The following is a 57,671-nucleotide window of genomic DNA, read 5'->3' as shown; positions in this document are numbered from 1 at the left end:
TTCCACATCGAGCGTGATGACATCAGGGACGACACGTCTCATGATGTCCGCGGCAACAAAGGGGTCCCTGGCGGAGCCGACCACCTGCAGCGCTCCGTCGGATTGGAAAACCTCTTCAAGCACCTGTCTCACCACTGCTGAATCGTCAACGATCAGGACTTTGATCTTCTCTGCCATCATGCCTCCGCTTACGCCCTGTTCATGCTGTTTTTCTAATGGTGGCTATTGTGCCGGTCTTCCTGTACACCGTCGGCGCTACCTGTTCGAGGGGAAGGTCCATGCCGAAGAGCGTCTCGGAATGGCCCATGAAGATGTACCCATCAGGCTTCAGACACCGGCAGAACTTATTGAGAAGCCTTTCCTGAACGATCTTGTCGAAATAGATGATCACATTCCTGCAGAAGATGATGTCTATCTTTTCCCGGAAGCCGAAATCGCCATCCATGAAATTGAGCCTCCTGAAGGAGACCCGGGACCGTATCTCGGGGGCTATCCTGAAGAGCCCCGCCTCGGGGTTCCTGCTCTTTAACAGAAACTTCTTCTTGATCGCCACCGGTATGGGAGCCACCTTGTCATCCTCGTAGACGGCTTTCTGGCCTTTCTCCAGAACACGCCGGGAAATATCGGTCGCGACCACGTGAAAAGGCAGGCGCTCCGCGCCCGCTGTATCCGCGAAGTCCTGCACCACCATGGCGATGGTGTAGGGCTCTTCGCCACTCGAACAGCCTGCGCTCCAGATGGTCAGCCTGTTCGAGACGGTGAATCCCCCGCCCCTGAGGAGCGTGGGCAGGACCCTCGAGGTGAGGTAGTTGAAGTGAGCGGGTTCGCGGAAGAAATCCGTCTTGTTCGTCGTCACCTCGTCGATCATGCTCGTGAGCTCGCCGCCTCGCCCCTCGTCGCTGAACAGGTACTTGCAATACTCGTCGAACGATCTCATCCCCAGCTTGCGCAGCCTCTTCTGAAGTCTTCCCTCGAGCATGACCTTCTTGACGGGGGTGATCTTGATCCCCACCTGGTCGCGAATGAAGACGGTCAGTTCCTCGAAGAGCCTGTTCGACAGCCTGATGGAGCCGTAGTCGGCGTTCCGGCTTCGCGAATCCTCAGGGAGCGCCATCACCCTTACCTCCTATCCCAGGACTTTCTTCACGACCGCCAGGAGCTGGTCCGGCTTGAAAGGTTTCACTATCCAACCAGTGGCGCCGGCGCTCTTGCCTTCCTGCTTCTTGCTGTCCTGCGATTCCGTCGTCAGCATGATGATCGGTATGAACTTGTACTCGGCCTTGTTTCGAACTTCCTTGATGAGTCCTATCCCGTCAAGGTTCGGCATGTTGAGGTCGGTCACGATCATATGGATCCCCGAGCCGCCCAGCTTCGACAGTGCGTCCTGTCCGTCGCTTGCCTCAACCGTCTCATACCCCGCGTTCTTGAGGGTGAAACTGACCATCTGGCGGACGCTTACAGAATCATCGACAGTCATGATACGTTTCGTCACCGCACTCCTCCTTGTGGATCAAAATGCATGTATAGATTCACGGTGTTCATCATCAAAAGAGCTCCACGTTGTCACCAAGATCATCGTCGCAGGCACCACCCTCTTCCGGGGCCGGGGGCGTTACGTCTCCCCTATCCCTTCCCGTAAAGGGAATAACATTCGATGCCACGCTCTGGTGTATGATCCTCTCCCTCTGCATCGTGTAATTGCTGGCGATGTACTCCAGGGAAAGGCCGCGGGCCTTCTCGAGTTCCTCATGGGACACGGCGCGTCTTGCCGCGGCGATGACCTCATCGAAGAGCGCCGAGAGGCCCGACACCTCACGTCTGAGGTCTTTGTGGACGGAGATGCTCTCGATCGTTTCCTCGATGAGGCCGGACAGGCTTCTGCTGCCCCCCTCTATCTCCTTCACCAGACCGACGACCCCGTCGTTCATGCCCTTGAGCTCGTTGAGCAGCCCCGACAGTTCGCCGATAATGCTGCCGCTGTCAGAGCCGCCGTCGCCGGTCCCCTCTCGCACGGCGGCCTGAAGTCCCTCTGTGGCCGTCACGACCTCCCTGAGGAGCTCGGATATGGTCGTTTTCTGTGACGCGGCATCTATGGAAAGGTGCCATATCGCCTCCGCTATGACCCCGAGCGGTGCGCCCTCAACCCCGGTGTGCGCGGACTTGACGCGGGCATTGACGGCGATGAGCTCTATCTCCTCGCCTATCTCTTCTATATCGTCCACGAGGCCGGAGATCGTCGACACGGCGGAAGACAGCTCTCCCATGGCATCGACGAATTCATCTTCCGCGCGTCCCGTGTCCTCGAGCTTGCTGATGACGGCCGTGGTTCCCGATTCGATATTGGACAGAAAGGTGCTCGCGATGAGGTCGGTTCCACCGGTGATCTTCTGGATGTCTTCCAGTATCCTGAAAACATTCTTCACGACACCCCGGAGGTTCTCGACTATGGCATCGACGGCATGGACAAATTTGGTCTGGGCGTCGGAAAGCTGGGCCTTCTGCAGCTCGCAGGCGATCGCGGCCTCCGCCACGAGCTCGGGAGCGACAGGCCCGACGTCGGGTCCGCCACGGCCCTCTCCCTGTGATGACGCTCGGAGTTTGCCTTCCATAGAGGTCAGGACGTCCCTGATATGCTCCACCTGTTGACGGGTAATATCGTGGAACTGCATGGACATGACGACCTCTCCGACCTGCTTCGATGTCGCGTTGAATCGGTTCAGCACGGAATCGGCGGCACTGAACGAGAGGTCCTGCCTGCTCTCGAGCAGCGCGATGCTCGATCGTATGTTGCCGAGCACCTCGCTTATGTAGCCCCTGCTCTTCTCGTTGATCGTTACGATCCTGGCGAGAGTTGCCTCGGTCAGGGACATGAGGGAGCGCCGGTGACTCTCGATCCCCGCCGACTTGTCGCGGATGAGTGCCGAAAGCTGGTCCACATCGCCCGCGAGATTGACGAAGTCGCTCTCCATCTTCTTCAGCTGGGCGCTCTCTATCTTCGTGGATATGGAGAGTATCTTCAGCGTTTTCACGATCTTGCGAAAATTGGCAAGAGGGTTGCCGACGTGGGAGACCGCGGAGAGAACGTCGTTAAGAGCGGACATGCCTGCCGCGAACCTGGTGTCGGAGCCCCCGATGTGCCTGTCCATCCTCTCGAGTATCTCGTGAAAGCGGCCTATGGTATCTTTCATGGCGGAGCTGTCGAGCATGCTCACCAGTGATGAGGCCTGACGCGATATCTTCTCGACCTCCACGTACACTTCATTGAGGCGGGAACCTATGAAAAGGAACTGTTCCTCCGTGCCTGGTATCAGCCGGCCCACCCGGGCCGCCAGTCCTTCGATCCCACTTCTGATGTCATCCATATATCCCGACCTTTCCTCGCTTCATCGGTTCGTTCCTTCGAGGGTAAACCTCTGACGCTTCCATACTTGTAGATTGTCGCTGTTCCGGGGGATAACTTAAGGAGGCAAAACCGGTTCCAGGGTTCAAAAGTTCAAGAGTTCAAGGGGGAAAAGACCGCTTGGAACCACCAGGTGCCGGGGCAAGAGAACAGGGTTCAGGAGGGGTCCTTACCATCTCCTGAACCCTGCGGGTTGTCTCTTCCTGCTGCCTGTCCCGTCCCTTTATTCGAAAGAAAAGTCCAGGAACATTACTTCCTGGGTGCCGTTGCCTACGGAGAAATTGAAGGGCAACTGGACTATGGGCAGGGTGGTGATGAAATTGAGCTCGATCTCCTTGCCCACAATGACCATCGGGATGGCCGCCTTGAGGTTGATGCCGGCCTTTTCGAATTCCTTCCGTGCCTGCCCCGATATTATGTTCGTGATCTCGCCGATGGCATCGACCACATCTGAATTGATGGCCGTCGATTCGTCTCCTATGAGGGTCTTGTATATAAAAAGAGCCCCCTTGTCCTGGAAGCTTATCGTGATCGTACCCTTCCTGTCCCCCACGAGACCCATTATGCCCGTTACCTCGCCCGAGGTCGTACGACTCGTCTTGATCACCGGTTTGCTCAACGTTACCTCAATGCCCAGCATCGTCCTGAATACCGACTGTGCCGCCATAATGAAAGGGTTTATGTACTTTACATCCATGCCTGCCTCCGGCGCTGTATTATTTACCGACCTTGGCTTTCGCCTTGTCTATCGCTTCCCTGAGCTTCTCTGGGGTGAAGGGCTTCACGATGTAGTTGTCCACACCCGATTTGATCGCCTCCATTATGTTGTCCTTCTGGGCCTCCGCGGTCACCATGATAAAGGGGATCTTCTTAATGTTGTCGTCGCCCTTGCATGCCTTCAGGAACTCGATACCCGTCATCTCCGGCATTATCCAGTCGCTGATGATGAGGTCGACCTCTTCCCCGCCGAGAACGGTGAGGGCGTGCTTGCCGTTCTCGGCTTCGAGCACATTTTCGATATTTATCTGCTTCAGAACATTCTTGATGATCTTCCTCATCGTCGCGAAATCGTCAACAACGAGCACTTTCATTGATAACCTCCGTTGCTTGTTGGGTTTGGCTCCATTCTAAACTAATTATAGTTATCGTGCAAAGCGGAATTAACTTAATGTAACATCCGTCACTCAGTTCAAAAGAAAACGACTTTCAAGGCGAATCCCGTTGTCATCGGACGGCCAAATCCTGTAATATTTGGAATACGGCGAATGATCGAAACGCACCGCTCACGCGAGGATTGATAAAATGACAGAACAGGACTTCTTGACGACCCTTGAGAACTACGGGCAGCATCACATCCTTGAACACTACCGTGCTCTCACGCCCCACCAAAGGGGTGTATTCCTCGAGGCCAGCCGCGGCCTCGACATCCGCCTTGTCATGAAGCTCCACAGACAATTCGATCAAGCCGAGTGCGCCAGCCCCGTCCCCACCGGCATCAGACCCCCCCGTGTTGTCTGCGTACCCCGGACCTCCCGCGAGCAGAACGGCGCCCTCCGGGCGCGGTCGATTGGGGAATCATTGCTGCAACGCCAGAAAGTGGCGGTTCTCGTCGTGGCCGGCGGGCAGGGTTCGCGCCTCGGTTTTGACGGCCCCAAGGGAACTTTTCCGCTCTCGCCGGTCAAAAGGAAGACTCTCTTCCAGCTTTTTGCCGAACAGGTCCGATATCTTTCGGTGCGTTTTGGCGTGACCATACCCTTTCTGATCATGACAAGCACAGACAACCACGAGGACACGGTGCAATTCTTCCAGGCCAACCGTCATTTCGGTCTCGCCCCCGACTCGGTACACTTCTTTTCCCAGGGGGTCCTCCCGGCCGTCTCTCCCGACGGCAGGCTCATCCTCCGGGACAACGTCCATTTCTATACGAGCCCGAACGGCCACGGCGGTTCGTTGAAGGCGCTCTCTGACAGCGGTCTTCTGGCCAAACTCATAGCAGCGGGCTATGAAGATCTCTTCTACTGCCAGGTGGATAATCCCCTCGTCAGGATCGCCGACCCTGTGTTTCTCGGCCACCATTCATCGGAGGCCGCCCAGGTATCGACGAAGGTAGTGCGGCGCAGAAGCGTCGACGAGAAGGTCGGGGTCTACCTCGACGTCAATGGAAGACAGGCTGTCATCGAGTACAGCGACCTTGATGAGAGCCACATGCAGGCACTCGATGAAAAGGGCGAGATACTCTACTGGGCCGGGAACACGGCCATCCACATCTTTTCCCTTTCCTTCATCAGGGACCTGAACACGGATGGTTTTGCCCTGCCCTATCACTGCGCCAGGAAGTCAGCCTACGTCGTCTCCTCCGACTGGGAGCCGGCCAGTATCGATGTGTGGAAGTTCGAAACCTTCGTCTTCGACGCCATACCGCTGGCCGAACGGGCGTGTTGCATGGAGGTCGCCCGTGAGGAAGAATTCGCTCCCGTGAAGAACAAGGAAGGTCCCGATTCACCCGATACCGCCCGGCAGGCCCTCATCGAGCTCCACCGCGCCTGGCTCAAAAAGGCGGGCGTCGAGGTCCCGCCCGACGCGAAAGTGGAGGTCAGTCCGCTCTTCGCCTTCACCCCGGAAGAGGCGGCGGAAAAGCTGCGGACCAGAAAAGTGGTCGCATCACCGGAGATATATATAGAATAAAGGTTATGGGTGATGGGTGATGGAACAAGACCCCAACACTCCCACCTCCTCACAAGCTCCAACGGTTCCAACGATTCTAACGGCTCCAACGGTTCAAACCGTCTTTTCCCCCACCCTGTGCAGTTTGATAAAGTTCGTTCTGCTTTTCGTGGCTATCGGGTGGCCTGCCACGAGAACGATGACATCCCCTTCTTTCGCGAAACCCGCCTCCACCATGAACCTGTCCACCTCCCCGATCATCCTGTCAGTGCTTGCCAATTTCCTGACCTGGTAGGGGATCACGCCGCGATAGAGCTTCATCCGCCGCACCACGGAAGCGTCGGGCGAAAGCGCCACGACGGGCATGTCAGGTTTGAACTTCGAGATGAGCAGTGCCGTGAAACCGGTCATCGTGAAGGCTACGATGCATCGCGCTCCCGTGTCGTGTGCCGCGCGCGAAGCTGCCTCCGCGACAGCACCGGGAAAATCGAACAAAGAACCTTCCGGGTATGGAACGTAGAACCGTTCCCCCGTCTCCCTGATATGCTCTTCCGTGAAGGATATGATCCGGTCCATTACCTCCGCGGAATCGAATGGGTATTGCCCGGCCGACGTCTCGGCGGACAGCATGAGCCCGTCCGTGCCGTCGAGCACGGCATTGGCCACATCCGTCGTCTCCGCCCGGGTCGGACGGGAATGGCGCGTCATGGATTCGAGCATCTGAGTGGCGGTTATGACGATCTTCCTCGCCTCGTTGGCCTTGCGTATGAGCATCTTCTGGTAAATAGGGACCTCTTCGAGGGGCATCTCGACGCCGAGGTCTCCCCTGGCGACCATGACACCGTCCGCCTCGGAGAGTACCCCGTCGATGTCCCTTATCGCCTCTTCCTTCTCTATCTTGGCTATGAGGGGTACCGATACCCCGCGTGCGGCCATCCAGGTCTTGACCTCCCTCACGTCATCGGCACTCCTGACGAAAGAGAGGGCGACGTAGTCCACGCCCATGGATATACCGAACTCGAGGTCAGCCCTGTCCTTTTCGGTGAAGAAGGCGGCGCTCACCTTCATCCCGGGCAGGTTCACACCCTTGTGCTCCTTCAGCACCCCCCCTTCCACAACCGTTGCGGTGATGGAATCTCCCGAGGTACTCGCCACCTCGAGCTGTATCAGGCCGTCATCGAGAAGGATCCTGTCCCCGGGTCGGGCGTCATGTATGAGCCAGGGATAGTCGATGTAGACGCGCCGCCCGTCTCCTCTCTCGGAGCCCGCGCGTATCTCGACGGATTGACCCTTCACGAGGGCCGCTTTGCCCCCCTCAAGGGACCCTACCCTGATCTTGATGCCCTGCAGGTCCTGAAGGATGGCGACGGGCTTGCGGAGTTTCTTCTCCACTGCCCGTATCTTCCTGATGAGAGACCCGTGGGAGACGTGATCGCCATGGGAAAAGTTGAGGCGCGCAACATCCATACCTTTCTCCACGAGAGACTGAATAGCCCGTGCCGTCTGTGTCGGCGGCCCGAGCGTGCAAACTATCCTGGCTTTTCTCATAGTTCCCCCTTTTCCCGAGCGGTTTCGTCAGGCGATGTCCGAGAGGTCTCTCCCATCGTCGAACCTGTCGCCTATGTGCCTCATGAGCCTCGCCATCTCACCTTCAGAAATGCCGGCCGTCAACTCCTCGGCCCTCTTCCGGGCCTCGATCATGATGTCGATATCTCTCACGATGTCCCCGATCCTGAAGGCCGGCATGCCTGACTGCCTGACCCCCAGCATATCGCCGACACCGCGTATCCTGAGGTCTTCCTCGGCAATGGCGAAGCCATCGCTCGTCTTCTCCATGATCCTGAGCCGCCTCGTTGCCAGATGGGTCCTCTTCGTCGACGCCACGAGGACGCACCGGGAGGGTTCCGATCCCCTGCCCACCCTGCCCCGGAGCTGGTGGAGCTGGGAGAGGCCGAAGCGCTCCGCGTTCTCCACGACGATCATCGTGGCCCGGGGCACATCGATGCCCACCTCTATCACCGTCGTGCACACGAGGACGTCTATGTCTCCATTGCGGAACCGGGTCATGACATCCTCCTTGTCCCTCGCGCTCATTCGTCCGTGGAGGAGCGCCACCCTGTATTCCGGGAAAACGGAGCGCTGCAGCTCCGCGGCCATGGTCTTTGCGTCCCGCACGGGATTGTTTTCGCACTCCTCCACGAGGGGGTAAACGACGAAGACGCCGCGCCCGGCGGCAAGCTCCTCCCTCATCATCCCCTGTGCCCGTTCCCTGTCGTCGTCGGAAAGTACCTTCGTCACCACCTTTTGCCTGCCCGAGGGCATCTCGTCGATGACGGAGACGTCAAGGTCCCCATAGACGACCATGGAAAGGGTCCTCGGGATCGGTGTGGCCGTCATGCTCAGGACATCGGGGCGGCGCGACTTGTCCTTGAGCCTCTTGCGCTGCTCCACGCCGAAGCGGTGCTGCTCGTCAATGACGACAAGGCCGAGTCTGTGGAATTCCACGTCCCCCTGGATCATCGCGTGGGTGCCGATCACGATGGGCGTCACGCCCGTCCGTATCCCTTCGATGACATCCCTCCTCTCGCGCCCCATGCCGCCCTTGAGCAGCGCCACGGGAACACCGAGCCCGGCGAACCATCTATGGACGTTGAGGTAATGCTGTTCGGCCAGGATCTCCGTGGGTGCCATGAAGGCGGCCTGGAAACCGTTATCGATGGCCACGCAGGCGCATGCCACCGCGCAGACGGTCTTTCCCGAACCCACGTCTCCCTGGAGGAGCCTGTTCATCGGGATGCCCCTGCCCATATCGGATACGATCTCCGTCATGGCCCGGGATTGCGCGCCGGTAAGCTTGAATCCCAGGTTCCCCAGGAATTCGCGGTAAAGGGGGCCATCGGTGGCGAAGGCTATGCCGCGCTCACTGCAGGCCTTTCTCTTTCTCGACATCAGGGTTATCTGGAAATGAAGGTACTCCTCGAGGATAAGCCTTCGTACGGCCTCGTTTCCCCTGGCCTCGTTGTAGTCATCTCCATTGGCCACGTGGACGCACCTTACCGCCTCCGCAAAGCTCATGAGGCCGAAACGCCTCTCCATATCGCCGGACAAGACGCCGCCTGGTGAGGGGCCAAGGAGGTTCAGGGCCTCGGACACGACGTTGCGGACAAACCCCTGCTTCACCCCATCCACCTGGGAATAGACGGGGATGATCCTCCGTGCCGTCCCGGGAGTCTCGTCATCACCGAGCACGGCCGTCTCGGGATGGACCATCTGCAGGGTTTCTCCAAAGTTCCCCACTTTTCCTGAAAGGAAGAGTGTCACCCCTTTTCGGCAGATCTTCTGAAGGTAGCCCTTTGACCACTGGAACCATTTCAGGGAAAGGAAACCGGTCCCATCGGTAACGATCACCTCGAACCCCTTTTTCCTTGCATGCCTGAAGAACATGGAACGGTAGGAATCGACGGCAGCGACAACGCAGGCGTCGTCGCCCGCCTCGAGGTCCGCGATATTCCGTACCGTTCCCCTGTCGAGCCAGCGGATGGGGATGAAGTAGAGCAGGTCGTCAACGCACCGTATCCCCTTCTTCTCCATCCCCTTCGCGATCACCGGTCCCACACCCTTTAAGAACGTAAGCGGGATCCGGCGATCGACAGGGCCCTTTTCCTTTTCGGACATCACCTTGTATAATACAACAAGAGAGAGGCGGTTCAAAAGTTCAAAAGTTCAAGGCTTCAAAGGAAAGGCCGCGAAGAGTGGCCCGAGGTGTCCGTTGTTTTCCCGTCTTTTGCTCTTGAACTCTTGAACTTTGGAACTTTCTTCACGCTTGAACGCCTTTTTTACCATTGCATGGCAAAAACGCTTTGTATAGGAGGATCGGTCATGGAAACATTGAAAGAAGTGGACTTTCACGGCGTCGTTTTGCGTGTGGTCAGGGGTGACCTTACGGAAAGCGACGTCGACGCGATCGTCAATGCCGCCAACTCCTATCTCCGGCACGGGGGCGGGGTTGCCGGCGCCATCGTCCGCAGGGGCGGGCTGATCATCCAGGAGGAAAGCGACAGGATCGGGTTCGTCCCGGTGGGGTCCGCCGCCCTGACCGGCGGGGGGAGGCTCAGGGCGCGCCACGTGATCCATGCCGTGGGCCCCATGTGGGGCGAGGGCGACGAAGAGAACAAGCTCAGGAAGGCGGTCCGGAGCGTCCTCGCTCTCGCCGACCGGGAGGGCTTCTCCTCCATCTCCATGCCTGCCATCAGCGCGGGCATCTTCGGCTTCCCGAAGAAGCGCTGCGCCGAGATCATAGTCGGCGAAACTGCTGGGTTCCTCAGGGAGGGCTCCACATCCCTAAAGAGCATATCCTTCTGCCTCATGGATGCCGGCATCATTGATTTCTTTGTAGAGGAGCTTGGCCTGCTGGAAGGAAGATAGACACGATGTGCGGCATATTCGGCATATACAACCACAGGGACGCGGCCAATCTCACCTATCTTGGCCTTCACGCCCTTCAGCACAGGGGCCAGGAAAGCGCGGGAATATCGTGCACCGACGGGGAGATCATGAGGACCCATCGCGAGATGGGACTGGTCTCCGATATCTTTGATGCCCATGTCCTGTCGCAGCTCCCGGGCAGGTCCGCCATAGGCCACGTGAGGTATTCCACGTCCGGCTCCAGCACCATCGGGAACGCTCAGCCCCTCATGGTCGAGTACTCGCGGGGTTACCTGGCGATGGCTCACAACGGCAACCTGACGAACGCGAAGATCGTGAAGGGCGAGCTCCAGAACTACGGCTCCATCTTCCAGTCCTCCTCCGACACGGAAGTGATCATCCACCTCATGGCCCTCGCCCACGAGGACTCCACCGTGGACCGTCTCATCAGCGCCCTGAGGAGGATGGAAGGTTCCTATTCCATCGCGGCCCTCACGAACAATGAGCTCATCGCCGTCCGCGATCCCCATGGTTTCAGGCCGCTTTGTCTCGGCAGGATGAGGGACGGCTATGCCATATCGAGCGAGAACTGCGCCTTCGACCTCATCGGCGCCAAATACGTCCGTGAGATCGAGCCGGGGGAGATACTCGTCGTCAACCAGAACGGTCTGACGTCATACAAACCCTTCAAGCCGACGACCCATCACCACTGCATCTTCGAGTTCATCTACTTCGCCCGGCCCGACAGCTACATGTTCGGCAAGACCGTGTACAGCGTGAGGAAGGCCCTGGGCAGGCAGCTTGCCAGGGAGAGCGCCGTTGACGCGGACATGGTAATCCCCATACCCGACTCGGGGATAAGCGCCGCCATCGGCTATTCCCAGCAAACGGGCGTCCCCTTCGAGATGGGGCTCATCAGGAACCATTACGTGGGCCGCACCTTCATAGAGCCACGGGACTCGATACGCCATTTCGGTGTAAAGTTGAAATTGAACGCACTGCGTGATATCGTAAAAGGCAAACGCATCGTCGTTATAGACGACTCCATCGTCAGGGCGACCACGGGCAGGAAGATCATCAAGATGCTGAGGCAATACGGCGCGAAGGAAATTCATTTCCGGGTGAGTTCGCCGGCCACCATGTATCCCTGTTTCTACGGGATCGATACCCCTTCCCGCTCGCAGTTGATCGCCGCGTCGCACACCCCGGAGGAGATCAACCGGTACATGGGTTCCGATTCCCTTCACTACCTGACGATAGAGAGCATGCGCAAGGCCCTTGGAAAGGGCGAATACACATACTGCGATGCCTGTTTTTCCGGGGCATACCCGTCACGGTTCCCCTGGGGTATGGAACTGGAACAGATGGAGCTTTTCGCCAAAGGAGAGAAATGATGTCAGACGACCGCGCAGCGCTCCTCACCATCCTCAAGACGCTATCATACGAGGAGGGGGAATTCACCCTCGTCAGCGGCAAGAAAAGCAGTTTCTACATCGATGCCAAGGAGACGACCCTGAACCCCGAGGGCATGTACCTGGTAGGCAGGATGATGTACAGGATGGCCCGGGAGATCCCCGGCATCGAGGCCGTCGGCGGCGTCAGCATCGGAGGCGACCCCCTGGTGTCTTCGGTCGTGCTCGCGGCTCACCTGGAGAATGACGATCTGAGAGGTTTTCTGATCCGGAAGGAACCCAAGGGTCACGGAACGAACCGGTGGGTCGAAGGTGGGAAGAACTTGAGGAAGGGAATGAATGTGGTGATCCTGGAGGATGTGGTCACCACCGGCGGATCCTCATTGAAGGCGATCGAGGCCGTCGAGAAGGAAGGCTACAAGGTGAAAGGCGTCATCGCGCTCCTTGACCGCCTTGATGGAGGCCAAGAAGCAATAGTATCAAATGGTTACATCTTCAAATCTATATTCACCCTTAAAGATGTAAGGGCTTCTACCTGATATAACTTACGATATCGAATCAGCCTCTTCGCCGTGCAGGACCTGGCGGATGTGAAGGAGTAGCTCTTTCTTACCGTATCCCGTCCGGGATGAAAAGAGGTGCGCCCTGGCGCCGTTGACGAAGGCCTCGAAGGAACGCCTCTTTTTCGCAATGTTGCCCTGGGTCTCCTTGTCGACCTTCGTGAGCACCGGTGAGAAGGGAAGCCCCTTCGCGAGGAACCACTCCACGAGCATACTGTCGAGGTCGTCCGGGTCCCGCCTCACATCGAAGAGCCATATGACTCGCCTGATCCGGTCGTTTGTGAGCAGGTATCCCTCGACCATTTTGCGCCAGTCCCTGGCCATTTCCCGGGAAACCTTAGCGTAACCGAAACCGGGAAAATCGGAGAAGATGACCCAGCCGCGCCTTCCCTTCGATTCATAAAGGACCTTGTAGATATTGATCATCCTCGTGGCGCCCGGCCGCGAGCTGGTCCTGGCGACGCGCTGCGCCGCAAGGGCGTTTATGAGCGACGATTTGCCCACGTTCGATCTGCCGACGAAGCAGATCTCGGGGAGGTCTCCCACCTCTGCGTCCCCGGCCGCCCGAACGCTCTTGATGTACCTGGCGTCTATTATTCTCATATCGTTCTATTTCTCTCCACCGGGAGTTTCCACCGTGTACGACTTGATGAGTGTGTTGAGGGTATCGAGTATGACGGCCGGGTCTTCGCTCCTGATGCCCAGGACCTTATCCTCGATGTCCGTCCTGAGTCTGGGCCAGTCAACGGGTGGGGACTTTACCATGGTGATCTTGCCGTGCATTGTCCGGGCTGACTCCTCTTCACAGGATACGAGTTCTTCGTGGAGTTTCTCCCCCGGCCTCAAACCCGTGAAGACGATGTCGATGTCGTCCCCTATCTTAAGACCCATGAGACGGATCATGTCGTGGGCGAGGTCGAGTATCCTGACCGGCTCTCCCATGTCGAGGACGAATATCTCCCCCCCCTTCCCCATGGCCCCCGCCTGCATGACAAGCTGGGCCGCCTCGGGTATGCTCATGAAATAGCGTGTCATCTCGGCGTCGGTCACCGTGACGGGCCCTCCTCGGAGTATCTGTTCCTGGAAAAGGGGAATGACGCTGCCGGCGCTGCCGAGGACATTGCCGAACCTGACGGCGATGAACCTGGTGCCGCCCTGTCCGTTCATGCCCTGGCAGATGAGCTCGGCAACTCGCTTTGTGGCTCCCATGACGTTGGCCGGGGCCACCGCCTTGTCGGTGGAGATGAGAACGAACTTCTCCACCCCGGAATCGAGGGACGCCCTGACCACATTGTACGTCCCCTGGATGTTGTTCCTGAGGGCCTCGAGGGGGTGAGACTCCATGATGGGGACATGCTTGTAGGCGGCGGCATGGAACACGACCTGGGGCCTGAAGCTTTCCATGACGCGCGCAAGCCTGTCGGTGTCGAGGATGTCCCCGAGGATCATAGCGTAGGGTTTACCGTCATAGACCTGGCCGAACTCCATATTTATCCGGTAAAGCTCATTCTCCACCCTTTCATAGAGAATGAGTTGCTCCGGTTCCATCTTCATGATCTGCCGGCAAAGCTCGGAGCCGATGGAGCCGGCGGCACCCGTGACGAGCACCCGTTTGCCCGTGAGGTATTCCCTTATCTGCTCCCTGTTGAGCTCGACGTGTTCCCTCCCCAGGACGTCCTCTATCCGGATCTCCCGTATCTGGTTCACGTGAACGCTGCCGTTCAGGATATCGCTTATGGCCGGGACGGTCTTGCAGCTGATCCCCGCCTCGTCACAGAGCCTGACGATACGCCTCATCTCCTTGCCCGTCAGCGACGGTATGGCGACCACGGCCTCCTGTGCCTCTTTCTTTGCGGTGATCTTCACCAGGTCATCGATCTTCCCCAGGACGGAGACGCCGTGGATCCTCTGTCCTTTCTTCGCGCGGTCGTCGTCCAGGAATCCGACGGGTTCATATCCGATCTGGGCGCTCTGGTTCATTTCCCGGAGTATCATCTCCCCCGCCCTGCCGGCACCGATGATGAGGACCTTCTTCCGCGACCGTGTCGACCGCACGGGGTAGAACTCTCTGAACAGCCTGTACAGGAAACGGGACCCCCCGACAAGGGTGAGGATTATGAACCAGTCTATGACGAAAACGGATCGGGGGAAATCGATGAAGTGGTAGACAAAGCCGACATACACCGAAAAAAGCAGGGAGCTCAGGACGGTCGCCTTCAGGATGCGTATCAGGTCGTTCATCGAGGCGTACCGCCAAACACCACTGTAAAGCCCGAAGACGAAGAAGCAGGCGACCCGGAATACTATGAGAACGGGCAGCGTGTTGAGGAACATCGCGAAATTGATCTTCGGAATATCGAAGTTGAAACGCAGGTAGTACGCGAACCAGTAAGCCAGGGCGGTGACGGCCGCATCGCTCGTGAGAACGATGAGCCTTTTCGCGCCTCCTATGAGCCGAGTCTTCATTGTCTTTTCGAACCCCTAAAACTTATATCAGCATACCGCTGCATTTTCTATGCTTTTCTTCCTTGCCCCGCCGGTGTGCCCGCCCCGATGACATCACGGGGAATCTCGCCCTTACGGCCCCATGCGTTGCGGCATCCCATGTCCTTGCCGAAACGAGAGTCCCTGTCTTCTTTCGCGCGCAGTGCTTCGACCACGATGACACCTCTACTTATCGTCCGCTCCCCGCTTTTTGGAGCCTTTGAATTCGGGCATGGTCTCGAAACCCTCGGCGGAAATGCCCTGTCTCTTCACCACGTTCACAGCGGTCATCCAGAGGATCCTGAGGTCGAGGGAGAAGCTCCCGTGGTCAACGTACCAGACGTCGAGGTCGAGCCTCTCTTCCCACGAGATGGCATTCCGGCCGTTGACCTGCGCCCAGCCCGTGATGCCCGGTCTCACATCGTGGCGCCTCGCCTGGTGCTCGTTGTACAGGGGCATGTAGTGCATGAGAAGCGGCCTTGGCCCCACAAAACTGAGGTCGCCCAGGAGAACATTGAAAAGCTGGGGCAGTTCGTCGAGGCTCAATGCCCGAACTATCCTTCCCACAGGTGTCAATCGCGCCCCGTCCGGCAGCAGATCCCCCACAACGTTCCTGCCCTCCGTCATGGTGCGGAACTTCATGATCGAGAACGGCCTCCCGCGGTAGCCGGGACGCATCTGTCTGAACAGGACGGGGCTGCCCATGGACATGTAGATAACCAGCGCGATGGCCAACATGGGGATTCCGAGCGCGACGATCCCGAGCAGGGAAAGGGCAATGTCGAAGGCTCTCTTCGTGAAGGACAGACGCGGACGGCCGCCAAGCACCCTGTAGTATTCAACCATGGCGCCGGTGACCCTCTCCCGGGAGAACATGTCGAGGGCAAAGGTGCGGGCCCGTTCCCCCATCCTCCGCGCCAGAGAGGGGTCTTCAACGAACTTCATCATTTTGAGCATGAGGTCGTGGTGGGAGCCCATTTCAAAAAGCATGCCCGTGACGCCCTCCTCGATGGCATCGGTGATGCCGTATATTCTCGACCCTATGGAGGGAAGGCCCACGGCCGCCCCCTCTATGACGACAAGTCCGAACCCCTCCCGGTAGCTCGGAAGGCACAGGATGTCAGATGCCGACATGAGTCTCTCCGGGGCATTCGCGGGTCCCGTCAGGTGCACTCTTTCCGCACATCGTGAGCATATCTCGAGGACCTTCTCTTTCATATTCTCCTCGTCGGGACCGGCAAGGATCAGATGCACCCCCGCCTTAACCGTCGCGCAAACCCCGGCGAACGCCCGGGCTAGGTCGAGGATGCCCTTGTCCCTCTTCAATCGTCCGAGGAAAAAGAAGACCGTCTCGGTGGACCCGATGCGGAGATCCTTCCGGATGGCCATCCTTGCTTCCTCATCGAAACGGAACCTCCCGGCGTCGACGCCGCACATGGACCCGTTCGCTATGACCGCCGACCCGTCGCGTCCCACGATGCCTTCCGCGATGAGGAACTCCCTCTGGGAAGGGCTGTCGATGAGGACCTCCGTGGCACAGGCAACGAGCACCCTGTCCATGGTCTTGAGGACAAGCCGCTTTATGCCCCTCAGGTTCTTCCATACCTGTCCCGTAAAGGTGTGGACCCTCGCGGGCACACGGGCGGCGAAGGCGGCCGTCATGGCGAGCAGACCCGACTTGGGCATGATGGAATGCACGATGTCGAAACGCTCCTCCCTGAATATCCTGAATAGCGCGAGAAGCGCTTTCACGTCGCTCACGGGCGAGACGCTCCGGGGGATGGCAAGGGGGATGACCTTCGCCCTGACCCCATAATCTGCAAGGAATCCCGGGTCCTCCGTCGAGCATATGACGCTCAGTTCGAAGGTATCCTGAAGCAACGACATATGGTCCACGAGAAAGGCCCTCACGGACATCTCGAGAGTGGCGACAAAACACACCTTCTTTCTCCCTGAGTTGCCTGCCATCCTACCCGCTGTATCCTGGCTCGCCTTTACCATGAGCTGACATCTATCTGCATATCCTGTACAGGACAAACGAATACTCTCTGAAATCCTCGAGTTCGGGAATGCCGACCCTTTCCAGGTGCATTGCCTTTGTGTGCGCCTTGAAACCCCTGACAGAGGTCTCGATGGTCCTGTCGTCAACAACAAGGTAACTCGCGTCAACGGTCTCGAGAAACTGACCCAGTGCGGAATGATCGATATTGACGGGGATGTTGACGAACTCCCCGCCCTTGTAGAACGTCAACCGGTTGATCCTCGGTTCCACCGCGAATTTTCTATCGGAATACCCCATCCGCTTCAACTGGATACCCGCCATTTTCATCTCGATCTTCCCATCGCCGGCGGACGACAGTGTCTTTGGCAATATGGATATACAGGCAAGGATGAGCAAATAGACGGCAATGTGACGCGTCAGCTTCCGGCTCCACCGACTCCTCCCAGCAATCCTCGCAATGCGCGAGCTGAATTCCCAGAAACCGGCGGAAACCCATAACAGCGACGGAATTCCCATGAGAAGGCCGTGCCTCGTGCTCACGTAGGAAACCTTGAAGGCGTATACGAAAGAGACGAGAAAAAAGACGGAGCACCATATCAGGAGCGGCACTTCCTTGCCGGAATAGGGAATGGTCCTTCTCCTTATCACACCAAAAAGCAGGAACATTATCAGGACCACGTGAAAGGACCTGAGATACTTGTACGAAGTCTCCCAGGCGGAAAAAACATACCTGTTCCTCATGATCTTCGTGAGAAGGGATGCCTCCTCCCCGGGGAGCGGGGTGGTCCCCCCAGCGTCTGCCGGCAGGGCCACGTTCGCACTTCTCATGAGAGAGGGTATTTTCCTTACCCCGTGGCCCAGCTCCCAATCGCCTGCCCTGCTCTTGAGAAAATAGAGAGGCGCGATAAAGATCGCCGGGAAGGCGATCAGGAAGACCATGACGAAGGCGAGCCAGAGCCTCACCTTTCGCCGCTGATAAAGAAGGCTCCATACCATCCATAAGAGGATGATCGCGACCAGGGCCAGGCCTTCCGTCCGTGTGAAGGACGAAAGACCGACGAAGAAACTGGCGAGGACAACGAACCACCATTTCTCCTCATCTATCCCCTTCCATGCCGCCCACAGGGACGCTATCGAGAAACACCAGAAGAGCGGTTCCCTGAGAACGTCAGAGGAATACTCCACGAGCCGGGGGCTTACAACGAAAAAGATCGCCGCAACCGCAGCGATCTTCACGTCGAACATACGCCGCAAGAGCAGGAAAAAAGGCAGAACGGCAGCGGAACCCGCCAGTGCCGACACCATCCGCCCGGCGGTCTCCCAGTCGTGAAAGACCTTTTGAAACACCACAATAAGAAAGGGATAGGCGCTGTAGAAACCCTCCTGGTACACACCCTTCCAGTTGCCATCGCCTATCAGTCTGGCCACCTTGATATAGAGCATGCCGTCAGGCGTAATGATGTCCGCGGCAAACACCATGTAGAGCCTTGTGGCCAGAGCGGTCAGGACGAGGACGACGGCTATTTTTACATCCTGCCTGATATGCTACCCCCCGTGTACATCCCGTCCCTTCTCTGCCTCCACGATGATGATCTCGCCTTCGAGGACCTCGCGGGAGAAGAAATCCTTGTCGCCGGGCGCCTTGCTTTTCATCTTCTTCGTAATGATGCGCCTCAGGAGGGGGTACAGGGCACTCCACCTGCGGGCCCTGACATACCGGTTCGTGTGGACCCTCGTCACCTCCAATCCGGCCTTCTCGAGGGCATACCGCAATTCCGTAAAGGTCATGGGGTTTATGTGCTGGTGATCGTATTCGGGGTGTCCGTGACGGAACTCCCGGGGCAGTTTGATGAAGCGGAAGAAATCGTGGTACCCGTAGAACAGGAACCGTGTCCTGCTCTTGATGGACATGATGTTCGGTGTCGTGATGACAAGGGTCCCGCCCGGTCTCAGTACCCGCGCGAATTCCCTCACGCACAGAAAGGGGTTCTCGAGGTGCTCGATGCCCTCGACGCAGGTGACATAATCGAAGGAGGAGTCCGCGAAAGGGAGCACCCCGTTGAGGTCGACCTGCTTGAAGGCTACCTGCCCGTGAAGCCTGAAGAAGTCCGCATCGAGGTCGACGGCCGTGATATCGTGAGTGCCCATCAGCCGCTGCACCAGGGCACCCTCTCCGGCAGGGGCGTCGAGGAGCATGCCCCGGGGCATGCCCGCAAGGATGGACACGACCTTCTCCTGCGTGCCGGGTGCATTCTTGTCGACAAGCAGCGCCCCCTGACTCTCCAACCGTTTATTCTCAGCCGTTTCCATGATCCATCACCCCTTCCTGACGTGTTCCCTGACAATCCCTTCGAGCTGCTTCCCCACATTGCTCAGCCGGTACCGAGCTGAAACTTCAAACCCCCTCTTGACCAGCGCCTCCCTCAAGCCGGCGTTGCCGGCGATATCCATGATCCCCTGAGCGATCGCCTGCGGTCTGTGGACATCGACAAAATAGGCGAAATCATGGACATCGTCGAAGGCGTAGAAGGGCGATATCCTCGTCAGAATGACGGGCGTGCCCGTGCTCATCGCCTCCACGGGAGGCAGGCCGAATCCCTCTATCTCCGTTGATGCCCCGACAAGGATATGGCTCTCCCGGTAGAGGTCGGCCATCTCCGCCTCGGAGATCCTCACGAGGAATCTGTCGGCCACGCCCTCGCCCTTCTCCTTCTCCCCGATGTCCGCGGGCGAGACCCGGGTCAGGTGCACCTTTCTCCCCTGACCTTTCAGGATGCGGACCGCCTCGAGAACGTCGGGGATCGCCTTGTACTCGATGTTGTAGTTTCCCACGGAGAGTATCTTCAGCGTCCCGCCGTAATCGAGGTCCTTTTCCTTTGGATGGAAGACGCCCTGGTCTATCCCGTTGGGCAGGAGATAACAGGTGGTGTGGTACCTGTTCTCGACACCCCGGACGAGGTGGGGGGCGATCGCTATCTTCACCGTGGGTAGTTCGTAGAGCCTGTCGAACCTCTTGAGCCTCGCCTTCCATTCTTTCTTCTTGTATCGATATTTCAGCCTCGAAACGATACCGCTGCCGCGGAAGCGTTCGGGAACAACGGAGCCGTTTATCCGTTCCAGGACATAATCGGGCTCGAACCCCTGGAGAAAGTGGAAAAGGGGAATACCCCTGCCCCTGGCGAGATCCCAGAGCTCCTCCACGTCCTTCGGGGTCGTTACGACGATGCCGTCAGCCTCGGGGATGGTCTTTTCGTCGAAGGCGGGCACGACCTCCGGTTTCACCCGGAAGCCCCATTCCTCGTCGATGAACCGTGTGAGGAGGTGGACCGTGTGGCCCATGCTCCTCAAGAGCTCGACATGCTGGAAGAAGACCTTGACACCGCCCGTCATTCCCACATGCCGTATCGCGTAGACCAGCTTCATGCGTTTCCCGTTCCCTCCCTCACGATCGGGCACCGCTGTTCCCGGCTATGTTCGAGGCAAGGATATCGGCGATCCTCAGGGCGGCTTTGCCGTCCCCGTATGGGTTCACCGCTTCGGCCATCCTCCTGTACGTGACGTCGTCGTCGAGAAGCTCCGAGACGGAGCCCACGATCGTCTCCCTGTCCGTACCGACGAGCCTGACAACGCCTGCCTCGACCCCTTCGGGCCTCTCCGTCACTTCCCTCATGACCAGGACCGGTTTGCCGAGCGACGGCGCCTCTTCCTGCACGCCCCCCGAATCCGTGAGTATCAGGTAGGACCTGTTCATGAGGAAGACGAACTGCTCGTATTCCACGGGCTCGATGAGGTGTATGTTGGGGACTCCGCTCAGGATCTCGCGCACCGGGCGCTGAACGCTCGGGTTGAGATGGACGGGATAGACGATGGACACATCGGGCCTCTCCCGGGCGATCGACTTGAGGGCAGTGCAGATGTCTCTGAAGCCCGTACCGAAGTTCTCCCGCCTATGGCCCGTCACGAGGATCATCCTCCGGCCGTCCGACAGGTCGATGCCCCATCGGTCCCTGAAAGCCCGCATCAGTGCCGACCCTGCCCGCCCCGCCTCCTGCTTTTCATTGATCATCATAAGCGCGTCTATGACGGTATTTCCTGTTACCCATACGCTGCCGGGGGCCACACCTTCCGCAAGGAGGTTCGACCTGCTCCATTCAGTCGGGGCAAAGTGGTAATCGGCGACAACGCTCAGGAGACGCCTGTTGGCCTCCTCTGGGAAAGGGCTGTACTTGTTCCATGTCCTTAAGCCCGCCTCGACGTGTCCGACGGGTATCCTGAAATAGTACGCCGCAAGACCTGCCACAAACGCCGTCGTCGTATCCCCCTGGGCAAGGACCACATCCGGTTTTGTGGCTTCGTAGATCTCCCTCAGGCCCGATAACGCCCTCACCGTCACGTCAAAGAGGTCCTGGTCCTCTTTCATGATATCGAGATCGTAATCGGGGGTAATACTGAATATGGAGAGCACCTGGTCGAGCATCCGTCTGTGCTGGGCCGTTACGCAGGTGATCACCTCGAAGGGCTCGGGGCGTTCCTTCAGTGACCTTATTACGGGGGCCATCTTGATGGCCTCGGGCCGGGTCCCGAATACGAGGAGGACTTTACCCACTTCGCCCTGCCCCTCGCGCTTCCGGACCATCATGGAAGGTCAGGACCCTCGCCGGAACTCCAGCTGCCGTAGCATTGTCGGGAATATCGGCCGTGACCACACCCCCCGCGCCCACAATGCTCCACCGCCCCACCTTCACACCCGGTGTCGCGACGCTTCCCGCGCCATGGAAAGCACCTTTCCCGACGGACACGTTTCCGGCCAGGGTGGCACCCGGACCGATATGCGCAAAATCGCCGATCACGCAATCGTGATCGATGGAAGCACCGGTATTAATGATGCAATGCCTTCCTATGACCACGTCGGGCTGGACCACGGCCCCCGCAAAGACGACGGTACCCTCGCCGATAGAAGCGGATGGATCGACGTGAGCATGGGGATGCACAACCGTTCTCCATTCCACATTCTCTATTTCAAGCGCCAACCGTTCGCGGATGCTGTTGTCCCCGATGGCTATCACACCTGTCTTGCCTCGCAGGGGGCCGAATTGCCGCGGTCCGCTGACCAGGTTGCCTAGGATCCTTTGTCCCCATTTTGCAGGGTCATCGTCAATGATCCCGAGCACTGTCGCACCGGCAGCCATAAGAGTGCCTGCCACGACCTTGGCGTGACCTCCTCCGCCCAGCACGAAAACACCGTTACTCATGCTCAAACCTCTTGTTTACCGGAATCCTCTTGAATTCCCTCCGCATTTCAACACCTCCCGGTGCGCATGCGCATTGTATGACCCTGACCGCGGTCAACCACAATATTCGCATATCCTCGAAGAAATATCTATTGTCCCGATACACAACATTCGCACCCCGACGCATCTTCAGTGCTTCACGTCTTCCATTCTCACCACCTTGCCGAAGGTTCTCCAGAGTATCACCATATCGAGCCCGAAGGACCTCTTCTTCAGGTAATACTCGTCATACTCCACTTTGGTTCGGATCGAGATCGAGTCCCTTCCGTTTATCTGCGCCCATCCGGTTATGCCGGGGACGAGCATATGCACTCCCCTTTCCGTTCGCAGTTCTATCAGGTCGTACTGGTTATACAGCGCCGGCCTGGGACCCACAAGGCTCATGTCGCCCTTCAACACGCTCCACAGCTGGGGAAACTCGTCGATGCTGTATTTTCTCAGCCATGCACCAAAGGGGGTCACGAAGGAATCCGCATCCTCAAGAAGGTGCGTGGCCAAATCCGGCGTGTCCGTCCGCATTGTGCGGAACTTGGGCATTTCAAATATCCGGTTGTCCATGCCTACCCTTCTGGACCAGAACAGCACTCTGCCCCTGGAGGACACCTTGATGATCAGCCCCACAACGATCATGGGTATGCTCAACAGGACCATCAGCGCGATGGTCACAAGAATATCAAATATACGCTTCAGGACTCGGTTCCCTATCATTTATGCCAGACAGTTCGATTCACGTAATCAGTATAGCTCACTATTATCCTCACGACCTTTTCAGATACGTTGGGCACGTCATAATCCCTGACGATCAGCGGAATTCCCATCGTACCCTGCCTCTGGGCCTCAAGGACACGCATGCCTTGCAGTATGGATTCCCATTCAAGGCCCGTCATCATGACGGCGCCTTCCTCCATCCCTTCCGGCCTTTCATGGGCGTTGCGGATATTCAAGGCCGGGAATTTGAGAATGGAGGATTCCTCCGTTATGGTGCCGCTGTCGGACAGCGTGGCGATCGCCCGCGTCTCCAGATGGACGTAATCGCAAAACCCCAGGGGTTTCACCAGTTCGACCAGTCCGTTCAGCGCCACGCCCTTTTCGTCCATTCTCTTTCTGGTCCTCGGATGGGTCGTGACGATGATCCGTTTTCCGTACTTTTGGGCCAGCAGGTTCAATACACGGACAAGTTTTTCGAATTGCTCGGGGAAGTCTATGTTCTCTTCCCTGTGCGAGCTTACCACGAAATATTCCCCCTCCGTCAGACCAAACCGCGCCAGCACATCGGAGGCCTCTATCCTGTCACGGTAATACTGCAGGACCTCATACATGGGGCTTCCCGTCTTGATGATCCTGTCCGGCGGAAGGCCTTCTCTCAGCAAATACTCCCTGGCAATGTCGCTGTACGGCAAATTGATGTCGCTGGTGTGGTCAATGATCCTCCGGTTGATCTCTTCCGGTACCCTCTGGTCAAAGCACCTGTTGCCCGCTTCCATGTGAAAGATCGGGATCTTCCGCCGCTTTGCGGAGATGACGGAAAGGCAACTGTTCGTGTCCCCCAGCAGCAGCACCGCGTCGGGCTGCTCGCTCTCCATGATCGCATCCGACAGCGATATGACGTTCCCTATCGTCCCGGCGACCGACGCGCCGACGGCGTTCAGGAAATGGTCGGGCCTGCGTATGTCCAACTGCTGGAAGAATATCTCGTTCAACTCATAATCAAAATTCTGTCCCGTGTGAACAAAGACGTGGGAAACGTGGCGATCAAGCTCCGCCATGACACGGCTGAGTTTGATTATCTCGGGCCTGGTACCTACGATGGTCATAACTTTTAAGGTCATATGCGGCCCTTCCTTGCAAGATGCATCATTGCCCCCTTATGGTCATGGGTACTGCGTGTACTGTTCCCTGTTGGCTTCATAATCCCTGTACATGACATCTATCAACTCCTGCCATGAAGGCGACTTGTAACCAGTTTCCTCACTGAACCGGCTCGACCTCAGCGAACGGTCGATAACGAACCCGCCGTAGGGCTCGATGTCCGCCGCCTTGCCATACCTCTGTGCGACAAGCCGGAGCAGATCGAACTTGGACAGGGGGTCGGAAGAAACATGGTATATCCCGCTCATCCCCGGGTTCGGCAAAACAAAATCATGTATTACCCTGGCAAGCTCAATGGTTGGAAACCCTGAATATATTGCCTTTGAATAACCTCTTACCGCGCCGGTCTGCCCCAGGAACCACTCGACCAGTCCATGCCTGCCTTTCAATTCATTTCCTATGATCGAAGTGCGCAGGGTGATGCAGTTGGCATAGCTGACCTCTCCGAGCAGTTTCGTTCTGCCGTAAAGGTCTTCGGGAGATGGGGAGTCATCCTCGGTGTACATGCCCTTTCTGCCGTCAAAGACGCAGTCCGTGCTGATGTGCACCATGCGCGCGTTTGCATTCCGGCTTACCAGGGATATGCGATGCGGCAATTGCGCATTGACCGTTATGGCCGTCAGCGGGTCGTTAGCCAGCGGCAATTGCTTGATCACGCCTATGCAGTTTATCACCACATCCGGTTGAACTGAGGCCAACGCGCGGATTATCGTATCAAAATTGTCGGCCTCGACATTGTCCTGCCAAAACCTGTCGGCGAGTACGGGAGGGAAGTACCTCCGGAGATCACGCACGTTGCGGCAGGTGGCGCAGACATCGTGGACGCCTTTCTGATGGAAATACCGCAGCAAAACGTGCCCCAGCATACCTGTCCCGCCAAGAATCATTACCTTTTTCTTCTCCATCTTCTATACCCTCAGTGTCGTACCCTTACGTATCAAATCGTGTGCGAAACCCAATCCACGTATTCCACCAAACCGCTCTCAAGAGGGACGGAAGGTGTAAAACCGAGTGAGGCCCGTGCCAGGCTTATGTCAGCCATGCTGTGCCGCACATCACCGGGCCTCGGTTCACCGAACACGATCTCCGCATCGATCCCGGATACATCCTTCAATATTGCCGCCAGCCGGTTTATGGTAACCCTTGTGCCGCTGCCGATATTGAAGGCCCCGGAGATCCCTTTCGCAGCGGCCGCCTTCATATTGGCCTGCACGACGTCACGGACGTTGACGAAGTCGCGTGTCTGTTCCCCGTCACCGAATATAGTGACAGGTTGTTGATTATACATTCTAAAGGTGAAGATCGGTATCACGTTGCCATAGGCATCGAAACGCTGATTCGGCCCATAGACGTTGAAATAGCGCAGGCACACCGCTTCCATGGCATAGAGCTTAGCGTACGAAAGGCAGAGCTTTTCCATGCACAGCTTCGTGCTTCCATAGGGAGTGTCCGGCTCCACGGGATGATCCTCCCTGATGGGAAGGGTCTTCAATTCACCGAAGATGCCCGCCGATGACGAAGCCACGATCTTCCGTACACCCGACTGCCTGGCTGCCTCCAGCACGGTGAGAGTTCCCATGACATTCACGCCCGCGTCGGTCAACGGATCATCGATGGACCGTTTATTGCCCACCGAGGCGGCCAGATGAAAGACAACTTCCACATCTTCCATCGCAGCCCTTACCGCGTCCCGGTCACGGACATCGCCCTCGATAAACCCGGCTTCCGGGTAACGGTCCAGGTTCTCCCGGTAGCCCGATGCGAGATTGTCCAGGACGACCACCTCGTTCCCTTCCTTCATTAGTTGTCCCACCAGGTTTGAACCTATGAAACCTGCCCCACCCGTCACGAGCGTTTTCACGAAATACCGACCCTCCCTCTTTTCCTATCCGGAATGACCACTCCGACCAGCCTCATGGCCCGTCCCGATACCACGCAACCTCTCTTCGTATACCTTCATCCAAGCCTACATTCGGTTGAAATGAATAGGTACCGTTGAACAGGTCGGCGATGTACACGTCATCAGACAACCATTTAAGCATCGTTTTGTTCGCACGCAACAGCCGCTCCCCTTTCAGGAGCGCGGCGGCCTTCGACACGGTCAGTGCCAGCCCCGCGGGAATGCGGACACGAGGGGCCTTCCTCCCCAGCCTTGCGGCTATTGTCTCCACGATCTCCCTCATCGTGTATGGCGGTCCCGACACGTTATAGATGTTCGTCCCCGGCATGGGGTTTCTTATCGCGGCAACGCAGGCCCTGCCCGCATCGTCGCGGTGAATCAGGCTCTTCCGGTTGAGACCCGAGCCTATCCAGAAGAACTTCCCGGAGTCGATGAACCGGATCAGACGGGCTATGTTCCCCGGGTCTCCTTCTCCAAAAAGGGTTGCAAGCCGGAGAATGGTCAGATCCATCCCGTTCCTTCCGCAAAACTCGATAAGCGTTTCCTCCGCCCGCCGTTTGCTCTCCGCATAAGGGCCTTCGGGCCGGCACGGCGCACGCTCGTCCCTCTCCTTCGTATCTCCGCCGTATACCGATACGGAACTTATGAATACGAACAGCCTCACGCCGGCCCGGCCCGCCGAATGCGCCACGTTTTCGGTACCCGTGACGTTGACCCTGAAAAAGGACTCCCCGGAAAGGGCCGACTCCTTGAACACGTGCGCCAACCCCGCAACGTGGCAGACGCAATCAACATTCCGGCAAACCCCCGACAGAGCTCCCGCGTCCAGGATATCCGCCGGGAAGAACCTGACGCCGGGCATTGCGTTGCCCGCCTCACGATCGGTTGCGACCAACGACAGACCGGTTTCTCCCGCGTGACGCAGAATTGCCGAGCCCAGGAATCCATTTGCTCCTGTAATCAGTACGCGCATCGTGAACACTTAGCGAAAAAGTATCTTGAGGGCCATCCGTGTCTTCGAGATGAACTGCTTCAAACTGCGTGTCTTGACGATCTCTCGTATTATGATCAGAAGATTGAAATAGAAATCCTTCTGAATGGCGTTCTGCATCTTCCTCAATTCCTGGTCGTGAAAGACCCCGCTGGCAAAGGGTGTCTTGAAGGATGGGTCGGGATCGACGGCAAAATCCAGCCAGTAGTCGTGAGCGATCGTGCCGTCTTCCATCAGGCGGCTGTAAAGAGCGGTCCTTGGCATGGGCGTACAGATCGAACAGTGCAGGTGGTCAGGCTTGATCTGCCCCAGGAGTCTTATTGTCATGTCAATGTCCTGCCTCGTTTCCGAAGGAACTCCTATCATGATGTAAGCACAGCAGTCTATCCCGGCTCTTTTTGCAGATTCGAACCCCTTTTTGATGTCCTCCACGGACAGACCCTTCTCCAGATAATCGAGTATCCGCTGGGAACCGGACTCCACACCGAAATAGATCCTGTAGCAGCCCGATCTCTTGAGATGCTCGCTCAATTCGTCATCGATGTAATCGACGCGGGAGCTGATCTTGTACTTTATATTGAGGCCGGCATCGGTCAGCAGGCGGCAGAATTCGATCGTTCTCCGGCGGTTGATGGTGAAATTATCGTCCTGGATAAAGAACTCTCTCACGCCCTTTTCAGCCCAGTAACGGATCTCTTCCAGTACGTTCTCAGGGCTTCTGAACCGATAGGGGGTTCTCCGCAGATCACAGAAGACGCATCTCTGAGGACAGCCCCGCGATGTGATGATCGTGACAAGATCGCCCGTACAGGCGAGAAGATTGGAATATTTCTTCACATCGACGAGATCGTAGGCGGGAAAGGGTATCTGGTCAAGCTCCTTCAGGGGTTCCCGGGGTGGATTGATCCTGGCATCGCCCTGTCCCGTCTTGAAACCGAGTCCGTTGATACGGCCGAGGGCCTCGTCGCCGTCCCCCCGTCTCCCCTGAAGAACCGCCACCAATTCGGCGAATGTGTATTCTCCCTCTCCGATGACTATGAAATCGACGGCATCGAAGTTAAGCGTCTCACGTGGGTACAAGGTGGGGTGCCAGCCCCCGAAACATACCTTGATGTTCCTGTCGACGCTCTTCAACGCCCTGCTCACTTCCAGGCAGTTCAACAAACTGAAGGTCGTTACGCTGAATCCGACGATGTCGGGCGGATCGGCCGAAACAAGACGGGTCAGGTCTTCCAGCGTCAGCCCGTCTATATTGCAGTCGATGATGCGGGCCTCGATCCCCAGTCTTTGGCGCAGAACGGCAGCTATATACAGCAGACCCAGATAAGGTCTCTTCGTGTTGCTCTTGTCGGCCTCGACATAAGCGTAAGGCTCGATGTAGTGAAGGGTCGGTGGAATTATAAATGTGGTTTTCATTGTCCTGTCCGGTCCTTGAGATGAAAGCGTTCGTTCACGCTGCCGGCAACGTTCTCGATCACGTCACAATACTTTTGTATGCCCTGTTCATAAGTATACCTCTTCTCGACCACCGCTCGCGCCCTTGAACCGAGCGACTCCAGTGAAGCACCCCGGCGGAACGCCTCCAATACGGTGTCTGCCAGTCCTTGCGGGTCGTCGGGAGGGGTCACCCACCCTATGTTCTCTTCCGTTATGACCAGGGACACCTCCGAATCGGGAGCGGTCATGGCGATCACAGGTTTGCCCGCTGCCATTATATTGTACAGTCTGCTTGGAACGGCAAACCCCTTCATCCCCGATATGAGGGACACGATGGCTACGTCGCAGGAATTGAGGAAATTTGCCTGATCGCTTCTCGGCCGCTGGTCAAGAATGGTCACGTTGTTGAGCTCCCTGCTCCGCGCAAACTCCTTCATCCAATCCTTTTTCACGCCCTCTCCTATAAAAAGGAAATGGATGGTACCTTCCTTCTTCAGGAGCTCCGCGGCGTACACGATGTTCTCCACGGCCTGCGCCCTGCCCATATTGCCCGCACAGAGGACGACAAACCTGTCCGTAAGGCCGAGCTCTCCCAGCAACCTGTTCTCGCTCTTTACCTGCGGTTTGATGAGGTCCAGTTCCCCCCAGTTCGGGATCATGGTAACACGGTCCTCCTCCAGGGCGTTCTCTGCAGTTTCCGTCAGCATGCTCTGCATATCGCGGCCTATCACGGTGATGTGGTCGGCGTTCCCATGCACGTATCTGTTGATACGGGAAAACACCTTTACCAGCGTACCTGCCGGTTTCGCCACGCCTGTCGCTACCAGCGTGCCGGGGTACATGTCCTCAATACGCAGGACACATTTGGCGCCCACTATCCTGCAGGCTGTCACGACAAAGAAGGGCAACGTGGGCGGCGTCGTCACAACTATCACCAGATCGTCTCTGCCTATCCGCAACAGGGCGTTTACGAAGAGCGAAAGACTGATGGTGAGGAAGTTGAACATCCTCAGCACGAGATGCTTCTTGCTAAAACTGGTGGAGTAGCATCGTCTTATGTGAACACCGTTGCGCACCTCACTCGCGGGGGGCTTTTTGAGGCCGGGCCTGTAGTACGGATAACCGCAGATCACATGAACGTCATGGCAGGAGGCAAGGCCTTCAGCCAGCTTCGTCATGAAGTGTCCCCCACCCTGCTCATCAGGGTAATACACTTCCGACACAACCCATATCCTTGCGAACTGCTTCACGAATCCCGTCCCCACACTATCATTTCATCGCAGCCAGTCAGGTATCAGCGATCTCATCCGTCCGAGGGATGGATACCGGTAATAGATGGTCTTCAGGTAAAAGCTGACGAGCGGCGCAATTCCCCCCTTCTTTCTGGCTATGCCGCGCATCAGCCTCTGCCGCAACCCAAGGAGTTCCTCGTATGTATGCTCCTGCACGTTGTAAGGCATATCATCCTTCTCAAGCCAGTAGGAGTCGTCTATAAACCCTTTTTCGCAGGCTTCCCGGAAGACATCCGTACCCGGAAGCAACCACAGGATCGTGGCACCAATGGACGAATAGGGCTTGATGCTCCCGATCATGTCGATCGTCTCGTCTATCGTCCCCGTCGTTTCGCCCATATTGCCAACCATGAGATATGCCCTTGGTCTGATCCCCGCCTTGTGCGCGAGCGCAAAGGCCCTCTCGATGTCCTCCCGGGTCTGGTTCTTGTTGATGTTTCTAAGGATGCCGTTATCGCCGCTTTCCACACCGAAATCTATGCTGATACAGCCGCTCCTCTTCATGATATCCAGCAACTCTTCGTTCACCATCTTCACATGGCTGCAGCACGCCCACTCCATCCCCGGGAACCTGTCGATTATCCCGCCGCAGATCTCCATGGCACGTTTCCTGTTTACCGGGAAATTGTCGTCGAACATGAAGATAGACCTCGCGCCCATGTCGCTCACGAGGTGTTCCACCTCATCGAGAACGTTCCGCGCCGAACGGCGACGCCACTTTTTTCCCCAGAACCTCACGGAACCGCAGTAAGAACAGTTGAACACGCATCCACGCGAGGTGATGACGGCCGCAGTGGGTCTCGGCAGACCCGCGAACCCGCCATATTGCTGAAACCCGAAACCCCGGAAGCCTTCATAGTAAGGGAACGGTACAGTGTCAAGGTCTTCGATCTGAGGCCGCGGCTCCGTCCTGCGAATGTCACCGTCCCGTGTCCGGTAGGCTATCCCGCTTACGAGAGCAAGATCGCCACCACTCCCCAATACCTCCAGGAGCTCGCACAGGGTCTCCTCCCCTTCCCCGATGACAACCGCCCCGGCATGGGTCTTTTGGAAGATGTGTTCCGGGTATATGCTTGCATGCTGGCCTCCGAGCACAAGGAACGCCCTCGGCAGCACCCTCTTCAGGGCCCGGCAAAGCTCCCACACCGCACCCCTGTTGATCGTCCAGCAGGTGACCCCCACAATGTCCGGTCCAAGACGTTTTGCCTCTTCCACGATGCCTTCAAGCCCGGTCAATTCTCCGTCGACCAGGAATACCTCGTGGCCCCTGTTCCGCACGACCGCACCCAGGTATGCGATACCTATGGGAGGAAAGTCCGGTCTACGGGGACGCGAGGAGGGGTGACTGATGAGTAGGATCCTCATCTCGGGACCCCCTTCCATGGAGCGTCGCCAAGGATCGTTTCATACAGGGATAGATACTTCTTTATCATCGTATCCCAGGTGAAGTTCTCGCTGACGTATCGATAAAGTCTTATCCCCATCGGACGCAGCACCTCCGGCCGATCCAGGAGCTTCGCCAGTCCCGCTTCCAGCCCTTCAACCGTGGCTGGCACAACCTTGCCTCCCCCGATGGATTCCACAGCATCAAAACCACACCTGTCCGTCAGTAATACGGGCGTCTTCGTCATGCCTGCCTCGAGAACGACGATGGACATGGCTTCCTGCCGGGAAGGTATGACAAGCAGATCCGACGCACGGTAGGCATTCGATTTGTCCCTGTTTCCAAGGTATCCGACGAAATGGACCCGTCCGGCCACCCCCATATCCGCGACCATCCCTTTCAGTTCCGTAAGCATTCCCCCGTCGGGACCGGCAAAGACGAGGTCGTATTTGAAATTGCCGCATCCGAGCCTGTTCTGAAACGCCTTGAGCAGGAGATCGGGGCCTTTGATCGCATTCAGGCGGCCGACAAAGAGTATAAAGGGTGCCTCTCCGATACCGAAGTCGTCACGAAAGGTGTTGGCCCCCTCATGGGCAAGGTCTTCGGGGCGGATAGCGTTGGGTATTGTTGATATCCTGTCGTCTTCCACGCCATAGCTTCGAAAGTGGTCGATCTCGTCCGGTGATATCGCGATACACCGGTGGGCGTTTCTCACGATCCGCCGGCCGATCACCGTATTGTAGATCCTTTTGAGCGTCCTGGATCTGCCGTAGTAAGGCAACGAACCCGCGGGACAGACAACATAGGGCTTGTTTCGCCTCCGGGCGATCACGTAAACAACCGCGTTCAAAAAGGTCCAATGGTTCATCAGCTGAATGATATCAGCCCTTTCCACGATGCGCCCGATCCCCTTACAGGAAAACCGGGGGAGATAATATCGTTGGAGCATGGTCTTCAGTTTGATGAGGCTGACACCTTCCAGGTCCACCGGATGATCCCCGGTCAGTCCGACATCCGTTGTCAACACAGTGCATTCAATCCCGGATCGGGCAAGATAACGGCTCATCTGGAGTGTCCTCTCGACGCTTCCACCGCCCTGAACGGGGTCGCAGGACATGTTTACGTTCAAGACCTTCAAACAGCCAGCCTCCCCGGGAAACCAGACCGGTCCAGGCGGGCAAGCAGGAACCCGAGAACAAAGAAACTGAAGATACCTGGATATGGCTGACGCAATCCCACCTTGAGCATGTTGTCCACCGCAAACAATACAAAGGCGGAGACGGCCAGCGCCGGTATGGACGGATCGAGCGATATGGGACGCCTGAGATGATAGACACGCCGTGCCGTGTATATCAGGAGCAGGAGTATGGGCGTGAAGGGCAGGAAGCCGAAATTGTACACCAGGTCTAGGTAATAGTTTTGTGCGCTCGGATGGAGGCGGCGGTCCGGGGGAGTTGCGTGCCCGAAGAGGAATCTCTTTGCCCCCGAAAGCACGCCTTTTCCATAGTACCTCCATTGCTCCATGCGGTCGATAATGTTCTGCGGCGGCGTGGCCGTGACAGAAATGCGGTTCCCCTTTTCAGAGTGGTCTATTCCGACCGACAGCGTCTTCGCCGATGTCTTCCTGCTCGACATCATCTTTTCGTACACCGGCATGCCCGCCACCAACCCGTAAGATGTACCCGCCGCCAGGGACAGAACGAGCATTCCCAGGGCAATGCGTCGCGGCACCGGCGAGCTTTTGAAGACAAACAGCGTCGCGATGACAGAGAGCGTCAGACCCATGACCGTCACCATCGAAACCGATGCAAGGGAGTAGATCACCATCCACGGGAGAAGTAGAACCATGGCGATCCGCCACTTCCTTCCCCTCTTCCATAGGGAACCCAGCGCGACCCCATAGGCGATCACCATGATGAGAGGAACGTACTGCAGGTGCTGATAGATGCTGAACGCATAAAGGTAAGGCGACAGAGTGACCAGTCCCTGGGCCCAGGAGCAGAGAAGCTGTGCCGGCGCGATAAAGATCGCCACCGCCAGGCACGCCTTTTCGAATTCTCTCTCCCGCGATTCTTTCCCGAACATCTCACCGAGCACCAGTCCCAGCATCGGCAGAACGTACTGACCCATCAATACGAGCCGGGTAAGATGACTCCCTTGTTCCCGGACCATGAGGGCCGCGATGACAAGCAGGAGCGCAGCGAAGAAGAAGAACGTGAGGGACCGCCGGGCGTCACTGAACCTTCCCAGAAGCAGTATTCCCGAAAGCGCCAGAACGGAGACGGGTATCGGCAGCTTCTCGAGGACCCGGCCCGTGTCGAAGGTGAGGCTGCTGTCCCTGAATATGCCGCTGCCGAGCTGAAAGAAAAGCGGAAACAACACAAGAGCGGCCATGAAGAGCAGGAGCCAGGAGGTTCCGCCTGCATAGGCCGTGCCGGCCTCTGTCCCCCTCTTCGCGCTCCAGTAGAAACACACCGTCAGAACGGCGCTGAAGAGATAGAGCGCCTCCATCGAGGACGGGCCGAGAACATAGTAAAAATATGGAACACAGACCACGAGCAGGACGTTGGATATGGCATCGGCGCCGAAGACATCAAGGCTCCTGCCCGCCTGGATCATCCGGATGCGAATGTTCAAGGCGAGGATCATGATCGCGCCGCCGGAGACGGACAGACCCACCGCCGTCCAGAAAGGACCGTCCTTCCCGAGCATGCCCCCCGCGCGGGTGAATACCACAGAGAAGACGGTAAAGGCAGCCCCGACAACAAAGAGTGCCGCCGCCAGCAAGGCAAGCCGCGTTGATAACTTCGGCGTCCCGCCACCACGCTGTTCCCTGAGCGCCAGGCTGGGACCTATCGAATTGTTGTATATCGTCGGAATGATGCCTCCCAGCGCGAAGGCGGTGAAGAGATCGCCGGCAACGACACGTCCTGCCACGAGGATCGTTGAAAGTCTGAACACGTAGACCGTGATCCCGATGATCGTCGTGGAACCAAGGTTTGGTGCCAGTCTGGCGAGATCATCCATCAGGCGGACAGGCTCATCCGATCTCGCCAGTCTTCCCGCAAAGATCGTGACCAGCGGCGCCAGCGCCCACAGCGCAAGGGCGCCGTCTGGTCCTATCCCCGCGGCGAACATCAGCAGGATGGCCCCCACAAAGGTCAGGCACTCCCAGATGATGGAGACCGCCGCAGGCCTCCTGGCGTCCTGCATCTCGTAAGAGCTCAGATACACCTCTCCTATCCATTCCAGGGACCGGCGGACGATCAAGACGACGGCGAGGCCCGCCTCGGCCGAACCGATCACGCAGCTGAGAACGAAGGAGGCCGCCGCGAGGGGAAAAAGCAGGAAGAGCCGCGCCCTGAGCAGAAGATGCGGGGCCGAATGCGACGCGTCCCCGAAGATAACGTTGCGCGCGTTGGCTGAGAAGGCAAAGAACAACGCGAGGGTGGCCCCCTGCACCACGGCGATGTCCGCGGCGAGTCCGGAAGCCCCGGCCAACCCGCACACCAGCATCAAGGCGGTCATCGAGAATGAGTTGAGCAATATGGCCGATGGGTGCAGGTACATTGTCAATCCGGCTTGCGGGTTCCCTTCGGAAACAATTCATCGACGGCCAACCTCCGCCGTGCTCCCACCCCGAGATACCGGTCGATGAGATAGATGATGGCCACGTTGAGGAAGATGGTCCCGAAGAGGAGGTAGCTCCGTCCGGGTGCATAACCGAAATGAGCGCACCTGTAAGCCACCACCTGGCCCATGAGGGAGCAGAGCACAAGGTTCGCCCCGCCCATCCTGTAGACGTACCACTCGATCCCGGCTGCAAGGAGGCCCAGGACGAACATCGACGCAAGGAGGAACGGGAAGGAACCCGGATAATACAGGAACGCGAGCACACCGGGCATGTTTATGAAATGATGCTTCGACAGGTGGGCCTCTGAATGTTCGTATCTCAGGATCACCCTGTCATACATGCTGGTGCCCCTGTCTGAATAGCATTCCATCCACGCCCTTCGCCAGAGGTCCCATCCGAGATCCGGGTAGCTCGTTACCGCCATTGCCCCCTCGATCCCGACCCATCTGTCGATGACCAGTGCCTTCGCGCCTCTTAACGAACGGGCCATGGGCTCGATCGCCTCCGACAAAGAGGCCGCCGGAGGGTCGACAACGTTGAAGAACACACGTGAGCGGACATGATTGACGGCAACGACTGAAAGAGCGAAGAGGGCCACAAAGACACCGAACACGATCAGCTTGTACCTCGATCCGGGATTCAGAAGACGCAGCCTCGCGTTCTCCAGGATCCCGATCAACAGGGAACCTCCGTTGAGGACAAGCCCACGGCTCAACATGGAGACGTTCGAGAAGAAGCATTCCAGCATGGCTATGATCGTCACGACATAGGGGTTCCTCTTTAGCCGGAATTCACAGTCCAGTAACACTGCCGAGAAAGACGCCAAACCGAAAAGCAGGAGCCAGGTGTAAACGCCGTTAAGACCCAGCGGCAGCCGTGTACCTGGGACACTGCCCCGCTGATAGATGCCGAACAGGACATTGGTTGCGGCGACGACAGCGAAGAGGGCGCAGAATGCCACCAGCACGATCGTCCTGTGCCTGGCGTATGCCTCAAGGGTCCGTTCGTGCCGACGGTCCCTCGAGGCGCCGTCGTAGGAGAAAAGAAACCTCCTTCTCACTAGGCTCGCGGCCAGAAGTCCGATCACACCACAGGAAACGACGAAAAGGGCGTGGTCGTATTCCGGGCCTGTCCCACCGAATCGGCCGACAGGCTCCTGGTACAATCCTCCGAAGAAAGCGACCCTCAGGGAAAGCTTCAGCCAGAACCCCAGCCAGAAGAAGATCCCGATGAAGATGTCGAAAAAAATCTTCCTTCCCGAAAGGCCCGTAATGAAAAGAGCATTCAGGCAGACGGTGAAGAGAACGTAGACCGCCGCCCGGCCCGGATAGTTGGCCAGGGTGAAGATGGACAGCACACAGACCATACCGCAGAAGACACCCGCGATCAGGCGGGACGGTCGGACGTTCATGTACCCCTCAAGGTGCTTGCAGCGATGCTCCCGACAGCCCCTTCGACGCCCAGGGAGAACTTGAAACCCGTTGCAAGCAGTTTATCGGAGCAATAACGGATGTCCCCCCTGTTGACCCGGCCCCGTCTCAGGGAACGCATCACGTATGGCACGGCAACGGGCAAATGGAGCACCCTCGGTCCGCGGCCGGAGACATCGGGGCGACTGTGCTTCATGTACAGCCTCCACAGGCCCGCGAAGGTGTTCCCCGGGTCGTCGTCGCAGGAAACGATATAACACTCCGCCTTTCTGAAGCCCCCGTCAATGAAATGCACGGCCGCGTCCGCCACGTCATCGGCGTGCACGATGTGGGCGTTCTCGCCCCCCTTCACAAAAACGGCAAGCCTGTCACGCCACGTTCCCCGGATCGGCAGGAGCAAGGCCCCGGGATTACGCCCGTCGATCACGTTCGTCGGCCTGAGAACAACGACATTGCATCCGTCAATACCCTCCATTACCAGTTGTTCGGCTGCCAGCTTGGACCTTTCATACATGCTCTGGGGATCGCATCTCGTTCTTTCGTCGACAATGGGTCCCGCCGCCCGGCCCGTCACGCCCACACTGCTTATATAACAGAGGTACCGCAATCCCGACGAGCGCGTCATTTTCAGCAGTTTCTCCGTTCCCCCGACATTGACCTTCCACATGCTGGATTCGTCCCTCAGTTCCGCCGCGCAATGAAAGAGATGACGGGATCCCTCAAGGAATTGGGAAAGGGCATGATCATCCTCCAGGCCACCCACGAAGCTTTGCGCCCCCGGGATCAGAAAGCTCCTGTCGCGGGACATGACCCTGACCCTGTAGCCTTTTGAAAGCAGCTTCGCGGCAATCGACCCTCCCACCATGCCGGACGCGCCTGTTACGCAGGCGATCGGTCCCGCTCCCTCCATCATCAACCCGGCGCATCCCTCTTTCCGAATATTCTCAGATCGAAGAAGGTCAGGATGTGGTAGCCGATGGTGAACAAAAGCGGAGTCGATGCTATTATCACCCCCGCGATGTTTCGAAAATGGAAGCAGAGAAGTATGGTCAGGAACAATAACCACGCCACGGTTATGAACATGACATCGACCCAGCTCACATCATTATACCGGTGTCCGGCGAAGATAAAGAGGGCCGTGGCGAACATGACCGACAGCGATGAGGCGAGCGCGATTCCACCCACACCCATCTTCCGTATGAACAGCAGACTCAGTGCGATGTTAAGCGCCAGGCCCAGGGAAGACGAGACCAGGATCAGGGCGTTCTTCCTCTTGGCGTTGGCAAACTTCGCAAAGAGCATGTTCGTACAAAAGAAGGGTAACTGGATGATGCCGTACTCGATCACCCGCGTCAGCATCCCCGTATCCTCGATCGAGAACCCCTCGCCTCTGAAGACGAATCCCACCGCACGGGAGGTCAGCAGGAAGAGCACGATCGTCAGCGGTATGGGAATGATGGTCGCCAGAAGCAGAAAGAAGGACAGCTCTCTCCGCACGTCCATTATGCGGTTGCGGGCGAAATAGGCGGAGAAGTAGGGAAGTATGACCGTTGAGATCCCCGTGCCTATGAGACCCGTAAAAAAGACTATGAACTTCGTTCCGAGATTGAATGCGGCAACACTCCCCGCAGCAAGCGAGGATGCTATCGCGCTGTTGACGGGAATAGCCAGAGCGACGAAAAGCGATGAGAACACCAGGGGAACGTACTGCGACGTCAACCCTTTCAGTTGCCTCGACCTTCCGTGGAAGAGCTTTCTCACGTCCGCGAAGCGCACGCCCGGAATTACCGACAAACCCTCTTTCCCGACGTAGTAGCCTACAATGACCAGATTCATCGCCTGGCCGATGACCATTCCCGCCGCGATGGCGAATATACCGATCTCCTTCGCGGCCGCGAAGAGGCCAAGTATCGCGATCAGAGGCACCACCGCCTGCGCTATGGCAGGAAGCGCGAATCTCTGCCGGGCGTTGAGGACAGCGTTTCCCAGTATGACGAAACCGCTGAAGAAGAGCAGAGGCAGCACGATCACCAGCATCCTTTGCGCCTGGCTGACCTTTTCAGCTGTAAAACCCCAGCCGAGTATGGGAATGTAGAAACGGCTCGTAACAAGAAGCAGGAAACAGAGGGCTGCCATGCAGCAGAGTATGGCCGTGGAGGATGAAGTGATCAGCCCCTGCGCCTCTTCCCGGGACCCGCCCCTGAATGCGCTTATGAGCTGCGGGACCATAACGGTGCCGACGGGTATGCTCAGGACATTCACGAGGAACATCGGCACTATCATGGCAATGAAGAACACGTCCAGGTCATTTCCAAGTCCGAACCACCGCGCGAGGATGATGTCCCTGGCAACAAAGAGGATGTTGCACAAAAGCGTGAACCCGATGACCGTGAACCCGGCCGAAGCCACGGTCGATCTGCTCTGGGATGATATCGCATCATGAGTTCGCCCACCAGTGTCGGCCTCGGCAACATCCGGGTCCGGTCTTGAATTGAATCCTTTTATGCGTTCACCCCACCTCCGCCGCAGCAGTTCCATCCATCCCATCACTCCCATGAGCATGAGTACGGAAAGGTGCACATAGCGGAAGCGGTACAGCGTCCCCATGTTTGGATTCGTGAAACCCAGCACCGCCAGGAACACGAGGGCATTCAGGGCCAGGAGAAAGATGGGCAGCGATCTCCTGTACCAGAAGGTCAGCAGCACTCCGGGGACGAGAAGGTACCATATCAAAGTCTCGCCCACCGAAACGAGTCGGGCGGGTCCGGAGTTCCGGAACCACGTGTCCGGAAAAGGTCCGAAGACCGCCATGAGCGCCGCCCTCGGAACGTAAGCGAGCGAAGTCCATACGCTGTCCGGCATCACGTCCTCGTCGATGAGCGATTTCGCTTTCACTGCCCTGCTGTAATATATATTTATGACGCGGACCGCCGCTGACTTCTCGATGACCCTGTCGATGACCTCGGGGACCACCCGGCTCCTCTTCCATTCCCAATGGATCCCTTCACCTCTGGCATGGGCGAGCAGCATGGCCTTCTTCTCGATGGCCCAGTATTCCGGAACGAAAAGGTTGACCGTCCCCACAGCCACAACGAAGGCCGCCAGGACCAACATCAAATAGACGGATTTCCTCATCCTTTTCGTCACCATGTAGTACAGGAACGACACGAAACTGAGGATGATGGCAGACACCATCAATACCATGAGGTTGTAGGGCCTTACGAAAATGATCAAGGAAAGACCGCTGAGGTTTCCGAAAAATATCCACAGCCCCTTCCGGAGTCTTGAGGAGTCCCGCGTCAACTGGAGCCAGGAATAGAACATCATCAACATGCCAAGTATGGCAAAACCATCCTTGTGGACCTGGGCGTACCAGTTGAGCGCCGAAGGAAAACCTATGAACAGACAGGCCCCGATGATCCCCGAATAGATCCCGACCCTCCCTGGCCAGAGCGTCCGTGCTATGAGAAAGACAAAGAGACCCGAGGTTGCGTGCACCGCCGTATTGAGCGGAATGACCACCGTGGGATCGTAACCGAAGAACACGTAAAACAAAGCCAGAACAGAAACGTTTCCGGTGAGGCCTTGCCCGGGCGTGGCGGTCCATTGACCCCACCCGTGCACCCGGATGGACTCTGCCAGCTTCACGGCGGCATTATGAAAAAATATGGAATCAGCCCCCAGTAGGCCGCTTCCCCCGTGCAGGCCCGGGAACAGGGGCAACACCACCTTCTGGAACACGAAGGCCACGGTGGTCGAGTAACAATAGAAAACCACCCAGAGAACGTACTCCGTCGAATATCTACCGCTTCGCTTATTCTGATGGTCTGTCGTCATGAATGAAATAGTCTGGAGGACCAGGAAATGGGAGGAGCATCATCGCCCACGCTCCCCTACCGGCCAGGCGCCGGTGGCCCCGGCTGGTTACCCGGATTCCTGAACCTTCCGCCCAGTTTGTAGAAGATGATCTTCGACACTTCGAGAATGACGTTCCTCGCGCTGTCCTGGTCCGTCCACCATTTCTCATGAAATGTCTCGTAGGGGGTGCCGACGATCCTGAAACGGCAGGTCCCCATCCTGTCCCGGAATATCATCTGCGCCCTTCTGACGTGGTATGGTGACGTCACGATGAGCAGGCTGCAGTCATTTCCCCCCAGAGCCGCCTGTGCCGCCTCTGCTTCGTCGATCGTGTTCTTGCAGCTGTCGCCGATGAGATGAATGCGCTCCGCCGGAACCCCCTTCTTTAGCAGAACATCTCTCTGCATCCGCTCGGTGGCCGGAAAATACACACCAATCTCCTCGATCAGCTTGTACCAGTGCTCTCTGACGGGACGTGCCATATAGACCTCTTTCGCGTATTCCCGGTTATAGAGTTCGGCCGCGTAGAGCGAACGTGACGGAGGACCGGAAAGGATAAAGATGACCCGCGCCGGCACCGGTTCATCATTGCCCTTGAGCCAACTGACAACATTCAGGGCGACAACCGACATCAGAGCCGTCAACCCCCCGGCGACGAGCAGAAGAACCACCAGTTTCTTCAGCTTGCCCCTCATGCTCTCATACATGGCGGTCCGAGACATCGCCTGCCAGCGGTGCTGCACGGCAGGAACGGATCGAACCCGTCCCGGGGGCGCTTATGGTCCGAGAAAAGACCCGGATGGCGGTGTCCTGCGCACCTGTAAACCATGCTCTCATCTTCGTTGTTGACGGCAGATCAGGGTCCAGAGGTTGCAGACGACCGGGAAGGAAGAAGGCGGGGGCCATCAGAAGCCCGGAACATGCGTCGAAAGGATGTGCTCAATGATCGCTCTCGCACCTTCGATCTCTCTGCGCCTCAATTTGCGGTTCCGCATGTTTACCAGAAGATCATGGGAATTCATCGAACTGAATACCCGGTATGCGTAGCCCTTGACGTGAGATTCGATTATCAACTTAGCGATCCTGTGCCCTTTCACCAGTTTCGGTCCATGGGTTCTGATGATACGGCGCACTGTTCGCGCGCTTTCAAGGTAGTTCCGCACGTTGACGAGACCTTCCCTCACAAAATAGAGCGGCTCGTTGATCCTTCCAAACCGGGATGTGTTGAAGGTCCTGCACCAGAGCTCGCAGTCTTCCGCCCGGATAAAACACGGGTCGTAGGGGTTCCTTCGAAACCATTCGGTATGACCCATGATGGTCGCGTGGTGAAAGAACCGGCCCCGAAGGGTCACCATGGGATTCACGTCGGCCGGGCCCACCTCCCGTATCCCCACAGGCCTGCCTTTCTGATTCATGGAATACATCGCCGTGTCCACCACATCCATTTCGGGCCTCTTCTTCAGGTACTCCAGTTGTCGGGCCAGTCTCTCCGGGTGCATCATGTCATCGGCATCCATGCGGGCATAATACTTCCCCCGTGACAGCGACGTGATCCTGTTGAGGGCATTTACGAAGCCAAGCCTGCCTTCCTCCCGGTACACCTTCACGCGATGGTCCTTGACGGATCGCGCGATATCAAATGACCCGTCCGTGGAATGATCGTCAATGATGAGGAGCTCCCAATCCTGAAACGTCTGGGCGAAGATCGACCGCAGGGCATCCTTCAGGGTCCCAACGCTGTTGTAGAATGTCAGTCCTATTGTGATCTCGGGCTTCACTGCTCTCGGGGCCTTACATCCTGTCATCAAGACTTTTGCCGGTCTCGATGTGTCTGAAACCGGGAATAAGGTCCTGCACCATTTCCGCGATCGCCGTCTTGGAGGTGACCATCTCCGGGCGCGATACCAATTCTTCGATACGGCGCACGAAAGATATTACCGGGCCGGCAGCGGTACGGCCAGCGTTGATGGCACGCAGCTTGTCCATCCCGATATCGATCGCATCTTCACCCTCCCCCACGAACTCCTCATACGCCTTTTCGCCGCTGGTGTCGAGGGGCGTCAACAATACGGGATAGTGCCCGCTGCGGAGGTCGGACTCCACGTTTTGTTTGGACACCAGTTCGTCCTCATACATCCGGGGCTTCAGTCGGTGGGCACCGAGCACGATACGGGCGATCTCCTCGAGTTCGATGAGATCTATGTCTCCATCAAGCGCCGGGATAAGCAGGTGGCCGTCGGGGGCACAAAAAGCAGCCAGCGCGCAGATGTGTCCCGACTCCTCGGAGGAGATAAAATACCTGCGCGTCTGCCGGGGCACCGCAATGGGCTCGTGCCGGCTCAGTCGTATCAGAAAGCTCTCGAGCAGGCTCCCCTTCGAAAAAGCGACGTTCGCAAAGCGGGCTGAAGTGGTGATCCGGGACGGGCTCCCGATGACCCCATCGCAGAATATCAGGCGCTCCATGATGTACTTGCTGGCACCCATCAGATTGACCGGGTTCGCCGCCTTATCCGTGGATACACAGAAATACCTGTGTGTGCTCCGACGTTCCGATAACCATTCCAGGAAACGCAGTGCCTTTACGAGGTTCACCTCGAACATTCGCAGCAACGAACAGACATCCTTCTCCGAACGCACGTGTTTGAGGGCCGCGAAATTGAGGACGTGGTCATATGGCGCCATCTGCGAAAGAAACCTGTACATCAGCGACGAACCGAAATCGAGCGGGAACGTTCTTAGATCCGTGGATGAAAGATCCTTTGAGCTATTCCGCAGGCAACGGACCAACTCGGCAAGCTCGTTCTCGTTGTGGTCGACGACATGAAGTGCGGCGGGTCCGAATTCGACCAGCGTTTCTATCGTTGCGCTTCCGATGCTTCCCGCGCCGCCGACCACGAGCACGCGGCTCCCTTTCAGGCGGTCCCGGAGAATCCCGTCGAAAGTCGCCAGATCGTGTCTGAACAGGCTTGCGCTCCTCTGCGTCACGAGTGCCGACAACTCTTGCATGGACATGTCCTTCATCTAGCTCACCGATCGGGGGTCCGTTTCATATCTCCATATCTCCAAAAGGCTGGCCTCAATGTCGGTTGACGGAGAAAATCCGAAGGCTCTTTCAGCCCTTTCATAGCTTCCGAAAGAGACTTCGATCTCGTGATGCCTGACAAGGGCCGGGTCCTGCACGATCTCGATCGACAGACCGGCAACAGAGGCCATGGTCTCCACGATGCTCCGGATCGAATAGGGTTTCCCGGAGCATATGTTGAAGATCTCGCCCGTAAAATCCCCGGCGGTCATTCGCGTATAGGCGTCCACCGCGTCGGCTACATCGACAAAATCTCTGCGGGTGTCGAGGTTCCCCATCCTGATCACCAATCTCTCCCCCTTCCCGAGCGCGGCTTTGATGCGCCCGAGAAATGCCCCGACCACCAGCGTGGAAGGGACCCCGGGTCCTATTATATTGAAAGGCCTCGCCATGACAACATTCAGACCATGATTCCGGGCGTAGTCCGATCCCGCCATGACGATCGCATGTTTGCTGGCGCCATACGCGTTGATCGGCCGACACGGATGCTCCTCGGTCAAAGGCAAACTGTCAGGCAACGCTGGACCGTACTCCGCGCTCGAACCCACCAGGAGAATCCGCGATCGCGGAACATGTTGTCTCACAGCTTCCAGCAAATGCAAGCCGCCCATGAAATTGACCCTGTACGTTTCAAAGGGATCGCCCCCGACGATCCCTGCCAGATGAAAGATCACGTCGGGTTTCACCGCTTCCAGGTAATTCGAGAGTCTCGTCGGGTCGCACACATCCACCGCGGAATACGCATCGATCTTCAGGCCCGCCGGTGCGGTTTGAGGGATATCGATGCCGCACAAACGCAATCCGCTGTCGCGCCTGAGCTTTTCCAAAAGATGGCGCGCGCAGAATCCGAGCGCCCCCGTCACAAGCACAGTCTTCATCATGAGCGCTTAAGGTCAGGCAGGAACACGTGAGGGTCCTTCGCGAAGTCCGCGCTTGCCTGCTCGTAGTCTTCGAAGCGGCCTATATCCTGCCAGTAGCAGTCGGTATCGTAGCACACAACAGGCTTGCGGGCGGACACCAATGCCGTCATCAGATCGGGGATATCATACTTCGTATCGGGAGGAACGAAAGAAATGGATCTCGACGAGATCACATTGATCCCCATGCTCACATCGTATTCCATGACAGGTTTTTCACGATACTCACCGAGAAGGCCCTCTCCCGTCTTCACGATAACCCCATAATCGACGGGTGCCCGGCGCCTGGTGGTCGCGATCGTTCCCCACGCATCCCGAGCCCGGTGGTACTCCACCACCCTGCGGTAATCGACCGTGGTCAGGATGTCGGCATTCATCACAAGCAGGTCCTGTTCGGGATTCTTGATGACCCTCAATGAACCCGCCGTGCCTTGCGGTTCCTCTTCAACGTAGTACTCGATATTCACACCCCAGCGCGACCCGTCTGAAAAGGTCGCGATGAACAGTTGCGCCATGTACCCCAGCATCATGGCGACCCTCTTGATCCCTGTCGCAGCAAGCTGCCTGATGACAACCTCCACTATCGGCAGTTCGCCTACGGGCAGCAAAGGCTTGGGTATTACCATGGTGAAGGGTTTGAGCCTTACCCCTCTTCCTCCCGCCAGTATTACCGCCATCATATCATTCATTCCTGTCCACAGACTCCTTTCTGCCCTCTGTCCCGTCAGCGGTCACAGCTAACCGGAAAAAACTCACAGCGTTCTCAGATCCGGGTCCAGAACGGTTTCTTTCCGACGAGCCGCCTTCCGAGGTCGAAAACGACCGATGCATTCCTCAGACCCACAAGCCTGCCAAGGATGAGTCTTGTCTGAACCCTGATGTACGCCATTATCCAAAGGAACCCGGGCGATCTGAAGCCATGCTTCTTCTGCGCTGTCCGTATCTCCCTCAAGGCGGCAACGGAGTTCGCCGGATTGCTGCTGATGCCTCCGTGATGCATGCCGGTGAGAGTGATCCCCTCGAGATATACCGTCTCGCCTCGGGTCAATTCACGGAGGAGGAATTCATAGTCCCCGGCAATTCGGAACGATTCGTCGAACTTCCCGTGGACCTCGAACATGCTCTTGTGGTATACCGCAGCTGGATGCGGTATGCACATAACCTGGAGAAATCTCTTTCTTGTCCTTTTCCAGGGTTCGCCCAGTCCCTGCAGCACGTCTCCGTTCTTGTTCACCATCATTACCCGGCAGTAGAGCACCCTGTAGTCGCCCGCTTCTCGTGGAAGACGACTCACAAGCTCCTGAAGGGAATCTTCGCCCCACAGGAAATCGTCCGTCCCCAGAAAGATGATCCAGTCTCCCCTCGCATGTTCCAGAGCCTTGTTCCAGGCGTGGTAGATGCCTTTGTCTTCCCGCGATTCCCAATACGCTATACAACCCTCGTTGCGCTTGATGATATCGACGGTATCGTCCGTCGAAGCCCCATCCATGATGATAAAGTCGATATTGCGGTAAGACTGCTTCTTCACGCTGTCGATACAATGTTGTATGGTGCTCCCGCTGTTCATCGAGGCGGTGATGACACTGATCAACGGCTGCCTGTTCGATTCCACCTTACCTAACCCCCAGCACCGTTCTATACACCTCCAGGGTATCCGCGGCGCATTTCTCCCACGAGAACAGCTTGATCCGCTCCTTACCCGAACGGACCAGTTCACGGGATCTGGCCTGCTCGGAAATAACCCTTTCCATGGCGCAGCGCATCGAGTCCTCATCGTTCGGATCAAAGAGTTCGGCGGCCTCGCCAACGACCTCGGGCAATGAACTGCTGTTCGCGCAGGCAACGGGACAGCCGAAAAACATCGCTTCCAGGGGCGGGATGCCGAACCCTTCGTACAGCGAAGGGTAGACAAAGAGTGAAGCCGAAGAATACAGACCCGCCAGGACATCGTCATTGCCCGAAACGTGCATGACATCATCCCGGGGGATCTGAAGGGACCCGAACATGGCCCACTCCTCGGAGTTGAACGGACCTCCACCGAAACAAACGAGGGAGAGGTTGTCCTTCAGGACCTTCGAACTCCCGTAGGCCTTCACCATGCGGTCAAAATTCTTGTATCCCCACCGGGAACCGACATAGAGGATGAATGGCTTACCCTTTCGGGGCGGATCGGACGGGGCCTTATTCGCGTCCAGTGAATATCCCAGATAGACCACCGACGTCTTCTCTTCCGGCACACCCAATAATTCGATAAGGTCCCGGCGGGTGTTCTCGGAAATGCAGATGACGTGGTCCGCGCGCTTCACGGCGTGTTCCTTCAACTGCGGTGTTCTGTCAAGCGGCGAAAAGTATCGCGGATATCGCTCGTATATCATGTCGTAGACGGTCAACACTCTCTTGGCGGAACCCGGGCAGCAATCGGACGTAGTGAAATATGTCTCATGGAAAATATCGACGTGCCGTCTCGTCTTGACAAAGAGGAGTGAGGCGCCTGTGTTGATGGCCGATACTATTCTGCCCAATCTCCTCGTCTTCAGCCCGATCCTGAATCCCCGGGGGCGGACCGCGCAATTGTCGTGGAAGTACTCGTTCACGTACAGGGGAGAAAATATCTCCACATTGTTGCCCATCCTGGCCAGATGGTTTGTAACCTCAAAAAAATACCTCGAAACGCCGCCATATGGCTGAAGACCGAAGATCGAATGGTCGAAAACGACTCTCATTGTCAGGCCTGCTCCGGGAACGCTTTGAGCAGCGTTTTGTGGTGAAGCAAATAAATGATCAGACCGGGCAAGCTCCCTGCCACGATCGAGATGAACCAGATGATGGAAAGCGTCATTGCCTTGTCGGGAACGATCCCGATCAGGCCGAAGAGCACGACGAAGGCGCCCTCCCTGAGTCCGATGCCCGATATGGTCACAGGTATCAGGGAAATGATGGAGACAACGGGAACGAAACAGAGGACGGACACGAAGGGGGCATGCATCGAAAGTCCCCTGGCGAGAATATAGACGTTGCAGATCATGATCGTCTGGGTCGCCAGGGAGTACAGGAAGGCCGTCAATATCTCCTTCTTTCTGAAGGCCACCTCGTCCATATATGCATAGATCTCGGATACGACCGAGAACGACCGGAATACGCGCAACTTGAGAACCACCCCCGACACCAGCGCCACGAGGGCAAGCAGGACAGGTATGAGCCAGCGCACGGGATGGCTGGAGAAATACTTCGAACCCAGCAGGGTCGCCAGGATCCCGATGACGAGGAGCGTGACAAGACCCACGTAACGGTCGAGGACAGCCGATCCGAAAGCGGTCACGTTGTGTCCTCGTCCACCCGGGGCAACTCTTTGGCCCAGCCCCCCTTTATCCGGCGCACCCTTCCCTCCCTGGCTGTCCTTCAGCATCCGGCTCAGGTAATAAACCTTGACTATGTCCCCCCCGACAGAACCGGGCAGGCAGGTATTGAAAAAGGTCCCGATATAGGTGATGTTGAAGAGCTCCCTGACGCTTATCGTACCGGGAATGAACAGTCTCCATCTCAGGGTCATGATCAGGATCGACACCGCAAACAAGACCAGCACGAGAATGAAGGCGAAGGGATCGAGGATCCGCACATTGCCCAATATCTCTCTGAAACCTATCCTGGAAATGATCAGGTATATAAGAGCCGCGCTGACTCCCACCCGCACCAGGGTGACGGCCAGCTTCTTTAATCCCCTGCTCATGCATCCTTCCTGGAACCGGAAAGTCCCGACACTCCCTGCCTACCTCTCATTGTCACGACCGGGGCCCTCGTGGGCACACTCATCCTCCACGAGCCGGTTGATCAGGTCCCCGAAAGTGAGGTCATATTTCCATCCGAGCCCCGTTTTCGCCTTCGCCGGGTCGCCATAGATAATGTCGATGTCGGATGGCCTGAAGAGCCTTGCGTCGATCTCCGTAAACTCCTCCCAATCGAGATCAAGACACGCGAACGCCCGCTCCACGAATTCCTTGAGGCTGTGAGCCTCGTTCGTGGCTATAACGTACTCGTTCGGCATGTCCTGCTGCAGCATCAGCCACATGGACTTCACGTACTCCGGCGCGTATCCCCAGTCTCTTTTGATCTCCACGTTCCCGAGGGTCAATTTCTCCCGCGACCCCCTGGAGATCCGTACGGCAGCCGAAACGATCTTCTTCGTGACATAGTGCGCGGGCCGCAGAAAGGACTCGTGATTGAAAAGGATTCCGCAACAGCAGAACATCCCGTATGCCTCGCGGTAGTTCATGGCCAGCCAGTGGCCGGCCGCCTTGGATATGGCGTAGGGGCTCACGGGATGGAGCACCGAATCTTCCACCACCGGCAACTGCCTGACCCTCCCGTACATCTCGCTCGATGACGCCTGGTAGAAACGTGTCGGCAGGCCCAGCACCCTTATGGCCTCCAGCAGATGGTGGGTACTGAGCACATTGAACGTGACGGTGTCCACAGGGGCGCCGAAGGAATAGGCAACGGAGCTCTGGGCCGCGAGGTGGTATAGCTCGGCGGGCCGCATCCCGGACAACATATCCTTGAGGCCTTCGAGGTTCATCAGATCGGCATCGATCAGGGTCACTCCGTTGAGAACTTCGAGCACTCTGAGGTTGTCGAGATTCGAACGGTCATGACCGGTCACAACGCCGTAGACGACGTAACCCTTGCCCAGGAGAAATCTCGACAGAAGGGCCCCGTCCTGGCCCGTTATCCCTGTTATCAGCGCCTTCTTCACGGGTTTTGGCCCCCCGATGGGTCTCTCTCTCCCTTTTTGGCCGTTCCCGATTTCACGGCCGGTTTCGGCCCATCCGCGAAAAGGGCCTTGAATTCGTCGGCGAAGGGCTTCAGGCTCGTCACCACGGCCCTGATCCGCAACCGCGTCTTTTCCCTGTCCTCATCGCTCATCCTTGTCAACTGGCCCTCCACCTTCTCAACCACCCTGGGTATGACCTTTTCGGGTATCGAGGCCGCGGTGCGACTCACGGCCTTCTCGAAAGAGGCCAGCACCGGAAGGAACAGGGCCGTAAAGAGGATGACGATGAGGACAAAAACGACAAGTATCTTCAGGATGAACTGGACCAGCTCGTGGTACTGTTTCTTCCGTATCGTGACCGAAGCCGGTTCGCTGACTGTCTCCTGGAGATCGAACTCAACGATATTTTTAAAATATCTTTCTTTCTCCGCGGTCAGGTTGGCATATGCGTCACCTATGTCCTTCCCGTACGCGGTAATCGACAGCTCAGGTATGAACAAACAAAACTCCTCGCCCTTTCTACGCATCACCGCGTCGTAGTTCAATCCCATGAAATACTGCAGGTCCTTTGTCTTGCTCATCCCCTTACCTCGCTGATCCTCAGTCATGCGGGCCGGCGGCCCCTCTGTTCCGGTATTCCCGAATAACGTCTTCGACCCCGGCGTGTATCGGTATTTCGGGACGGAACCCCAGATCATTCAACCTCGATGAATCGAGGCATTTCTTCAGCATTCCGTCGGGCATTGAAGGGTCCCATTCGATCCTTCCCCGGTACCCCGTTCTATCCGCTATCAGTTCCGCCAGTTCCCGTATCGATATGGTCTCACCCGTTCCGACGTTAATGATCTCCGAAGACCTCCACCCGTCCGCCAGCATGAGAACGGCGCGGGCCATGTCGTCGACATGCATGAACTCCCGCACCGCTACCCCGGTCCCCCAGAGAACCACCTCATCCTTCTTCTCCGCCACGGCGTCGGTGAACCTCTTGACCAGGGCCGAGAGGACGTGGGAGTTGTCGGGATCGAAACTGTCATTGGGACCGTAAAGATTGCAGGGCACGGGGCATATACCTTGAAGCCCAAACTGGGCCGCGTAATACGCGGTCATCCTGATGCCAGCGATCTTCGCGATGGCGTAGGCTTCGTTCGTCGGTTCCAGGGGCCCCGACATGAGGTATTCCTCCCTGATGGGCTGAGGACAGTCCTTCGGATAGATGCACGAGCTTCCCATGAAGACGAGCTTCTTTACCCCGCACAGGTGGGCGCTGTGGATCACATTTGTCTGGATCATGATATTGTCGTATGCGAATTCCGCAGGGTACGTGCTGTTGGCCTTTATGCCTCCGACCCTCGCGGCCGCAAGGAACACGTGATCCGGCCTCTCCCGCTTGAAGAACCCCATGACCCCTTCCTGGTCACGAAGATCGAGCACTTCCCTGTCGGCGGTGACGATGTTCCCGCATCCGGCATTCTCCAGCGCGCGAAGCAGGGCCGATCCCACCATCCCCTTGTGACCCGCCACAAAGATCCTTTCTCCTTTGTTCATTGCCACGTCCTTTCCGATGCGGGCTGGCTGGCCGCCGTTGCGCTTGCGTTCCGTACCGGCGGTTTCAAGAGGGTCAGAAGCGCGATGTCCTGATTGGTCAGGCGGTGGATCTGCAGCGGCATGTCCGCACGCCTCATGACCTCCTCTGCGACAGCCGGGGGGGCCGCGATCACGATGTCCCCATAACGGCCCGCTATGCTGCCTATCCTCCCCGACATCACATCCTGTGTGTCCACCATGTTCTGTCTCACGTATTCGGCATGCACGCCAAGCCCGCTGTAATACCCGTTAAGAGGGGCTTTCGCGTAATACTCCAGCGAGTAGCACAGCGCCAGCCACCGGTCGTTTCCCCTGATGGCGGGCACCGCTATGACGGCCTCTTTGTTCAGGGTCACCTGCCCGATGAGGACGGCATCGCGCTTGCCGAACGCACCGGCCAGATAGTTCCCGACCACCGTGGCCCTCGGCGGCTCCAGATACCCATGAACCTCGTAAACGTGGAAGACAGTTACGCCCAGCATGATCAGACCCAGCACCACACCGCCGATGAGACTCCTCCCGGCAGCGATCGGGTTGACCAGCCGGCCGGAAAAGATCACAGCCGCGAGGATCACGAAGAGCGTGAAAGGCACCGCGAGCCTCCCCATGGTCCTGACAAACATGAATTTCGGCCAGATCGCCGCGATCACGAGGCTCGGCGTCACGACTCCGTCAAATCTCACGCCCGCGATGTGGATGATATAACCCCAGCTCAAGACAAACAGGGCAAAAGAGCCAAGACACATCATCCCGCCATATCCAAAGAGCTCATTTCTCAAAACCAGTGACGACCGGTGCCGAAAGTCCATCCCGCGCCACCACTCGCGCCGGCGCTTCCAGACCACGATCGCCCCTGCCGCCACGACAGCAAGGACGAGTGCGAGCGTCGCCGTTCCCAGGTAACTGAAGCCCTCATACTGTCCAGGCTGGAGCGTGTTCGTGGTCAAGGGAAAGCCCATCCTCGTCAGAACGGCGCTGGGACCGCACCACATGTAATTAGGCAGTCCCGCATCGTATTGGGGAGGTATGACGAGCGCGAGGACGTCCGCCACATGGAACCCTCCGCCAAACCCCCCGCCGTATCCCCATTCCGAGCCGAACCTGTCCCGGAGCAGGGACGCGGACCGGGCCATGCTGATGTCTATGTCGCCCTGATTCCCAAGTACCCAGGCGACCCCCAGCGTTACCGCCACACTTGAGAATAGCGCCACTGCGGTGTATCTCAACCTTTGAAGGTTCCGACCGTTGCCGTTGTAAAGGTGATTCAGAAAACAGCAAACCGCGCAGACAAGGAACAGGACGTAAATGCCGAACAACAGGTAGTGCTCGAACATAGAGGTCATGATAGCCATGAATGCAAGGAGCATCCAGAGCGAGCGACGGTCCATCCTGTCGTGGAGCCTCCTGTAGAAATAGGCGAAACCCAGGTAGAACGGCACGTATGAAACGAAGTACGTGACCCCGTAGTAGACGGAGCTTCGGTGGAGCAGCGGAAAGGACAGCCCTGTCAGGACCGCCGCGGCCAGCTTCAGGAAAACGTTCCGCGTCCGGAAGGAGTCGAGTATCATGCAGGCGAACAGGGCGGCGCAGAAAACGAACACCATCTCGACAAGAGGAAAATAGTAGAACTCCCTGAGAGTTTCGCTGATCTTCCCCAGTCCTTTGAAAATAAATGCGAAGAACGGCAGCGGACCCCTCGTGATGGTGGCATCCTGGAATGGAAAGTTCAATCCGTGTATGACGCTCACAGGCCAACTGAAAGCCTCCCTCGCCCAGATCACGTAACGTGTCCAGACATCCAGCTGGTCCGTGTTCTGTGCCAGCGAGGGCATCCGGCCCGAAAAAGGCAGGCAGCTACGCCAACGCATGGAGAATACCACAGCCACGACGAGGGATATCATCCAGTTTTGATATCGGGCAAAAAGGTTTCGTAGAGGATAGGTTCTTGTCATTACCGTCGAGTGCTGCGAATGGTCATTGGATGATAGTGCAGAGACTTGAAGGGCCCCGCCCGGTCAACGCCAGATCAGGAAATCCCTGACAAACTGGTAAAGGAATGTCGCCCCCCAGGCCCAGACCCTGAGTTTTCTCTCGCCGCCGATCCTCGGTGGCTCATCGCCCGGGATCTCGGAGACCTTCAGCTTCCTTCGCGTCGCGCGGACGGACAGGAGCGGCTCCCAGCTTACCTTGCACGAAAACAGTTTTTCCGGTGTCGAATACCAGCGGTCCTGGTCGAGCTCGAGCTCCTTGATGAGGCTCTTTCTGTAGGCCCTGTAGATCACCATGGCGTCGGTATATTTTCCTCCATGAAGGAGGTTCGCGGTCCGCGTAAAGAACCAGTTGCCGAAGCTGGTCAGGAAGTCGTCATCATCGCTCTTCGCCTGGCCCAGATAGCGCGACACGATGACCATGTCGTAACCTTCTTTTATCTTTTCGATCAGGTCGGGGATCAACTCGGGTATTGAATTCCCGTCGGGACTGAACGTGATCAGCACGTCGCTCTTGACCTGAGGCATAACTTCGACATAGGCATGCCTGAAGCCTTTTTGCTTCTGAATGTACACGTTGTATCCATTCTCCCGTGCCCATTCCACGGTTCCGTCCGTGGATCCTCCATCCACCACGAATATCTCATCAAGCCATTCACGCTTGATCTTAGGCATTATCGCCTTCATTCCTTCGATCTCATTCAACGTCATAACAAGAAGAGCAAATGTCATTATGGGCTACCTTTATAGTTTTGTTGTATTACTCTAGCACTATTTGAGGTCATATGCTAACTGAATCATGTGCCGTGCTGAAGGCTTATGCCTTCTTCCCCTCCAGGACTATGATACCCCCGAAGTTCTTGATATAGGGGATCGCTCCGAACACGGCGTTGGTTATCTTCAGAAGGCTCTCGCCCGCTCCCTTGCTCAGAAAGAAATACAGGTGCGGCGGCAGATACGTCGATATTCTGACGCTGCTCTTCACGCCCGCGCTTCCATACCAATCATAGAATTGCCTCGCGACGAAGAGCGGTTCGTCCCTTGCCTCCTCGTCATACAGCTTCCACATCCTCATCAGGATGTCAAAGAGGAAGCGAACGTGACTCTTGTGGTTGTCCGATGTGAAGACCGCCCCTCCGTTCTTTATCTTGTCCGTGGCACTTTTCACTACCATCTGCGGTGCCTTTACGTGATGAAGGGTCCCTACCATAAAGTACGCGTCGAAGATATTATCCCTCAGGGGGATATTCTCCGCATCACCCACGATCAGGTCCACGTGGTTCGCTATCCCGGACTCGTCGACCTTTCTTTTCGCTACCAACAGCATTTCCTCGGAGATATCCACGCCCACAACATTTATCCCTTCTTTTCCAATAACGACGCTCTGCACGCCCGACCCGCACCCCACATCGAGGATGTATTGCCCGGGGCTGATATTTTTCTTTATCCATCCACCGAAGACAACGCGGTCAAACGTCGAGAAATAAGGGCTGTCCGCCACTTCTTTGTCATACGTCCTGGAAAACTTTGCAAAGAACTTCATCTGGCCGTCCTTCTGTTCGTCCTCTACGGCCCCGGCCTTCTTTGCCTCCAGTTCATAGCGTCTGGCGAAGTCGTGATGAAGCTCCTGCCTTCTCAAAGAAAAAGGCAACAGGTCCAATATGCCATTCTCTATCCTGTACCACGCATCGCATGAATTACAGGTCAATCGGCCGTCGATGATCTCATCGCCTCCGTTCTTGAATTCATCGACCGAGAATGACAGGCCACCGCATTCGGGACACTTGATCATTGAAAGCATCCTTTTGTTCATACTATCTCCCTGTAGGCATTATTCATAATGGTCATGAGGCACGGGTCACTTTTCCAGAAAAGCGGCCTTCGCTGCCCTTAGCACCTCGTCCATATTCTTGAGGTCTATCCTTCTTATCTGGTCGATGATCTTCGAGGGCCTCAAGAAGAACCTTCTCAGGGCGAGTTTCTCCATCCTTTTCAGATCGTCGGCCGACATCCCCTCGGGAACATAGATCGGTTTGTTCTCGCTGAAACCCGCGTGTGCGGAATATCTCATCCAGACGTCGAGGTCAACGTCCCCGTTGGGGCGAAGCCCTGTATCCAGTTTCCCATCCCGCGACAATTCCTCGAACAGCCGCGACCCCGGATAGGGGACGGTAATGCTGAACTGGGCGAAATCGAGGGGCAGGCGCCTCGCGAACTCTATGGTGGTACGCGAGTCCTGCGGAGTTTCGCCGGGCAGCCCAAGCATGAAAAGACCCGACACCTTGATGCCGGAGTTCTTCTTTACCATCTTGACCTTTTTTTCGATATTCTCGAGGGTCGTGCCTTTATTTACGTTATCGAGCAAACGCTGTACCCCCGATTCAATTCCGAAATGGATCTCGTAGCACCCGGCCCTTTCCATCCATCCCAGCATGTTCTCGTCTATGATGTTCACGTGGCCTTCGCAGCCCCATTTCAGGTCGACCCTCCTGTTGATCATCTCTTCGCATATCCTCTGCACCCTCTTCTTGTCGGCAATGAAAAGAGAATCCATGATGAAGACGTATCCCACGTCATACTCTTTGACAAGGTGCTCCATTTCATCAACCACCCTGGACGGGCTCATGGTCCTGTACTTCCTGTTCTTGTGGACCACGCAAAACGCGCAGGAATAGACGCACCCCCTCGATGTGAACATCTGCCTGATGGCCCTCTTTCCCTTGTTCACATAGATAAAGTTGTTCAGTTTTCCGACGGAGTACTTTTCCTTCGGCACAAGGTGACGCGCAGGCATGGGCAGACCGTCGAGGTCATAGATAAGCTCCGGGGGGTCGTTGTTGACGATCCCGGTCCCGCTGTACCAGGAAACACCGGGTATTCCCGAGAGGTCCTTTCCTTCATCATACCGGCGGCATATGTTCATGAAGGCGTACTCGCCTTCTCCGTGCACCACGGCATCGGCGCACATGTGATTCAGGTATGTCTCGTAGAATATGCTCGCATGGATATTGCCGAGGACCACCTTGAGGCCGGTGAAATTCGCCTTTATGGCCCTGCCGATTTCGAACACCGCCGCCCCGTTTGATGTGAGGCAGCTGATCCCGACAACGTCCGGCTTCACTCTCCCAACCTCATCGAGGATGCTTTTCAGGTTCAACCGGTCGATGAAAGCGTCCAGAACGACGACCTCATGACCCTCCCGCTCGAGGACCGCTGCTATGTACAAGAGACCGAGCGGATCCAGTTCACTCACAAATACAGACGCCTTTCCAAGCACGTCGTCCATCGTATTCGGAGGATTAATGAGCAATACTCTCATCGTCAGTGATTCCTTTCTTCCCCTGCAGGTTCCACCTTGAACACCTTTGACCAGGATTTGCTTGTCCTGGGGTCCAGCTTGTATAGCGCGTCATACAGGGGATGGATGTACTTGAAGTATTTCTTTTTGATCTGTCTTGCCGGGATGTCATCGTTGTCTCCGAATGAGAAAAGGATGAACTCCAACAGGGTGTTGAGCTTGTATATGATCCCTCTTCCCAGGCTGCTTTCGCCCGTGATGATGAAATTGTTCTTCCGCAGGCGCTCTTCCCACTCCTTCTTTGTCTGCATGTTGATATGTCCGAAGCCATAGGAGAAAATGTATTTGGGTTCCTTGCCCAACCTGGCACGGATCACGTTTATCGGGTCGAACAGGATGGAGATCCCGTCACTGCAGGGCAGTTCGAAGACCCCGCTCTTTTTGCACACACGAGCCACCTCGCGCACGATCTTCCGGTCCTCCATGGTATGTTCCAGCATGTTTCGGGAGATAAAATGGGACAGGCTCTTCGTCTTGAAGGGTATGCTGCCCGCGTCGGCCAGAACAAAAGGCCTCTCCATGTAGCTGCGGGCAAAGGAGATCAGTTTCCATGAAATGTCGAGCCCGATGTAGTCCTTGAAATGCTTCGCAAGGCTTCCACCGGCACAGCCTATATCAAGCACCGTGCCTTCCGGATCGAAGTCGTTCACGCTCTTCAGGAACTCCTTGTGGCGGCTGTAATACTGATAGGAAAGATATTTCCAATCCTCCAGCTCCTCACTGCCCTTTTCCTCCCCGTTCGACGGCCTCATGGCCGTCGGCCCGTTGTCCCCTATCACCTTCATTGCAGCGTGCCTCTGGTTATCGGGCAACAGGACCGGTATGCCCTGAATGATGGGGAATCTTCTATAGCAACGGACGCATTGTAGATATTCCTCTTCCCCGGCGCTGTGATAATGGAGATCGGCGTCCTGGCCGGCACACTCGGGACAACAGAGTATGCCCATGTACCTTTCCCATACGCTCAGAAAAGATGATCTCGCCATAACGCGCAGCCGTACTTACCGGGCCCCTTCCCGGTCGTCGATGCCGATCGTTCTGTCAAGAAGATACAGCGGTCTGTTCTTCACCTCGTCGTATATCCTGCCGAGGTACTCGCCAATGATCCCGATGGCGATGAGCTGTATCCCGCCGATGAACGTTATGGCCACCATGATGGATGCCCATCCCGGAGTCGGTTCGTGGGTCAGCCTGAACCAGAATACGCCGATAATAAGCAGGAAACTGATGAAGGAAACGACAAAACCCATGAGCGTGGCTATCTTCAGGGGTACGTGGGAAAAACTGCTTATACCGTCGATGGCGAAGCGCATCATCTTTTTCACGGTGAATTTTGTTTCACCCGCGTACCTCGGGTCCCTTACGTAGTCCACCCCTATCTGGCGGTACCCGATCCAGGTGATCAGGCCCCGCAGGAACCGGTTCTTTTCGTTGATCGACTTGAGGCTGTCCACCACCTTCCTGCTGATGAGCCTGAAGTCGCCGGTGTCCAGCGGTATGTCCACATCGGTGAGGGCATTGATGGTCCGGTAGAACACCGACGCGGTCCAAAGCTTGAATGCACCGATTCCCCTTTTCGTTTCTCTCTCCGGGCGTAGACGACATCGTAACCTTCCTTGTATCTCTCCACCAGTCGCGCTATCACTTCGGGCGGGTCCTGAAGGTCGGCATCCATCATGACCACGGCGTCGCCACTCGCATGATCGAGGCCCGCGGTGATGGCCGCCTGGTGGCCGAAGTTCCTCGAAAACCTCACGATCTTTACCCTGGGGTCCTTTGCGTGAAACCCGCTCATGATATCGAAGGACCTGTCCTTGCTGTTATCGTCGACGAACACGATCTCGTAGTTCGGAGAGATGCCCTCCATGACCTTCGTCAGGCGTTCGTAAAGGACATGCAGGGTACCCTCTTCATTATAAACGGGCAATATGACGGAGTAAT

At 57.1% G+C, this 57,671-nt stretch carries 50 protein-coding genes and 1 pseudogene (2 of these 51 cut by a window edge); 4 read left to right on the top strand and 47 right to left on the bottom strand.

Going from position 1 to position 57,671, the window contains the following annotated elements:
- The 6 genes from GXX82_12000 to GXX82_11975 all read right to left on the bottom strand — a co-directional run.
- A protein-coding gene (locus GXX82_12000; GenBank protein NLT23760.1) for a chemotaxis response regulator protein-glutamate methylesterase crosses the window boundary here: on the bottom strand, positions 1–177 show its start. Its footprint begins 897 nt before the window's first position; 177 of the gene's 1,074 nt are visible here — the first part of the coding sequence; the start codon lies at positions 175–177; the stop codon falls past the left edge of the window.
- Positions 178–199: 22 nt separating this feature from the next.
- Complete coding sequence (locus GXX82_11995; GenBank protein ID NLT23759.1) at positions 200–1,114, bottom strand: methyltransferase domain-containing protein; 915 nt, start codon at positions 1,112–1,114, stop codon at positions 200–202.
- A 12-nt stretch (positions 1,115–1,126) separates the two neighbouring features.
- Positions 1,127–1,492, bottom strand: a complete 366-nt coding sequence (locus tag GXX82_11990; protein ID NLT23758.1) for a response regulator — start codon at positions 1,490–1,492, stop codon at positions 1,127–1,129.
- A 52-nt stretch (positions 1,493–1,544) separates the two neighbouring features.
- Positions 1,545–3,362 (bottom strand): methyl-accepting chemotaxis protein, encoded by a 1,818-nt coding sequence (locus GXX82_11985; protein NLT23757.1) that lies wholly within the window; start codon positions 3,360–3,362, stop codon positions 1,545–1,547.
- Between the two features lie 261 nt (positions 3,363–3,623).
- Entirely contained in the window at positions 3,624–4,097 is a 474-nt protein-coding gene (locus GXX82_11980; protein NLT23756.1) for a chemotaxis protein CheX, read from the bottom strand.
- Between the two features lie 19 nt (positions 4,098–4,116).
- Positions 4,117–4,491 (bottom strand): response regulator, encoded by a 375-nt coding sequence (locus tag GXX82_11975; protein ID NLT23755.1) that lies wholly within the window; start codon positions 4,489–4,491, stop codon positions 4,117–4,119.
- 211 nt (positions 4,492–4,702) lie between these two features.
- Between GXX82_11975 and GXX82_11970 the strand changes: the two genes are divergently transcribed.
- Entirely contained in the window at positions 4,703–6,085 is a 1,383-nt protein-coding gene (locus GXX82_11970; GenBank protein ID NLT23754.1) for a UDPGP type 1 family protein, read from the top strand.
- A 93-nt stretch (positions 6,086–6,178) separates the two neighbouring features.
- Here the strand turns inward: GXX82_11970 and pyk are convergent, their stop codons facing one another.
- Together pyk and recG are read right to left on the bottom strand one after the other, a co-directional pair.
- Entirely contained in the window at positions 6,179–7,612 is a 1,434-nt protein-coding gene (pyk, locus tag GXX82_11965) for a pyruvate kinase (GenBank protein NLT23753.1), read from the bottom strand.
- A 27-nt stretch (positions 7,613–7,639) separates the two neighbouring features.
- Entirely contained in the window at positions 7,640–9,739 is a 2,100-nt protein-coding gene (recG, locus tag GXX82_11960; protein ID NLT23752.1) for an ATP-dependent DNA helicase RecG, read from the bottom strand.
- A 204-nt stretch (positions 9,740–9,943) separates the two neighbouring features.
- Between recG and GXX82_11955 the strand changes: the two genes are divergently transcribed.
- From GXX82_11955 to pyrE, 3 genes are read left to right on the top strand one after another with little or no spacing between them, the layout of a single operon-like run.
- Positions 9,944–10,489, top strand: coding sequence for a macro domain-containing protein (locus GXX82_11955; GenBank protein NLT23751.1), 546 nt, complete (start codon positions 9,944–9,946; stop codon positions 10,487–10,489).
- Between the two features lie 5 nt (positions 10,490–10,494).
- Positions 10,495–11,883, top strand: a complete 1,389-nt coding sequence (locus GXX82_11950; GenBank protein ID NLT23750.1) for an amidophosphoribosyltransferase — start codon at positions 10,495–10,497, stop codon at positions 11,881–11,883.
- Positions 11,883–12,440 carry an orotate phosphoribosyltransferase gene (gene pyrE, locus GXX82_11945; protein ID NLT23749.1) on the top strand — a complete coding sequence of 186 codons (558 nt, stop codon included), beginning with the start codon at positions 11,883–11,885 and terminating at the stop codon, positions 12,438–12,440. Before GXX82_11950 ends, pyrE begins: the two co-directional genes overlap by 1 nt.
- Positions 12,441–12,446: 6 nt before the next feature.
- Here the strand turns inward: pyrE and ysxC are convergent, their stop codons facing one another.
- From ysxC to GXX82_11750, 39 genes and pseudogenes are all read right to left on the bottom strand, one after another.
- Positions 12,447–13,064 carry a ribosome biogenesis GTP-binding protein YsxC gene (ysxC, locus tag GXX82_11940; protein NLT23748.1) on the bottom strand — a complete coding sequence of 206 codons (618 nt, stop codon included), beginning with the start codon at positions 13,062–13,064 and terminating at the stop codon, positions 12,447–12,449.
- Positions 13,065–13,070: 6 nt separating this feature from the next.
- Positions 13,071–14,927: a polysaccharide biosynthesis protein gene (locus GXX82_11935; GenBank protein NLT23747.1), complete on the bottom strand. Its 1,857-nt coding sequence runs from the start codon at positions 14,925–14,927 to the stop codon at positions 13,071–13,073.
- A 47-nt stretch (positions 14,928–14,974) separates the two neighbouring features.
- On the bottom strand, positions 14,975–15,121 hold the full coding sequence (locus GXX82_11930) for a hypothetical protein (protein ID NLT23746.1): 147 nt from the start codon (positions 15,119–15,121) through the stop codon (positions 14,975–14,977).
- Positions 15,122–15,131: 10 nt separating this feature from the next.
- Positions 15,132–16,913, bottom strand: a complete 1,782-nt coding sequence (locus GXX82_11925) for a glycosyltransferase (protein NLT23745.1) — start codon at positions 16,911–16,913, stop codon at positions 15,132–15,134.
- Positions 16,914–16,956: 43 nt separating this feature from the next.
- Positions 16,957–18,426, bottom strand: coding sequence for a glycosyltransferase family 39 protein (locus tag GXX82_11920; protein ID NLT23744.1), 1,470 nt, complete (start codon positions 18,424–18,426; stop codon positions 16,957–16,959).
- A gap of 66 nt (positions 18,427–18,492) precedes the next feature.
- Complete coding sequence (locus GXX82_11915; GenBank protein ID NLT23743.1) at positions 18,493–19,257, bottom strand: class I SAM-dependent methyltransferase; 765 nt, start codon at positions 19,255–19,257, stop codon at positions 18,493–18,495.
- A 6-nt stretch (positions 19,258–19,263) separates the two neighbouring features.
- A complete protein-coding gene (locus GXX82_11910) occupies positions 19,264–20,370 on the bottom strand; it encodes a glycosyltransferase family 4 protein (protein ID NLT23742.1) in 1,107 nt (368 codons plus the stop codon).
- Between the two features lie 19 nt (positions 20,371–20,389).
- Positions 20,390–21,583 (bottom strand): UDP-N-acetylglucosamine 2-epimerase (non-hydrolyzing), encoded by a 1,194-nt coding sequence (gene wecB, locus GXX82_11905; protein NLT23741.1) that lies wholly within the window; start codon positions 21,581–21,583, stop codon positions 20,390–20,392.
- On the bottom strand, positions 21,546–22,199 hold the full coding sequence (locus GXX82_11900; protein ID NLT23740.1) for an acetyltransferase: 654 nt from the start codon (positions 22,197–22,199) through the stop codon (positions 21,546–21,548). The genes wecB (GXX82_11905) and GXX82_11900 overlap by 38 nt, the downstream gene beginning before the upstream one ends.
- Before the next feature lie 168 nt (positions 22,200–22,367).
- A complete protein-coding gene (locus tag GXX82_11895; protein ID NLT23739.1) occupies positions 22,368–22,928 on the bottom strand; it encodes a sugar transferase in 561 nt (186 codons plus the stop codon).
- A 14-nt stretch (positions 22,929–22,942) separates the two neighbouring features.
- Positions 22,943–24,052, bottom strand: a complete 1,110-nt coding sequence (wecB, locus tag GXX82_11890) for a UDP-N-acetylglucosamine 2-epimerase (non-hydrolyzing) (GenBank protein ID NLT23738.1) — start codon at positions 24,050–24,052, stop codon at positions 22,943–22,945.
- Positions 24,053–24,109: 57 nt separating this feature from the next.
- Complete coding sequence (locus tag GXX82_11885; protein NLT23737.1) at positions 24,110–25,012, bottom strand: SDR family oxidoreductase; 903 nt, start codon at positions 25,010–25,012, stop codon at positions 24,110–24,112.
- A 32-nt stretch (positions 25,013–25,044) separates the two neighbouring features.
- Entirely contained in the window at positions 25,045–25,968 is a 924-nt protein-coding gene (locus tag GXX82_11880) for an SDR family oxidoreductase (GenBank protein ID NLT23736.1), read from the bottom strand.
- Between the two features lie 52 nt (positions 25,969–26,020).
- Positions 26,021–26,980, bottom strand: a complete 960-nt coding sequence (locus tag GXX82_11875) for an NAD-dependent epimerase/dehydratase family protein (protein ID NLT23735.1) — start codon at positions 26,978–26,980, stop codon at positions 26,021–26,023.
- 9 nt (positions 26,981–26,989) lie between these two features.
- On the bottom strand, positions 26,990–28,414 hold the full coding sequence (locus GXX82_11870) for a radical SAM protein (GenBank protein NLT23734.1): 1,425 nt from the start codon (positions 28,412–28,414) through the stop codon (positions 26,990–26,992).
- Entirely contained in the window at positions 28,411–29,613 is a 1,203-nt protein-coding gene (locus tag GXX82_11865) for a glycosyltransferase family 4 protein (GenBank protein NLT23733.1), read from the bottom strand. The genes GXX82_11870 and GXX82_11865 overlap by 4 nt, the downstream gene beginning before the upstream one ends.
- Before the next feature lie 96 nt (positions 29,614–29,709).
- Positions 29,710–31,092 (bottom strand): radical SAM protein, encoded by a 1,383-nt coding sequence (locus GXX82_11860; GenBank protein NLT23732.1) that lies wholly within the window; start codon positions 31,090–31,092, stop codon positions 29,710–29,712.
- Positions 31,089–32,228: a glycosyltransferase family 4 protein gene (locus GXX82_11855; GenBank protein ID NLT23731.1), complete on the bottom strand. Its 1,140-nt coding sequence runs from the start codon at positions 32,226–32,228 to the stop codon at positions 31,089–31,091. The genes GXX82_11860 and GXX82_11855 overlap by 4 nt, the downstream gene beginning before the upstream one ends.
- 17 nt (positions 32,229–32,245) lie before the next feature.
- Positions 32,246–34,681, bottom strand: a complete 2,436-nt coding sequence (locus GXX82_11850) for a hypothetical protein (GenBank protein ID NLT23730.1) — start codon at positions 34,679–34,681, stop codon at positions 32,246–32,248.
- A 2-nt stretch (positions 34,682–34,683) separates the two neighbouring features.
- Entirely contained in the window at positions 34,684–36,156 is a 1,473-nt protein-coding gene (locus tag GXX82_11845; protein NLT23729.1) for a hypothetical protein, read from the bottom strand.
- Positions 36,153–37,088 carry an NAD-dependent epimerase/dehydratase family protein gene (locus GXX82_11840; GenBank protein ID NLT23728.1) on the bottom strand — a complete coding sequence of 312 codons (936 nt, stop codon included), beginning with the start codon at positions 37,086–37,088 and terminating at the stop codon, positions 36,153–36,155. Before GXX82_11840 ends, GXX82_11845 begins: the two co-directional genes overlap by 4 nt.
- Positions 37,088–40,012, bottom strand: coding sequence for a hypothetical protein (locus tag GXX82_11835; GenBank protein NLT23727.1), 2,925 nt, complete (start codon positions 40,010–40,012; stop codon positions 37,088–37,090). Before GXX82_11835 ends, GXX82_11840 begins: the two co-directional genes overlap by 1 nt.
- Before the next feature lie 56 nt (positions 40,013–40,068).
- Positions 40,069–40,728: a YdcF family protein gene (locus tag GXX82_11830; protein NLT23726.1), complete on the bottom strand. Its 660-nt coding sequence runs from the start codon at positions 40,726–40,728 to the stop codon at positions 40,069–40,071.
- A gap of 210 nt (positions 40,729–40,938) precedes the next feature.
- A complete protein-coding gene (locus tag GXX82_11825) occupies positions 40,939–41,838 on the bottom strand; it encodes a glycosyltransferase family 2 protein (GenBank protein ID NLT23725.1) in 900 nt (299 codons plus the stop codon).
- Positions 41,825–43,054, bottom strand: a complete 1,230-nt coding sequence (locus GXX82_11820; protein NLT23724.1) for a polysaccharide biosynthesis protein — start codon at positions 43,052–43,054, stop codon at positions 41,825–41,827. The genes GXX82_11825 and GXX82_11820 overlap by 14 nt, the downstream gene beginning before the upstream one ends.
- On the bottom strand, positions 43,055–43,996 hold the full coding sequence (locus GXX82_11815; GenBank protein ID NLT23723.1) for an NAD-dependent epimerase/dehydratase family protein: 942 nt from the start codon (positions 43,994–43,996) through the stop codon (positions 43,055–43,057).
- On the bottom strand, positions 43,993–44,721 hold the full coding sequence (locus GXX82_11810) for an NTP transferase domain-containing protein (GenBank protein NLT23722.1): 729 nt from the start codon (positions 44,719–44,721) through the stop codon (positions 43,993–43,995). Before GXX82_11810 ends, GXX82_11815 begins: the two co-directional genes overlap by 4 nt.
- A 74-nt stretch (positions 44,722–44,795) precedes the next feature.
- The gene (locus GXX82_11805) at positions 44,796–45,644 is read right to left on the bottom strand and encodes a glycosyltransferase (GenBank protein ID NLT23721.1); all 849 of its coding nucleotides are present in this window, start codon (positions 45,642–45,644) and stop codon (positions 44,796–44,798) included.
- Between the two features lies 1 nt (position 45,645).
- A complete protein-coding gene (locus GXX82_11800) occupies positions 45,646–46,755 on the bottom strand; it encodes a glycosyltransferase family 4 protein (GenBank protein NLT23720.1) in 1,110 nt (369 codons plus the stop codon).
- 2 nt (positions 46,756–46,757) lie between these two features.
- A complete protein-coding gene (locus tag GXX82_11795) occupies positions 46,758–47,759 on the bottom strand; it encodes a flippase-like domain-containing protein (GenBank protein ID NLT23719.1) in 1,002 nt (333 codons plus the stop codon).
- A gap of 39 nt (positions 47,760–47,798) precedes the next feature.
- Positions 47,799–48,782, bottom strand: a complete 984-nt coding sequence (locus GXX82_11790) for a GDP-mannose 4,6-dehydratase (protein NLT23718.1) — start codon at positions 48,780–48,782, stop codon at positions 47,799–47,801.
- Positions 48,779–49,381 (bottom strand): hypothetical protein, encoded by a 603-nt coding sequence (locus GXX82_11785; GenBank protein ID NLT23717.1) that lies wholly within the window; start codon positions 49,379–49,381, stop codon positions 48,779–48,781. The genes GXX82_11790 and GXX82_11785 overlap by 4 nt, the downstream gene beginning before the upstream one ends.
- Positions 49,382–49,400: 19 nt before the next feature.
- Entirely contained in the window at positions 49,401–50,345 is a 945-nt protein-coding gene (locus GXX82_11780) for a GDP-L-fucose synthase (protein NLT23716.1), read from the bottom strand.
- Entirely contained in the window at positions 50,342–52,270 is a 1,929-nt protein-coding gene (locus GXX82_11775) for a hypothetical protein (protein ID NLT23715.1), read from the bottom strand. Before GXX82_11775 ends, GXX82_11780 begins: the two co-directional genes overlap by 4 nt.
- A 129-nt stretch (positions 52,271–52,399) precedes the next feature.
- Positions 52,400–53,083, bottom strand: a complete 684-nt coding sequence (locus GXX82_11770) for a glycosyltransferase family 2 protein (protein NLT23714.1) — start codon at positions 53,081–53,083, stop codon at positions 52,400–52,402.
- Positions 53,084–53,189: 106 nt separating this feature from the next.
- On the bottom strand, positions 53,190–54,185 hold the full coding sequence (locus tag GXX82_11765) for a methyltransferase domain-containing protein (protein ID NLT23713.1): 996 nt from the start codon (positions 54,183–54,185) through the stop codon (positions 53,190–53,192).
- 45 nt (positions 54,186–54,230) lie between these two features.
- Entirely contained in the window at positions 54,231–55,691 is a 1,461-nt protein-coding gene (locus GXX82_11760) for a B12-binding domain-containing radical SAM protein (GenBank protein NLT23712.1), read from the bottom strand.
- 2 nt (positions 55,692–55,693) lie between these two features.
- Positions 55,694–56,677, bottom strand: a complete 984-nt coding sequence (locus tag GXX82_11755) for a methyltransferase domain-containing protein (protein ID NLT23711.1) — start codon at positions 56,675–56,677, stop codon at positions 55,694–55,696.
- A gap of 54 nt (positions 56,678–56,731) precedes the next feature.
- Positions 56,732–57,671 (bottom strand): annotated as a pseudogene (locus GXX82_11750) (glycosyltransferase family 2 protein) (it continues 13 nt past the right edge of the window).

Source organism: Syntrophorhabdus sp., from assembly GCA_012719415.1.
Taxonomy (GTDB): Bacteria; Desulfobacterota; Syntrophorhabdia; order Syntrophorhabdales; family Syntrophorhabdaceae; genus Delta-02.
This window is presented reverse-complemented; position numbering and strand designations above follow the sequence as displayed.

Excerpts from the sequence above, each read along its gene's own strand:
- GXX82_11950 (NLT23750.1), top strand. The coding sequence starts at position 10,495 with ATGTGCGGCATATTCGGCATATACAACCACAGGGACGCGGCCAATCTC.
- GXX82_11780 (NLT23716.1), bottom strand. The coding sequence starts at position 50,345 with ATGAACAAAGGAGAAAGGATCTTTGTGGCGGGTCACAAGGGGATGGTG.
- GXX82_11800 (NLT23720.1), bottom strand. The coding sequence starts at position 46,755 with ATGAGAGTCGTTTTCGACCATTCGATCTTCGGTCTTCAGCCATATGGC.
- GXX82_11840 (NLT23728.1), bottom strand. The coding sequence starts at position 37,088 with ATGATGGAGGGAGCGGGACCGATCGCCTGCGTAACAGGCGCGTCCGGC.
- GXX82_11815 (NLT23723.1), bottom strand. The coding sequence starts at position 43,996 with ATGATGAAGACTGTGCTTGTGACGGGGGCGCTCGGATTCTGCGCGCGC.
- GXX82_11900 (NLT23740.1), bottom strand. The coding sequence starts at position 22,199 with ATGAGTAACGGTGTTTTCGTGCTGGGCGGAGGAGGTCACGCCAAGGTC.
- GXX82_11835 (NLT23727.1), bottom strand. The coding sequence starts at position 40,012 with ATGACGACAGACCATCAGAATAAGCGAAGCGGTAGATATTCGACGGAG.
- wecB (NLT23741.1), bottom strand. The coding sequence starts at position 21,583 with ATGGTCCGGAAGCGCGAGGGGCAGGGCGAAGTGGGTAAAGTCCTCCTC.
- GXX82_11870 (NLT23734.1), bottom strand. The coding sequence starts at position 28,414 with ATGAAAACCACATTTATAATTCCACCGACCCTTCACTACATCGAGCCT.
- GXX82_11860 (NLT23732.1), bottom strand. The coding sequence starts at position 31,092 with ATGAGGATCCTACTCATCAGTCACCCCTCCTCGCGTCCCCGTAGACCG.
- GXX82_11975 (NLT23755.1), bottom strand. The coding sequence starts at position 4,491 with ATGAAAGTGCTCGTTGTTGACGATTTCGCGACGATGAGGAAGATCATC.
- GXX82_11885 (NLT23737.1), bottom strand. The coding sequence starts at position 25,012 with ATGGAGAAGAAAAAGGTAATGATTCTTGGCGGGACAGGTATGCTGGGG.
- GXX82_11970 (NLT23754.1), top strand. The coding sequence starts at position 4,703 with ATGACAGAACAGGACTTCTTGACGACCCTTGAGAACTACGGGCAGCAT.
- GXX82_11845 (NLT23729.1), bottom strand. The coding sequence starts at position 36,156 with ATGAACGTCCGACCGTCCCGCCTGATCGCGGGTGTCTTCTGCGGTATG.
- recG (NLT23752.1), bottom strand. The coding sequence starts at position 9,739 with ATGTCCGAAAAGGAAAAGGGCCCTGTCGATCGCCGGATCCCGCTTACG.
- GXX82_11920 (NLT23744.1), bottom strand. The coding sequence starts at position 18,426 with ATGGTGTTTGCCGCGGACATCATTACGCCTGACGGCATGCTCTATATC.
- GXX82_11795 (NLT23719.1), bottom strand. The coding sequence starts at position 47,759 with ATGAGCAGGGGATTAAAGAAGCTGGCCGTCACCCTGGTGCGGGTGGGA.
- GXX82_11985 (NLT23757.1), bottom strand. The coding sequence starts at position 3,362 with ATGGATGACATCAGAAGTGGGATCGAAGGACTGGCGGCCCGGGTGGGC.
- GXX82_11925 (NLT23745.1), bottom strand. The coding sequence starts at position 16,913 with ATGGCAGGCAACTCAGGGAGAAAGAAGGTGTGTTTTGTCGCCACTCTC.
- pyk (NLT23753.1), bottom strand. The coding sequence starts at position 7,612 with ATGAGAAAAGCCAGGATAGTTTGCACGCTCGGGCCGCCGACACAGACG.
- GXX82_11955 (NLT23751.1), top strand. The coding sequence starts at position 9,944 with ATGGAAACATTGAAAGAAGTGGACTTTCACGGCGTCGTTTTGCGTGTG.
- GXX82_11820 (NLT23724.1), bottom strand. The coding sequence starts at position 43,054 with ATGAAGGACATGTCCATGCAAGAGTTGTCGGCACTCGTGACGCAGAGG.
- GXX82_11865 (NLT23733.1), bottom strand. The coding sequence starts at position 29,613 with ATGACGAAGCTGGCTGAAGGCCTTGCCTCCTGCCATGACGTTCATGTG.
- GXX82_11855 (NLT23731.1), bottom strand. The coding sequence starts at position 32,228 with ATGTCCTGCGACCCCGTTCAGGGCGGTGGAAGCGTCGAGAGGACACTC.
- GXX82_11760 (NLT23712.1), bottom strand. The coding sequence starts at position 55,691 with ATGAGAGTATTGCTCATTAATCCTCCGAATACGATGGACGACGTGCTT.
- GXX82_11770 (NLT23714.1), bottom strand. The coding sequence starts at position 53,083 with ATGACGTTGAATGAGATCGAAGGAATGAAGGCGATAATGCCTAAGATC.
- GXX82_11910 (NLT23742.1), bottom strand. The coding sequence starts at position 20,370 with ATGAAGCTGGTCTACGCGATACGGCATGTGGGAATGACGGGCGGTGTC.
- GXX82_11825 (NLT23725.1), bottom strand. The coding sequence starts at position 41,838 with ATGACAGGATGTAAGGCCCCGAGAGCAGTGAAGCCCGAGATCACAATA.
- GXX82_11810 (NLT23722.1), bottom strand. The coding sequence starts at position 44,721 with ATGAATGATATGATGGCGGTAATACTGGCGGGAGGAAGAGGGGTAAGG.
- GXX82_11995 (NLT23759.1), bottom strand. The coding sequence starts at position 1,114 with ATGGCGCTCCCTGAGGATTCGCGAAGCCGGAACGCCGACTACGGCTCC.
- GXX82_11755 (NLT23711.1), bottom strand. The coding sequence starts at position 56,677 with ATGGGCATACTCTGTTGTCCCGAGTGTGCCGGCCAGGACGCCGATCTC.
- ysxC (NLT23748.1), bottom strand. The coding sequence starts at position 13,064 with ATGAGAATAATAGACGCCAGGTACATCAAGAGCGTTCGGGCGGCCGGG.
- GXX82_11935 (NLT23747.1), bottom strand. The coding sequence starts at position 14,927 with ATGAAGACTCGGCTCATAGGAGGCGCGAAAAGGCTCATCGTTCTCACG.
- GXX82_11785 (NLT23717.1), bottom strand. The coding sequence starts at position 49,381 with ATGAGCAAGACAAAGGACCTGCAGTATTTCATGGGATTGAACTACGAC.
- GXX82_11915 (NLT23743.1), bottom strand. The coding sequence starts at position 19,257 with ATGGAAACGGCTGAGAATAAACGGTTGGAGAGTCAGGGGGCGCTGCTT.
- GXX82_11850 (NLT23730.1), bottom strand. The coding sequence starts at position 34,681 with ATGTACCTGCACCCATCGGCCATATTGCTCAACTCATTCTCGATGACC.
- GXX82_11765 (NLT23713.1), bottom strand. The coding sequence starts at position 54,185 with ATGAACAAAAGGATGCTTTCAATGATCAAGTGTCCCGAATGCGGTGGC.
- wecB (NLT23738.1), bottom strand. The coding sequence starts at position 24,052 with ATGACCATCGTAGGTACCAGGCCCGAGATAATCAAACTCAGCCGTGTC.
- GXX82_11830 (NLT23726.1), bottom strand. The coding sequence starts at position 40,728 with ATGAGGGGCAAGCTGAAGAAACTGGTGGTTCTTCTGCTCGTCGCCGGG.
- GXX82_11875 (NLT23735.1), bottom strand. The coding sequence starts at position 26,980 with ATGCGCGTACTGATTACAGGAGCAAATGGATTCCTGGGCTCGGCAATT.
- pyrE (NLT23749.1), top strand. The coding sequence starts at position 11,883 with ATGTCAGACGACCGCGCAGCGCTCCTCACCATCCTCAAGACGCTATCA.
- GXX82_11980 (NLT23756.1), bottom strand. The coding sequence starts at position 4,097 with ATGGATGTAAAGTACATAAACCCTTTCATTATGGCGGCACAGTCGGTA.